Origin of the sequence: Escherichia sp. KS167_9B, assembly GCF_030295215.1 — a bacterium.
Lineage (GTDB): Bacteria > Pseudomonadota > Gammaproteobacteria > Enterobacterales > Enterobacteriaceae > Escherichia > Escherichia coli_F.
The window spans coordinates 3,665,985-3,723,655 of record NZ_AP025754.1; the positions used below are offsets into that span (position 1 = coordinate 3,665,985).

Here is a 57,671-nt window from a genome sequence, read left to right on the forward strand (position 1 = left end):
CCAGAAAGAAGCTGGGCGAGCGTGGAGAGATCGCCGTTAGTATCCGGGTTAATGGTGGTGGCACCGTTTTCGCTGATCACCGTTGAACCTTTCTGCGGTTTCGCCTGAGAAATGGCTGCGCCCAGCGTACCGATAGGGATCTGCGTACCGTTAGCAAACTGCATTAATCCGGCATCTTTCGACGCCCACTGCACGCCGAAGTTGATATTGCTGCCTTCGGCAACTTCCACGATCAACGCCTCGACATGCACCTGAGCACGGCGAATATCCAGTTGTTCAATCACGCTTTGCAGCGACTGCATGATGTCCTGCGGCGCGGTGACAATCAGGGCATTACTGTGTTTGCTGGCGGCGATGGAGACAACCTCACGCCCGCTACCAACCGTGCCTTCCGCCTCTTCTTTAGCCGCTGTGAGCGTGCCGCTGACCTGTTTCAACACATCGACCAGATCTTCGGCTTTGCTGTATTTGAGATAGAACACCTGGCTGTTGCCGCTGCGCTCCATTTCTGAGTCCAGCCGACGGATCAGGCGGCGCATTTTGTCTCGCGTGGCAGGGTCACCACTGACAATCACGCTGTTGGTGCGTTCGTCGGCGACAATTTGAGATTTCAGCGTCGCAGGCTGGTTCTCGCCGCTGTTTTTGGTCAGGCTTTCCAGCACGCGGGCAATTTCCGAGGCCGAGGCGTTATCCAGCGGGATCACCTCTTCGGTGCGGTTTCCCGCATGATCCACGCGCTGGATCACTTCCGTCAGGCGCTCCACGACGGAGGCGCGTCCGGTAAGCATAATTACGTTGGAGGGATCGTAATTAACAACGTTGCCTGAGCCAGCGCTATCGATCATCTGGCGCAGGATCGGCGCCAGCTCGCGTACCGAAACATTACGTACCGGCACTACTTTGGTGACCATTTCATCGCCCGCGTAGTTGTCGCTGCCTTCACCGACCAGCGGCAGCGGCTCAACTTTTGCGGCGCTGGATTTCACCACCTTCAGCACGTCGTTTTCCATCGGTACGACGGCATACCCCTGCGCTTCCAGCAGATTAAGGAATAACTGGTAATACTGGCGTTCATTGAGTGGGGTCATGGTACGAATACTCACTTTCCCCTGTACGCCCGGCCCCATAATGATAGTTTTATTAAGGTTAGCGCCGACGGTTTCGATGAACGATTTCAGGTCTGTATCTTTAAAATTAGCGGTGAAAGTGGCTTCTTCCGCCCAGACCGGTGAACTGCATAATGCCGCTGCCAGCACCAGCGGCAGTAAACGCTTTTTTGTTTTGAGGTCAGTTGTCTTCTTACGCCAGACCGACAACGTAATATCACGCCAAAACACGATGAATGATTCTCCTGGATTAAATGCGGTTAGCGCAGCGCGATGGAAATGTCGTGGCGCGCACCCTTGCGTAAAACCGTAAGTTGAATGGAATCCATTGAAGGTAACTGCCGCATCAGAGCAATCATTGCTCGTGGATCAGTGAAATCCTGCTGATTGAGCGCAATGGCGATATCGCCTTCCCTGAAACCGCTGGCATCGAACAGAGAACGATCTGCCCCCGGCTTCACTGCATAACCGACAATTCCCTCCTTACGCACAGGCGTAAGCTGGATATAGTTAAAAATTTTCTGCGGATCTTTCGCCAGTGCCTGACGCACGGCAGCCGGGATCTCAACGGGCGCACTGGCAGCAGGCTCAGCAATAGCTTGCTTTGCTTCGTCACTGACGGCTTTTTTGTTGGTCACGGCTACGGTGGAACGCTCCTCTTCTGCCAGACTGAGCCGCTCTATTTTTCCCTGATAGCGCAGCATCACATGGTCGCGATTGATTTCCTCAATCACTGCGTTGTGAGAGCCAAGCCGTTCACCCTGCAAATAGACCTGCTGTTTGCCACCTTCTTCAATAACCGCGCCGGGTCTGGCACCAAAGGCGATCCCGCGCAGCACCACATTAAGACGCGTTTCTGCTACAGGTTCAGGTTGCTTTACCGGTGTGGCGACGCGCTGATATTTACCAAACCAGTTTTGCTGGCTGATTAATTGCACATCTTTTTTATCGAACGTTTTTACATCCGCATGGGGCTGTTTATTCACCCATTGAGAAACCGCCGTATATTCCGCAGAAAAGGAGAAATAGCGCCAGAGTGAATACGCCATTTTTGCAGAAATAATAAGCAGCATCAGCCAGAACATCGCGCGTACAATTTTGCGAAGATGCTCTTTGTTTGTATTAAGAGATTGTCTCTGGTTAAGAGTGTGACGAATTTTAGTCAGCCATTGAATGAGATAAATTCGTGCGTCACGAAAAACAACCCGCGCCAATTTATATACCCGACGTTATGCTTTGACTATTCCACAAGTAGTGCGATCCAGTTTCCGCTGATACTGGTTACCTGTACGTGTATCATTAATCGTTATGCTGTAATTAATTCCCTCGGTGATCATTAATTTCACCGTTGGGTCTGCACACATTTGTCGTTGGTAGCTGGTTAAAAAGGCGTCAGGCGTCTGCGTGGTCTGAGCACCCGCTTCGCTGATGATGGTCATTTTTACCGTCGTGCCGCTGCTTTGCGCCAGCACTAAGGTATAACCCGCAGATTTAATCGGCAGGTTTTGGCTGATATTTTGCGCCTGTTTTTTCGCCAGTAAACTGGCATTTTCATTATGGCTGGCACAGCCACTTAATAATCCTGTAGCGCTCAATAATAGCGATATTAATACCCTCCCTGGCATCTGTTTTATCGACATGGTAAATAATCTCTAAGGTTATTAATAAGAGTTAAAATGTCACTTTGATAATGACGGGGTTATCATTAAAACAATACCTGTAGATAAAGTGTTGCTATACCGCCCAGACTTAAACACGGTCCAAAAGGCAGTGTGGTTGATCCTCTTTTTGTAATAACGGCATATATCAGGCCGCAGCATGAGGCGATTAAAGCCACATTGGGCAGCGACAACGCGCCCACCCAGCCACCTAACGCGGCGAAGAGTAATACATCGCCCATGCCTAATGCTTCTTTACGCAGAATTATTCCGGCTATCCAGCGCAGGGAGTAAAAAGTGATAAATCCCACCAGGACGCCGGTAACTGCGTCTTGTAGCGTTAACGGACTCTGTTGCGCCCATGCCGCAATCAGTCCTGTCCACAATACGCCCTGAGTAAAAACATCGGGCAGCCATTGGTTATCAAGGTCGATGATGCTCGCGGCAATAAGCCAGGCGGATAATATCATCACCGCCAGCCCCCATCCACTTTCCGGCCAGACCAGACTCGCCAGCAAAAAAGCGAGTGCCGTCAATAACTCCACCAGCGGATAACGCTTGCTGATTTTCGCCTGACAATCACGGCAGCGCCCTTTGAGCATCAACCAGGAGAGCAGCGGAATATTGTCACGAACGCGGATGGTCTGCTGACAATGCGGACAGTGCGAACGCGGTAGCGCAAGGCTTATTTTTGACTGCGCACTCGGCATTTCACCGTGAAACTCCGCCATTTGTTGGCGAATCATGATGGGATAACGCCAAATCACCACATTCAAAAAACTGCCGATGATCAATCCTCCTACGGTTGCCAGTATGGGCATCGCCGCAGGGTATTGCTGAAAAACATCAAAAAGCATGGTTAAAGGTTATTTGTTGTAACTTGCCGGATGCGGCGTAAAACTCCTTATCCGGCCTACGGGTGTCTGCCAGCGCAAGTAATCGCGACTTTCCCTGAAGACCCGATAAGATGGCGCATAGGGCAAATGTGTTAACCCAATGCGCCTTATTTCATGCCGGATGCGGCGCGAGTGCCCGCCTTATCCGGCCTACGGGTGTCTGCCAGCGAAAATAATCGCGACTTTCCCTGTCTGTAGGCCCGATAAGCTGGCGCATCGGGCATATGTGTTGACCCGGTGCGCCTTATATCATGCCGGATGCGGCGCGAGCGCCTTATCCGGCCTACGGGTGTCTGCCAGCGAAAATAATCACGGCTTTCCCTGTCTGTAGGCCCGATAAGCTTGCGCATCGGGCAAATGTGTTAACCCGGTGCGCCTTATATCATGCCGGATTCGGCGCGAGTGCCCGCCTTATCCGGCCTACGGGTGTCTGCCAGCGAAAATAATCGCGGCTTTCCCTGTCTGTAGGCCCGATAAGCTGGCGCATCGGGCAAATGTGTTGACCCGGTGCGCCTTATATCATGCCAGATGCGGCGCGAGCGCCTTATCCGGCCTACGGGTGTCTGCCAGCGAAAATAATCACGGCTTTCCCTGTCTGTAGGCCCGATAAGCTGGCGCATCGGGCAAATGTGTTGACCCGGTGCGCCTTATTTCATGCCGGATGCGGCGCGAGCGCCTTATCCGGCCTACGGGCTTACTCGGCTGACATCTTATGCTCGGTAACCTGATTAATGGTTTCCGGCCCTTGCTGCGGTTTCGGCAGACCAAGCGCCGCGAGCGTCTCGTAAGCCGACGGGCTCACACCGCCCTCGAAGTTCATCTCGCTCGCCCCCGGCAGCTGGTAAGCATTCGCGCCCGGATTCCATTTCTTAAAGAATGCGGAAAGATCCGTCTGGGCGACCCAGGAGGCACACAGCATCAGCGTGTCCGCTGCGTTACCGTTGGATTCAGCACAGTAATTCTTGCCGCCAAAGGTTTTGTCGCCAACCTCATCACCGCGCGCTTTACGATGCATCAACTGGAACAGGTTCCAGCCCTTCATCCCTTCACGATCGCTGTAGAACTTAGGCAGGTTACCTTCTGGATACCACTTAGTGATATCAAAGTTTTTCTCAGCCCATTCCTTCAGCTGCGCGTACATCAGCAGACGGTCACCCGCACCGCCGCGCGCCCATGCCTGACCGTTGCTCTCCTCCAGATATTCCGGCGCAACGGTAATATCGTCAGCAACACGGTTCATCTTGCCGAGATAGCGATCCTGCATGTACAGCGCCAGCACGTTGTTCGCCACTTCGGTCGCGCCTGGAACAGTCAGCGGCGTTTCTGCGGCGTTATGCCCTACTTCATGCCAGATCAGCCAGTCGTTCAGCGGCGTCGTCGGCAGCGTGGTGCTGTTCGGCGAGAAGCTGCTGTTCATCACCGGATAACCAGAGTGCGCATCACCGATGGAGATCTGCACATCGTTGGTGAAACGATGCTTGTGGCCCGTCAAGTTTTTATAGGTAAACATCCGGTGCTTACCGTCTTCATCATTACGACCGTAGAAGTCATTCATCGAGCTGGCAAAGGTATCCAGTTCCTCAGCGAATTGTTTCAGACCGCCAGTGAAATTGCTGGCCTCAAGGTTCTTCTTCGGCGTGGTATAGACGAAAGCGTCTGATTCCAGCTCGCCCAGCGGCGCAGGGGATTTCAGATCGTTTTTCCATTTGCCGTCTTTATAGAACGGCGCTTTCACCACACCGGTAAAGGTGAAGTTGGCTGACTCATTCGTTTGGCTATCACCCTTGATATAAATCAGACCACCATAAGGCACCTTGAAAGTATCCTTGCCTTTGGCGTCAAGAGTAAACGTTTTGGTCACTCTTGGCGGACGGTTCAGCGCGACTTCATGCTTCTCACGTCCGGTCAGGTCGTCAGCCAGCGCCACGGTTACAGTCACAGGGACTGACGCGGTAGACTCAATGGTGAACTCTTTCTGAGCCGGAGCCCACAGACCAGTTGACTGCATGTTACCCGCAAACCATTTGGTCGGGTTCGAGTACAGACTGATGCTTTCAGTAACCTTCTCACCTTCAGCCGATACCGCCCCCGGATACTTCTCGACATCAACCTTGATGTTCAGATCCCACCAGGAACGCCCCAGCATCAGACGCGTCAGCGGTTTTTCCATATAGTTGAGCGGGTAGCTCGGGTTCATCATGCCCGCTTTGCTGCCTTCACCGTAGATCATCTTGTTATCGATCAGCGATTGTTTCAGCTCTGCGGAGCACTGCGTGCCACCATCGTAAGCATCGTTGGCGTAGCAGTTCAGGAACTCGGTGAACGTTTTAAAGCCCAGCTCGTCTTCCTTGCCGCTTTCATAGCGATATTCAATTTTATTCCACAGCCAGACCGACATGTTCTGGTACAGACGTTCCAGATCGACGCTGTTCAGACGCTCACCTTTGCGACCATTGGTCCGGAAGTAGAGCTCATGCTGATACAGGCGCTGAATGTTGGTGCCTAAATCCGCAGCCTGCACCATCGCTTTCGCAGTGTCGGCGCTGAGATTCAGTTGCGTATAGCGCGGAACATACATGCCCCCGGTTACCGGAACGTTCGTACCAGGACGGTATTCCAGACAGTTGACCTCGTAGTGGTATGTCGAATCCTTACACTCCTGTAATCCAGGAAACTTCTCAACGATTTTTGCCTTTGCAGCATCCAGAGATTCTTTTGTTGTATATTCCGCTTCATCAATAAAGGCATAACGCGTTACCTGTTTGCCCTCAACTTCCTCCTGCCAGCTCGCAACTTCCAGTTTCGGCTTGTCATCAGGCTTGTTGTCTTGCTGGTATTTCCAGGTCACTTCCCCTGTATTTGGGTCGATGGTGTACGGCGGTTGCGCGCCGTCTGCAGCAGGATAACGTTCATAAACCCAAATGCCAGTCGCGCGACGCTGACGAACGCGATCCGGATACCCTTGAGGATCGTTATTCACCACCGATTTGTTCAGTGCCATTGACAGGCCCGCTGCATCCAACAGACGCACAAAGCCAGACGCGCTCTCTTCCTTAAGATTGCTCATCACGTTTTCCATGATCAGCACCGAGCCACCTTTGTTCAGATAGGCGATCAAATCGGTCACATCCTGCTGGGTCAGCTTCGGTTTGCTGGTATCTGCACGCAGAGGCACTGCATAGGGATCGCCCCCCACCTGAGTCACATACTCAAAGCCGTTAAGGATCAGCAGCGGCATTGCCTGCGGATCGAGATCGCCATAGCTACTTAAATGCTCAACAGAGATACCCGCGAAATCCGGATGGAAGCCGAACTCAGCACTGTTTCCTGTAACCTGCCCATGTTTTTTGAAATACACCGTGTCCAGGTTAGTACCCACGGTCATATTGGATTTTGCATCCGGCAACCAGCGATCATTTGACAGATAGCGCAACACGTTCTGCATAAAGTGCTTCATGTCATCCGAGTCGCTGTTGAGCGTACACTGTCCATCTTTATTAACGCTCCCGTTCCAGCTGTAACCGTTCGGGCAACGCAAAATGCTGTTGTAGTGCGGGTTACCGATAACCATCAGTTTGCCCTCACCGACTTGCCCCAGCGAGATAAACGGCAGGTTGAAAGTGGCAGTTTCGCGTGTCACGTTCTCCGGGCGCACAATGGAAGGCGCTTCAGTAATGTACGCCAACTCATTTTTATCCCAGGCGCGTTTTTCGCCAAACGCCAGCCAGTAGTTTTTATCATTACGCGCCATCAGAATCGGGAATGCCGCGTTGGAGATATTCACCACTGCCTGACCGCGCGCATTGCCGGTGCTGCCATAGAAGTTGGTAGAGTCATGGAAGACGTGGAATTTCGTCACAGATTTGTAATCTTGATCCACACCCCACAGCTTGTTGATAACGCCCTGAATCTGACCTTCGTTAACATTGCGTGCTGTCAACGAGAACCAACGTTGAGAGTTGCAGCCCCCAAGGGAGTCACAAATCGCCGTATCAATCTCTTTAGCCTGCCCGGATTTAAGCTGCTCAAGAAATTCGTTTGTCCGCGGAAAGTTTTGATCGCCTTCGCTCAACGCCTCGCCATTGGATAACGAGAGATTGATAATCTCGTTGATCACGTTGGGATACTCGGCAAAGACCTGGCGCACGACGTCAGGCACTTCACGCTCATCATTTTTTCCGGTCTGGGAATAACGATGAATAAGTTGATCGATATTCGCGCCGCGAACTTCGTCGCCCAGCTCAGTCAATGCAATGGTCGACTTATTGCCGCGCACTGAGCCCAGTTCAAAGGTGTCGATACCAAAGGAGATGGTTTCGCCCCAGCTGAAGTTGAATTTGCCATTTTCGCCAGTTACACCACGGCCTGAGCTGGTGTAGTAATTTACGCCAACCACACCATTGCCCATGCTATCTACCAGTCGACCTTCGGAGAGAATGATTTCCGTAGGTTGATACTGATAAAACTGTTCCGCGTTAGCCGACACGAAGGAAGCGTTCAGATCCGGTTGTGTTCCCGGAGTGGTGACTGGCACGACCGGTGAAGTATGAGTGGATGGCGCTTTATCGGTCGCGGCATTGTTTTCCACCTCTTCATTGACCAGCTTTTTGAACTCTTCCGGTGCCAGATCGATTTGCTTATACAGCGAGTCGAAGCGTTTACTCTCGATCACCGAGGAGAAAGTCAGACAAACTTGTTCTGTATTCGCCGGACAGCTGTTACTGGACGTTACCAGCGAAACCGCATTGTTTTTCTTGTCATCGGAGCCCGCCAGTTCTTGCGCGTCCTCAAGGCTAAACGACACTTTTTCAACCGCACGCAGGCTACGCGCAGCTTCTGACTGAGTGTTGAAGGTGGCAATTGTCGTGTTACCCGCCACGCAAGTAACGTCCTCGCCAGGTGTAAAATTAAAGCCGTCGCTGTTTTCACCATTACATTTAGCACCGACTACTCGCTGGCTTCCGCCCAGGGTCAGATAACCTGTTTTCGTCGGAACAGGTTCTGGCTCCGGTTCTGGTGTTGGCTCTGGATCAGGAGTCGGATCCGGCGTAGGTTCAGGGTCCGGCGTCGGCTCCGGGTTTGGCGTTGGATCGGGTTTCACTTCCGGTAAAGACCCAGTTCCAGAATCTACAGGCGGAGTATCGGAGGAAGAACCTGAACCGCCGCCATCACAACCGGTTAATAAGGTTGCGCTTAAAATAGCCGCTAAAAGCGATTTTTTATATTTAAATTTCTTATTCATTAATAACGCAAGTGACAAAATATAGTTAAAAAATTCGTAACTGGGGAAATAGTTTTATGTTTTATCTTCTCTAATAACTTCCTCCATTCTTAAAAAACTGCATTATTGATAACGAAACAGGTGAAATTTATAAGAATATCCCCTATTCGATGTCAGACGGGGTATTTATAAAAAGATTCAACAAACAAAAAAGTAACAATTATTCACAATGTAACTATCCCAATTTGTTGATAGTTTTAACGATTGCGATTGCAAAAGCAACAGATAGCACGGTGTTTGCTCATCAAGCGAACACAATTAATACAGACTTGTTTTGCGTGACAAAAAAATAGATATTCTCACCCCCTTAATTATTTAGCGAGTTATCTGAACATGAAATATTATTTATGCATGGATAATAAACCGTGAAATGATTTTACAATTATTTAGCCAGAATAATGAAACGAGAATAGAAAGAAGCCGGATGATATTTACGATCATCCGGCTGTATTGAATTACGAAATCAACATACCGGTAAACACATACGCCTGCAGCAGGGTGATAATGCCGATAACGCTGGCAAAAATCAGACTGTGCTTCACGGTGTAGCGAAACAGTTCAGATTCTCGGCCCACCATGCCCGTCGCGGCGCAGGCCACGGCGATAGATTGCGGGGAGATCATCTTGCCGGTTACGCCACCGCTGGTATTTGCTGCCACCAGCAGAGTGTCAGAGACGTTGATTTGCTGCGCCGTGGTCGATTGCAGTGAACCAAACAGGGCGTTAGAAGAAGTGTCCGAGCCGGTAAGGAATACCCCCAGCCAGCCGAGGAATGGCGAGAAGAACGGGAACATTACACCAGTACCCGCCAGTACCAGCGCCAGCGTGGTGGACATACCGGAATAGTTGGTGACGAAGGCAAATGCCAGCACCATCCCAATCGACAATATTGGCCACTTCAGGCTAATTAGCGTTTCGGCAAAGACGCCAATGCCTTTCTTGATCCCCACGCCGAGGATGAAGATTGAGATAATCGCCGCAATAAAAATAGCGGTACCGCCAGCAGAGAGGGGGTCGAATTTAAACACCGCATCCATTGGCGTTGGCTGAGCGACAATGGGTGCCGCTTTCAACACTTGTTGATGCAAATGAGGGATCTGGAAATTAATCACCAGCGAATAAAACGCACCGCCCGGAGCAAATAACGCTTTAAATGGTTTCATCGTCCAGATGGTAACCAGTACCGTTAAGATTAAAAACGGTGACCATGCACGAATGATTTGCCCCAGACTATATTCTGAAGGCACGGGACCGCCAGAAGATGGCTTATTTACCACCATCGCACCTGCGGATTGCCCCATGCTGATTGCCGTTTCGGTATTTTTCGGCCGCCAGACTTTAAGGAATAAAGCGAGTGAGACAATACTCACCAGCGCCGAAGTAATATCCGGCAGTTCCGGACCAATGTAGTTAGAGGTAAAGAACTGCGTGACAGCGAAGCTTCCCCCTGCAACCAGCGCCGCTGGCCACGTCTCTTTCACCCCTTTCCAACCGTCCATCATTGCCACCAGCCAGAATGGCACAAGAACCGACAGGAACGGTAACTGACGTCCCGCCATTGCGCCAATATCAAACGGATCGATTCCCGTTACCTGACCAGCGACCAGAATCGGCACGCCCAACGCACCAAACGCCACCGGCGCAGTGTTGGCAATCAGACACAACCCCGCCGCATATAACGGTTTGAAGCCCAGCCCCACCAGCAGAGCGCCTGTAATCGCCACCGGCGCGCCAAAGCCAGCCGCTCCTTCCAGCAGTGCGCCAAAGGAGAAACCAATCAGTAACACCTGCAAACGCTGATCGTCGGTGATGGAGATAACCGAACTGCGGATAATATCAAACTGCCCGCTGGCAACGGTTAATTTATACAGGAATACCGCCGCGACAATAATCCACGCAATAGGCCATAATCCATAAATAAAGCCATAGCCCGCAGCAGCAAATGCCATATCAATTGGCATTTTAAAGGCGAATATCGCAATCAGGATAGATAATATAAGGGTTATTGCTCCAGCAACATGCCCTTTCAGACGTAATACCGCGAGTGCAACGAAGAAGAATATTATCGGGATCAGGGCGACCAGAGCGGATAGCCCCAATCCTCCCATCGGCATATACATTTGGGTCCAGGTAACCATATTGTTCAGTCTCTTATTATCTTTATATACTTGATATATTTAAGGTTTGTAATAAGCAAAAGAGGACTGAACTGTAAAATATAGGCGTTATACTTTACAGCAACAGCACGCCGCTAACGCAATTGCTACCTCTGGCATAACAAGTATATCGGGTAAGGGTTTCTGTTCCGCACACACAGGCGCAGAGTATCGTAAAGATGTCCATAATGTTGTTTTAATCCCGCTAGTGATGCGCTACGGGTATTTAATATTGTTAAACCCTGATAATCGCTCCGGTTATTTCCGGGATAAATATACTACCGCAGTTACTATCATAGCCCCGACAATAAAACTTGCCGGGGCTTTTTTGATGCTATTAATGACTTTCTTTTTCACGTAAACGCCAGGCGTGTAATAACGGTTCGGTATAACCGTTTGGCTGTTTCACGCCGAGGAAGATCAAATCGCTGGCAGCTTTAAAGGCACACGAGTTAGCGAAATTCCCGACCATCGGACGATATGCCGGATCGCCAGCATTTTGCTGATCCACCACTTTCGCCATGTTCTCCAGCGACGCATGCACCTGATCTTTGGTCAGAATACCGTGACGTAACCAGTTGGCGATATGCTGGCTGGAGATACGCAACGTTGCACGGTCCTCCATCAGCGCCACGTTGTGAATATCGGGTACTTTTGAACAACCAATCCCCTGCTCCACCCAGCGCACCACGTAACCCAGAATCCCCTGCACGTTGTTATCCAGCTCTTGTTGGATCTCTTGTGCCGACCAGTTAGCGTTTTCAGCAACCGGAATGGTCAGCAGATCGTCCAGCAGCGGTTCAAATTCAGCATTGAACTCGGTCTGGGCAATGTTGGCTTGCACGCTCTGTACGTTGGTTTGATGGTAGTGCAGCGCATGGAGTGTAGCGGCAGTTGGCGACGGAACCCAGGCCGTGTTCGCCCCGGCACGTAACTGATCGCCCTTCTGGCTGTACATGTCTGCCATCAGATCCGGCATTGCCCACATCCCTTTACCGATTTGCGCTTTACCGCGCAGCCCGCAGAACAGGCCGGAAAGCACGTTGTTGCGCTCGTAGGCTTTGATCCACGGCGTCGATTTCATCTGGTTTTTACGCAACATTGGGCCCGCTTCCATCACCGAATGCATCTCATCGCCAGTACGGTCAAGGAAACCGGTATTGATAAACGCCACGCGGTTGCTCGCCTGAGCGATACAACTACGCAAGTTCAGCGAGGTCCGGCGTTCTTCATCCATAATGCCCATTTTCAGGGTATTCGGTTTCATACCAAGCATTGTCTCAATGCGGGTAAACAGTTTGTTGGCAAAAGCCACTTCCTGTGGACCGTGCATTTTCGGTTTCACAATATAAACGCTGCCGGTACGCGAGTTTTTCTGCACTTTTAAGTCGTAGAGGGCAATCGCACCAGTCATGACGCCATCAAGAATACCTTCCGGAATTTCATTACCTTCGCTGTCCCAAATCACAGGAATGGTCATCAAATGACCTACGTTGCGGATAAACAGCAGCGAACGTCCGTGCAGAGAAATTTCAGAGCCATCGGCGGCGGTGTACTGACGATCGTCATTCAGTTTACGCACGATTTGCCGACCGTTTTTCTCCATTTTCTCTTGCAGAGTCCCCTGCATCAGGCCCAGCAGGTTGCGGTACAGTAGGATTTTATCTTCCGCATCAACCGCCGCGACCGAATCTTCACAGTCGAGAATGGTACTGATAGCAGCTTCGACGATAACATCGTTGATGTGCGCCGGATCGTCTTTGCCAATCCGCCCGTTGGCATCGATTTGTAGCTCAATATGCAGGCCGTTATTTTTCAGCAAAATGCAGGTCGGCGCAGCAGTATCGCCACGGTAACCGACAAACTGTGCTGGAGTACGTAACGTGCTTTCTTGACCATTTTTCAACTGGATACGTAATTGTTTGTCGACCACGCTAAACGCCACCACATCCTGATAGCTGCCATTTTTCAGCGGTAGTGATTCATCGAGGAAACGCCGAACCCAGGCGATAACCTGCGCACCGCGCTGCGGATCGTAGCCGCTGACCATCGCCCCTTCCTGCGGGATGATGTCGCTGCCGTATAACGCATCGTACAGTGAGCCCCAGCGCGCGTTCGCCGCGTTCAGCGCGTAGCGGGCATTCATTGCCGGAACCACCAGCTGTGGCCCCGCCTGGCTGGTGATTTCGCTATCAATGCCCGTGGTTTCCACCGTCACGTGCTCCGGTTGCGGCACCAGGTAACCCAGTTCACGCAGGAAAGATTTATAGGCCGCTTTATCTTTTACCGGCCCCGGATTGCTGCGATGCCACTCATCAAGCGCCGCCTGAATGCGATCGCGCTCTGCCAGCAACTGACGATTTTCTGGTGCCAGATCGTGAACAATCTCATCAACATTGCGCCAGAACGCGGCAGCATCCAGTTCCACGCCCGGCAAAACTTCTTCATCCACAAAACGTTTAAAGTCGGCGTCAATGCGTAAACGGCCCTGGGTTATGGTTTCGCTCATCATTTATCTCCTCGTTTTCGCTTATTTCGCCAACACCGCTGCTGCCGCTTTCGCGACCTGCGCATCCTGTGCTCCGGTTAAACCAGAAACGCCCACGGCACCAATAATTTGCCCATCCACAACAACCGGTACGCCGCCTTCCAGCGACGTCAGTAACGGCGCAGTCACGAACGCGGTACGTCCGTTGTTCACCATCTCTTCATAGCCCTTAGTTTCACGACGCCCCAGCGCGGCGGTACGCGCTTTCTCCTGGGAGATGTAAGCCGCAATTGGCGCGCAATCATCCATGCGACTTAACGCCAGCAGATGACCGCCGTCATCGGCAACAGCAATGGAAACAGACCAGTTATTTTTCTGCGCCTCTTCCTGACCTGCGGCAATAATTGCACTCGCCATTTGCTGGCTAAGAATGACTTTAGTTTTCATTTTGTTATTCCTTATCAAGGGCTTGTTCTACAATTTCAATCCAGTGACGCACAGAGGTACGACCGGCGCTCGCCAGATGCGTCTGGCAACCAATGTTGGCGGTGACGATCATTTCCGGTTTGCCGCTTTCCAGCGCATTCATTTTGTTATCCCGCAGCTGGCGCGCCAGATCGGGATGCGTTAATGCATACGTTCCCGCCGACCCGCAGCACAGATGGCTGTCGGGAACGTCCGTTAAGGTAAATCCAAGACGAAGTAACACTTTTTCCACTTCGCCGTTCAGCTTTTGCGCATGTTGTAGGGTACACGGGCAGTGGAAGGCCAGTTTTTTATCGCCGCGAATTGCCAGTTTTTCCAGCGGTTCCTTGCGCAGAAGTTCGACTAAATCGACCGCCAGTTCACTGACCCGACGCGCTTTATCGGCGTACAACGCATCACTTTTCAGCATCTGCCCATACTCTTTCACGAACGCGCCGCAACCGCTGGCGGTTTGTAAAATTGCCTCGGCACCTGCTTCAATCGCGGGCCACCAGGCATCAATATTATTGCGCGCCCGCGCCAGCCCTTTCTCTTGCGCATTAAGATGATAGTCCACCGCGCCACAACAACCTGCTTCATTAGCTGGCGTCACGCTGATCCCCAGACGATCCAGCACTCGCGCAGTTGCCGCGTTGGTATTGGGCGAAAGCGTAGGCTGGGCGCAGCCTTCCAGCATTAAAACCCGACGCTTATGGCGCAGCGGCGGACGCGGTTTAGCTTTCACCGTTTCGGCAGGCAATTTTGCTCTGACCTGCTCCGGTAAAAACGGTCGCAGCACCAGCCCTACCTGCGTCAGCGCACGAAACACCGCCGGACGCGGCACAACCTGGCGCAACCCTTCGCGCAGCATTCGTTCTGGCAGTGGGCGTTTCACTTTCTGCTCGACAATATCACGCCCGATATCCAGCAAATTGTGATAGCGCACACCAGAAGGACAGGTGGTTTCACAATTGCGACAAGTGAGACAGCGATCGAGATGCTCCTGCGTTTTAAGCGTGACTTCGTTGCCCTCCAGCACCTGTTTAATCAGATAGATGCGCCCGCGCGGCCCGTCCAGTTCATCGCCTAAAAGCTGATAAGTTGGGCAGGTTGCGGTACAAAATCCGCAGTGAACACAGGCGCGCAGGATGCTGTCGGCTTCCAGCGCGCGCGCGTTCTGCCGCATCTCTTCTGTTAATCGGGTTTGCATAGCCTGCTCCTCAAAGTTCCGCGTACATGCGACCGGGGTTAAACACGCCGCAAGGGTCGAGCTGCTGTTTAAGCTGCTGGTGATAGCGGAATAAAGGAGCCGGTAGCGGGGCAAAGCCACCATCTCCGGCACTAAAGCGGGTCGCATGACCGCCTGCGTTGTGGGCAATGCGATGGATTTGATTGTCATCGGCTGTCGATTTCAGCCAACGCAACGCACCGCCCCAGTCGATCAGTTGCTCGCCGGGTAAATCCATCATCGGCGCATCGGTGGGTAAGGAAATACGCCATAAAGTGCCCGGTAATGAGAAGAACGGCAGTTGTTGTTCACGCAATTGCTGCCAGAACTGACCCGCAACCTCTTCGCCACCCAGCAGTTCACGTGCTGCTTTTACCGATCCTTCACCGCCTTCAAGGCGGATCCACAACGCATTGTCGAAGTAACATAAGCCACTAATGGGTAATGGCTGGAGTTGCCACTGGGCGATTTCACTCATGGCTTCTTGCAGGCTTATTTCCCGACGCAAGCTCAGTGTGGCGCGCGGTCGCGGCAACACTTTCATCGAGATTTCAGTGAGCACGCCAAGACAGCCGTAGCTTCCGGCCATTAACCGCGAGAGATCGTATCCGGCAACGTTTTTCATCACTTCGCCACCAAAGCGCAGATGTTTTCCAGTGCCGGTAATAATGCGCGTACCGAGGACAAAATCGCGTACTGAACCACTCCACGGGCGACGCGGCCCTGCCAGCCCGCAGGCGACCATACCGCCCCAGGTGGCTTCTTCACCATAATGCGGTGGCTCGCAGGGGAGCATTTGCCCCGCGCTCTCCAGCGCCGCTTCAATCGCCACCAGCGGTGTTCCGGCACGCGCGGTAATCACCAGCTCGGTCGGGTCGTAATTAACAATGCCGCGATGGCAACGCACATCCAGCGTTTGCCCGATGACAGGACGACCTAAAAAGGCTTTGCTATTGCTTCCCTGAATCACCAGCGGCGTTTTATCGCTAATTGCCTGATTCACCTGCTCCAGCAGTACCTGGCTGTAATCACACTCGCGTAGCATCAGAAACGCTCCAGTTCAGGGAAAGGTAAATGACCGTGATGCACGTGCATGGCACCAAATTCAGCGCAGCGGTGCAGTGTGGGGATGTTTTTCCCAGGGTTCAGCAAACCATCAGGATCAAACGCCGCCTTGACTGCATGAAAAGTAGTAATTTCATCACTGTTGAACTGGGCGCACATCTGATTGATTTTTTCGCGCCCGATGCCATGTTCCCCACTGATACTGCCGCCTACTTCAACACAGAGTTCAAGGATCTTCCCACCCAATTCTTCCGCACGGGCGAATTCACCGGGTTCGTTGGCATCGAAAAGGATTAACGGGTGCATATTGCCGTCTCCGGCATGAAAGACGTTGGCAACGCGTAAATCATATTGCTGCGATAAACGGGCAATGCCTTCCAGTACGCCAGGCAACGCGCGGCGCGGGATGGTGCCGTCCATGCAGTAGTAATCCGGGGAGATACGTCCTACCGCCGGAAAAGCATTTTTGCGACCGGCCCAGAAACGCACGCGCTCCGCTTCATCCTGCGCCAGACGGACGTCAGTCGCGCCCGCTTTCAACAAGATGTCGTTAACCCGCTCGCAGTCTTCCTGTACGTCAGACTCCACGCCGTCCAGCTCGCATAACAAAATCGCTTCGGCGTCGACGGGATAACCGGCATGAATAAAATCTTCCGCCGCGCGGATCGACAGGTTATCCATCATCTCCAGCCCGCCGGGGATAATGCCATTAGCGATGATGTCGCCAACCGCAAGTCCGGCTTTTTCTACCGAGTCAAAGCTGGCTAACAGAACTCGTGCCACAGGGGGCTTCGGCAGCAGTTTTACCGTCACTTCGGTGGTCACGCCGAGCATGCCTTCCGATCCGGTGAACAGCGCCAGTAGGTCAAAACCGGGCGAATCCAGCGCGTCCGATCCCAGCGTTAGTGCCTCGCCATCCAGCGTTTGCACTTCAATTTTCAGCAGGTTATGTACGGTCAGACCATATTTCAGACAGTGGACGCCCCCGGCGTTTTCCGCCACGTTGCCGCCAATGGAACAGGCGATTTGTGAGGAAGGATCCGGCGCGTAATAGAGATTATGCGACGCAACAGCCTGGGAGATCGCCAGGTTACGCACGCCCGGCTGCACACGCGCACGGCGACCAACGGGGTTAATGTCGAGGATCTCTTTAAAGCGCGCCATCACCAACAACACACCTTTTTCCAGCGGCAGCGCGCCACCAGAAAGCCCGGTGCCTGCGCCACGGGTCACTACCGGTACATGCAAACGGTGGCAGACAGCGAGAATCGCCGTCACCTGTTCCATCTGCTTAGGCAGAACAACCAGTAATGGACGCGTACGATACGCGCTCAACCCGTCACACTCGTAAGGAATGATCTCCTCATCGGTATGCAGGATCTCCAGTCCAGGGACATGCTCACGCAGTGCCATCAGTACCGATGTACGGTCGACATCGGGTAAAGCGCCATCAAGACGCTCTTCGTACAAGATGCTCATGAGTAGGGTTCGCTTTGTTGTGTTGTGTGGCAGCTGATTTTTGCGCGCTGCTTCTGTGAACAGTTATTAAGCGGGCTTTTCGTTTTCGTCTATCTCTTTAGCTACCGGTCAGACCATTTTTTTTCCAGCTCTGTGACCTTGCCTTGGTTAACTTAATGTTAAATTGATGTAACATAATCACTTACGTGATGTGCGTGTTTTGCGAATCAAGAACAGAAAAATTGGTCCTACCTGTGCACGAGGTCCGGGAATGAAAGATGAACGTCGCCCTATTTGCGAAGTGGTTGCAGAGAGTATCGAACGGTTAATTATCGACGGCGTGCTGAAGGTCGGTCAGCCGCTTCCCTCGGAACGTCGACTGTGTGAAAAGCTCGGCTTCTCGCGTTCCGCACTGCGTGAAGGGCTGACCGTGCTGCGCGGACGCGGGATTATTGAAACAGCACAGGGGCGCGATTCTCGTGTAGCACGCCTTAATCGCGTGCAGGACACCAGCCCGCTGATCCATCTGTTCAGTACACAGCCGCGAACGCTATACGATCTACTCGACGTTCGCGCATTGCTGGAAGGCGAATCGGCAAGGTTGGCAGCTACGCTGGGAACCCAGGCGGATTTTGTTTTGATAACCCGCTGTTATGAAAAAATGCTCGCCGCCAGTGAAAACAACAAAGAAATTTCGCTGATCGAACACGCGCAGCTGGATCATGCTTTCCATCTTGCCATTTGTCAGGCTTCCCACAATCAGGTGCTAGTTTTTACGCTGCAATCATTGACCGATCTGATGTTTAATTCAGTGTTTGCCAGCGTAAATAATCTCTACCATCGACCACAGCAAAAAAAGCAGATCGATCGCCAACATGCGCGGATCTACAACGCGGTGTTGCAGCGACTGCCGCACGTCGCCCAGCGCGCCGCACGTGATCATGTGCGGACCGTGAAAAAGAATCTCCACGATATCGAGCTGGAAGGCCACCATTTGATTCGCTCGGCGGTGCCACTGGAGATGAAGCAGGGGTGACTGCCATCAAATCTGCTTTTCATACAATCGGTAACGCTTGTACGGCTCCGCCCCAATGCGTTCCAGCATGTTATTCATGCCTGTATTGGTTTCGAGGATCCATGACATCTCCAGCGCATCGATCTTCCGGCGGGCAAACGGATCGCGTAAGGCTTCAATCAATAACAGCGCAATCACCGGGCCGATGCGGCTGAACTGATACTCGTCGCGCACGCCCATCAGCGGTACTCGCGCAGTTCGCACACCGCTGACTTTCAAACGCCACAGCAATTTTGCCCAGCCGAAGGGAAAGAGCGATCCGTTCAGATCGGCAATCGCCTCGTTGATGTTTGGCAAGCCGACAATAAACGCGCAGGGTGCAGAATCAATCTCAGCGATGTAGATCATATCGTCCGGCACCAGATATTTAAGTTGATCGCCCATGGTCGCGAATTCATGTTCGGTAAACGGCACAAATCCCCAGTTGTGTTGCCAGCCAGAGTTGAAAATCTCACGCAGGATCTGCATCTCTTCGGCAAACCGCTGGCGATTGATGCAGCGAATGGTCACCTTTTTGCGCACCTGATCCATCAGTTTTTTTAGCGCCGGAGAGAACGTGAGATCGGTTCGCTGCATCCACCACGCCAGTAAATCAATGCCTTTGTGATAACCCAGTTCTTCAATATGCGCGGCATACCACGGTTTGCCGTGTGGCATCATCGCACTGGGTGGTGTGTCAAACCCTTCAATCAGTAATCCGCTTTCCTGATTGATATTCAGGCTGAAAGGCCCGCTGATCTTACTTGCACCTTGTGACTTCAACCACGCTTCCGCTGCGCCAAACAAAGCGGCAAAAACCTGCGGATCATCAATGGCGTCAATCATGCCAAAATGACCGGTATCGTCACCGTAACGCTCGCGGTGCAAGGTATCGATTTGCGCGGTAATCCGCCCGACTATCTGCCCCGCTTTTTTTGCTACCCACGCCTGCCAGATAATATGGTCCGTCCCCGGATTCTTCGCCGACAAATGCTCGCTGCGTTCAATGAACAAAGGGGGTATCCAGTTTGGATCATCGGGATAAAGTGATGACGGAAAAGCGATAAATGCCTTAAGGTCATTTTTATTAATTACTTTTTCAATTTTAATCATCAGCAGATCGCATTCCATATCTCTGTGGATAACAAATAATTAACGGTGACAAACAGATTGCAACAGCAACGAACGGCATCTTAATAATCAACCCAATGAATACAAACAAAGAATAAATAGTATTTATTAATAATTAAGATAAAGTCAGAGACTACACAGAAGCGCCTCAATGCCTTTTGTCGATTTAAGGCAACCAAACAAGGCTTCTTCTTAATATATTCATAAATTAAATATCATTCACAATAAAAACAACAAAGCCAAACCTATTATTTAAATCAATGTTCAATATCGCACCGATGAAAATACTATCTCATTTATCTTTTATGCCTATATAATCCACCGCATTATTGTCATTTTATTTCTGATATCCAATTTTTTTCGTGGTGTATATGTCTAATAAAATCTTTACGCATTCCCTACCTATGCGCTATGCCGATTTTCCAACGCTGGTTGATGCTTTGGACTACGCCGCTCTGAGTAGCGCCGGAATGAATTTTTATGACAGACGTTGCCAACTTGAAGATCAACTGGAATATCAGACGTTAAAAGCGCGTGCCGAAGCTGGTGCGAAGCGGTTGTTATCACTGAATCTGAAAAAAGGCGATCGCGTGGCGCTGATTGCCGAAACGAGTAGCGGGTTTGTAGAGGCTTTTTTTGCCTGCCAGTATGCCGGCTTAGTCGCCGTCCCGTTGGCAATTCCAATGGGCGTCGGTCAGCGGGATTCCTGGAGCGCCAAACTGCAGGGTTTACTGGCAAGTTGCCAGCCCGCAGCCATTATCACTGGTGATGAGTGGTTGCCACTGGTCAATGCTGCTACGCATAACAACCCCGAATTACATGTTTTAAGCCACGCCTGGTTTAAGGCATTACCGGAAGCCGATGTTGTACTCCAGCGTCCAGTTCCGAACGATATCGCCTACCTCCAGTACACCTCCGGCAGCACCCGTTTTCCCCGTGGCGTCATTATCACCCATCGCGAAGTGATGGCTAATCTACGTGCTATAAGCCACGATGGCATTAAATTACGCCCTGGCGACCGCTGCATCTCCTGGCTGCCTTTCTACCATGATATGGGACTGGTCGGCTTTCTCCTGACCCCCGTCGCCACGCAGCTCTCAGTAGATTATTTGCGCACTCAGGATTTTGCCATGCGTCCTCTGCAATGGCTTAAATTGCTCAGTAAAAATCGCGGCACCGTTTCCGTTGCGCCGCCGTTTGGCTATGAATTGTGCCAGCGCCGCGTGAATGAAAAAGATCTCGCTGAACTGGATCTTTCCTGCTGGCGCGTTGCTGGTATTGGTGCTGAGCCGATCTCCGCAGAACAACTCCATCAATTCGCTGAATGTTTCCGTCAGGTTAACTTTGACGATAAAACTTTCATGCCGTGCTACGGACTGGCAGAAAATGCGCTGGCTGTCAGCTTCTCTGATGAAACCTCCGGGGTTGTGGTTAACGAAGTGGATCGCGACATCCTTGAATATCAGGGCAAAGCCGTCGCGCCGGGTGCTGAAACACGCGCCGTATCGACTTTCGTCAACTGCGGTAAAGCGTTGCCGGAACATGGCATTGAAATCCGCAATGAAGCAGGTATGCCGGTCGCGGAACGTGTGGTAGGCCATATTTGCATCTCCGGCCCCAGCCTGATGAGCGGTTACTTTGGCGACCAGGTTTCGCAAGACGAGATTGCCGCGACGGGCTGGTTAGATACCGGCGACCTCGGTTATCTGCTGGACGGTTATCTGTATGTCACCGGGCGCATTAAAGATCTGATTATTATTCGTGGCCGTAATATCTGGCCGCAGGATATTGAATATATTGCGGAACAGGAACCGGAAATTCATTCTGGCGATGCGATTGCTTTTGTTACCGCCCAGGAAAAAATCATTTTGCAGATCCAGTGTAGGATCAGCGACGAAGAACGTCGTGGGCAGCTTATCCACGCACTGGCAGCACGGATCCAAAGCGAATTTGGCGTAACAGCGGCTATCGATCTGTTGCCGCCCCACAGTATTCCCCGAACGTCCTCCGGCAAGCCTGCCCGTGCGGAAGCGAAAAAACGTTATGCTGCAAGCCTTCATGTGCAGGAATCCATGGCATGAATCAAACTGTCGCGGTGACGGGCGCTACCGGGTTTATCGGTAAATATATTATCGATAACCTGCTCGCCCGCGGCTTTCACGTTCGCGCATTGACGCGTACTGCCCGCGCTCACGTCAATGATAATCTCATCTGGGTGCGCGGTTCGCTGGAAGATACACATTCGCTTAGCGAACTGGTTGCCGGAGCCAGCGCGGTGGTCCATTGCGCCGGGCAAGTGCGCGGACACAAAGAAGAGATTTTTACCCGATGTAACGTTGACGGCAGCCTGCGCCTGATGCAAGCGGCAAAAGAGAGCGGCTTTTGCCAACGTTTTCTGTTTATCTCTTCGCTGGCGGCGCGCCATCCCGAACTCTCCTGGTACGCAAATTCCAAACACGTCGCCGAACAACGACTGACCGCAATGGCTGACGAAATTACGCTGGGCATTTTTCGCCCAACAGCCGTGTATGGTCCCGGCGATAAAGAGTTAAAACCGCTGTTTGACTGGATGCTGCGCGGCCTGCTGCCACGACTTGGTGCGCCAGATACACAGCTCTCTTTCCTGCACGTCACCGATTTCGCGCAAGCCGTGGGGCAGTGGTTAAGCGCCGAAACTGTACAGACGCAAACCTATGAATTATGCGATGGCGTCGCCGGCGGCTATGACTGGCAACGCGTACAGCAACTTGCCGCCGACGCCCGTTGCGGTTCCGTTCGAATGGTTGGTATTCCTCTGCCGGTACTCACCTGCCTTGCGGATATCAGTACCGCGTTGAGTCGCCTGGCAGGTAAAGAACCTATGCTGACCCGCTCGAAAATCCGTGAATTAACCCACGCCGACTGGTCAGCAAGTAATAACCGTATTTCTGAAGATATTAATTGGTTTCCCGGGATTAGCCTGGAACACGCATTACGCAGCGGGCTATTTTGATTGTCTTGTTTAAAGGTGTGTTAACGTTTCTATGGTAAATCGTGAAATAGTAATGGATTACATCCTTTCCTGTTTACAGGATTTGGTCGAAAACGGTGTGGAAATTAAGCCCGACAGCGATCTCGTCAACGATCTTGGCCTGGAGTCGATCAAAGTGATGGATCTCTTAATGATGCTGGAAGACAGATTCGATATTTCCATTCCTATTAATATTCTGCTGGATGTCAAAACCCCTGCGCAATTAATGGAAACTCTACTTCCATGGCTGGAGAATAAATAATGGGGCTATACGATAAATATGCGCGCCTTGCTGGCGAGCGACTGCAATTTAGTGACAACGGGTTAACGCCGTTTGGTACCTGTATTGATGAAGTGTATTCCGCCACCGAAGGCCGTATCGGCAATAAAAAAGTGATTCTGGCCGGGACCAATAATTATCTCGGTTTAACCTTCAATCATGATGCCATCGCCGAAGGTCAGGCAGCGTTAGCGGCCCAAGGCACCGGCACTACCGGTTCTCGTATGGCTAATGGCAGCTATGCGCCACATCTGGCGTTAGAGAAAGAAATTGCCGAGTTTTTCAATCGCCCTACCGCTATCGTTTTTTCAACCGGTTATACCGCGAATTTAGGCGTCATCAGCGCACTTGCCGACCATAACGCCGTGGTGTTACTGGATGCCGATAGCCACGCCAGTATTTATGACGCCTGTTCTCTCGGTGGAGCGGAAATTATTCGTTTCCGCCATAACGATGCTAAAGATCTGGAACGGCGCATGGTTCGCCTCGGTGAACGGGCAAAAGAGGCGATTATCATCGTTGAAGGCATCTACAGTATGCTCGGTGACGTTGCGCCGCTGGCGGAAATTGTTGATATCAAACGTCGTCTTGGTGGTTATTTGATTGTCGATGAAGCGCATTCGTTTGGCGTATTAGGTGCAACAGGGCGCGGACTGGCTGAAGCCGTTGGCGTTGAAGATGATGTGGATATTATCGTTGGTACTTTCAGTAAAAGTCTGGCCTCGATTGGCGGTTTTGCTGTCGGTTCGGAAGCGATGGAAGTGCTGCGCTACGGCAGCCGCCCGTATATTTTTACCGCCTCTCTTTCTCCGTCCTGCATTGCGACCGTGCGCTCGTCGTTAAGAACCATTGCCTCACAACCAGAGTTGCGGCAAAAGCTGATGGATAACGCCAACCATCTGTATGACGGTCTGCAAAAACTGGGTTACGAGTTAAGTTCACATATTAGCCCGGTAGTGCCAGTAATAATCGGTTCGAAAGAGGAAGGTTTACGCATCTGGCGCGAGCTTATTTCGCTGGGCGTTTATGTGAATCTTATCCTGCCACCTGCCGCGCCTGCAGGCATCACGCTGCTGCGCTGTAGCGTAAACTCTGCCCACACTCGTGAGCAAATCGATGCCATCATTCAGGCATTTGCTACTCTGAAGCAGTAATGTGAGCCCGCTGTGGTGCTGCGCCACAGCGGGTTTAATGTTGACTGTCATACCAATACACCAGGCTCAACGCCACCAGCATAAACGCTATCGGTAAACCGAGCGCGGTAACAGGTGCGCTCAACGCAAATAGCAATCCCAGATTGACCATGATTTGATAGCTGATCCAGGTGAGTAAGCCCACGATGACGCCTACAGCGAGACGGCTACCCATCCCAGGCGAACGCGGGGCACTAAAGGTAAACGGCACAGCCAGCAAAATCATCGCAAGGGTCAAGATGGGTTGTCCCAGTTTTTCCCACAGTGCAAGGCGGTATTCGCTGCTGGGTTGCCCGGTTTCCTGCAAATAATGGATGTAATGATTAAGTTGACGGACAGAAAAAGTATTTCCCGGCATCGATAACTCTTCAAGATTCATACTGGTGAAGGCCGATTGCCAGGCAAGATTATCAGATGTTTCCAGCGTTTCTTTGCCATTCAGCCATTTTTTATGATTCACACCATGCAGGATCCACGTTTTGTCGTCTTCAATGGTGGCACTGCGTGCATAAATGTAGGATTCGAGCGAGAGATCGTCGCGGTAATGAAATATCTCCACGCCCACCGGCTGGCCCTGCTCGTTCAGCGATTTCACCGTCACAAATTCATTACCACGCCTGGCCCACAGCATATTGCCGGTAATGTCATCGTCCTCCCCCAACGCAGTGGCAGTCGATTTGATTTGCAGCGCCTGTTGCTGCAATGGCGACGCCACCCACTCATCTATCGCGCCTAATGAAACAGTCCACAATATCCCGGCAACCAGCGCCACCAGTGCAATACGGAAGATAGAAAACCCCGTGCTGCGAATGGCGGTAAGCTCACTGTTTTTCGCTAACTGCCCCAGGCCGACAATCCCTCCCAATAAGGCGATAAACGGCGAAAGTTCGACCAGTGTGCGCGGTAAGGTCATCAGCACCACCAGCACCGCCTGAGTCCAGCGATAACCACCCGGGCTGACATCATCCAGTTCGTTAATCAGGTTGAAGGTGGTAAAAAGCGGCAGCAATAGCCCTGCGGCGGCGGCAAAACCGAGAAAGAGATGACGGATTAAATAGCGACTGAAAACATTCATCGGGAAAATTTCTGCAGCAAAGAGAAGTCGCGTGCGACCAGCATCAGCAGGCCCATTAGCATGAGTCCGGGTACTAACCACAAACCAGGAATGAGGGGAATCGCGCCGTTAGCCACCAGCGTACGGCAGACGTCGCCGCCATAAAAAATGGCAACAAACAGCAACGTCAGTGGCAATAACGTTGAAAATCGCCCTTGCCGCGGTTTTACCCGACTTAATGAAATGGCCAGCAGCGCCATCAACAATGCTGTCAGGCCACGGCTTTGTCGCCATTGCAGTTCGGCATGATCGGCAGGAAAGGCGGAGCGCGCCAGCTCCGTGACCGATTTTGCTTTGCGTTTGACGTTAGGGCTTTGATCCAGCGGATTCAGATGCAATTGCAGATTACGGTAGATCTGTTCGTTGTCGTCACGCCCCTGATGATCGAGAAGATAGGCGGTCCCGTTATGCAACATAACGGTCGGTTTCTCGGGTGATGGGTCAACTACATCAACCGAACGGGCGCGGAAAATACGGGTTCGATTGGCAGTAGAAGTATAAATCAGCACGTCAGTCAGGCGATTATTATCCTGATCAACCGTCTGCGAAAGGATCATTCGTCCGTTATCGTTAGTGTTAAATTTCTTTGCCCGCAACTGGCGAACATCCAGCTCCGACTGCGACTGTTGCTCCAGTTGATAAATCTGCGCATAAGCCCACGGCCGACCATACATCGACAGAAGGGTGACAAAAATACTTAGCGGTATCGCCAGATAAAGAACGGCTTTGTACAAGCGTCCCGGACTCCCTCCCGCCGCAGAAATAGCGGTAATTTCCGAGTCGGTATACATCTGCCCTAGCGTCACGCCAACTGACACATACAGTCCAACAGGTAACAACATCTCCAGTGCAATCAGCACCTTGTAGAAAACAATATCCAGCACAACATCAAGAGCTAATGTCCCATTTGCCGCTTCGGTCAGATAACGCTGTGCGGAGTAGCTGGCGAAAATAAAGATCAGAAAACCGACGATAATCAGCACCAGACGGCGCGTACCACGCATGATGTAGTGTTCAACCAGCTTCATCTCACTAACGCCCTCAATCCTTTGAGTTTTTTATTCATTGATCAGCTTCTGCGCCAGCGCAATGACATGATCTACCTCTTCTGGCGTCAGGCTGCCGTCCTTTGCCCACTGAATTTGCCCGGCTTTATTCAGCACCAGAATGGTTGAACTCTGCTCCGGCAACCGCCAGGCAACGCGTCCCTGTCCATTGCCGTCAATAACGAATTGCGCCCACGGATAGCGGCGTTTATTTTTTTCGATTTTGCCAACGACAAAATAGCCAGTACCAAAGATGGCATCATCGGTGTTCACAATGGTGGTGGGCTGAAAACGATCCTGCGGAAAGTTTGCCGCTTCAACCGCTTTAATTAACAGTGAGTTCTTTTTCTTCGCCGACTTACGCCCGGCGATATACTGAATAATGCGGACTTTTCCCGCCAGCTGTGTGCTGTTCCACTTTTGGTAGTGAATTTCGTCGTCGCTATTCAGAAGCAGCTCGCCGCCTTCCTGGATATAAACAGGGGTAACCGTTTTACCAGTGACGAAATTGTGCGCCTGCACACCCGGGGCTAAGAGCATGATAATCAGCGCAATAATCAAACGAGATGACATCATTGCTCCGGTTATAGCGGAAAACGCGAAATCAGCAGTTCTAAGCGCTGACGAATATCGCTATCCAGCGCCATCGGTGCATCATACGACTGGCGGTTTTCCATATCATCCGCCACCATGTCGTCGTGTTTATCCCCCATCAGGCCATTAATGGCGGCGAGGAAGCGGGAAATCTGTAACGCTTCTTTATTTTCAAGATCAAGCGATCTTAGGGTGTCGTAATAAGAAACCTGCTGGCTGATGATTTTTCGCACATCATGAAATTCCCTGCCGGTTAGTCGCGGTTTGGCAATTATCTCTTTCAGGGTATGCATTTGCTTTTGCCGATAGGCAATAAAACCGCTTACGCTTTCTAACTGGCTATGGCGTAATGAATAGTTCACCAACGACCAGACCGGAGAGCTTAAATAAATTCGTAACAGGTTGCCGTAATACGACACAATATTTTTTTTACCGTTACGGAAACCATCCTGAAAATGGCCCAGACATACCGTCGTTTTGCCGAATAAAAATCCTGCCTGGTGTTTTTTCAGATACAGTCGCTGAGCGAAACGCAGATGCTTATAACGCGCCCGCATATATTTAAACTGTTTACGCTCGTCAGCCGTAAGCCCCTCGCCTTTGGCTTGTTTGTGGATTAAACGCAGTAATTCCTGACGATCAACGCCATTCAGCCAGAATTGCAGGCATAACGCGTAATTATCATGAATGATTTCGGTGGTACAACCTGTTACGATAGTCGGCGGTAAACTGACCTGCGCATCAACGACATCATCTTCTTCAACTGCAATAAATAGACGCTCGCTCGCCTCAAGCGGGAAATATTTTCTCATCATCAGGATTTCTCTCCGGCTGCGTTATAAAGCAAGGAATGGCGCTGAAAAAATGCCTTTAAGGTTGGAATTAACGAGAGCACCACATCCAGACATTGCCCACCGAAGTAAGCAAATGCAGCCCCCAGCACGCCAAACAGATGACAGAACATGAACAGCAATACGATGTAGCCGATTGAGGCGATGGTTTGCGCCACGAGAAAAGCGCGCTGTTTTCCCGCCATCAATAGCAATGACTCCTGTGGGAAGCCCAGCATCGAAATAACAATGGCTCCGAGCATTACCTGGATCAGGTCATACGCTTCGAGATACTTAACACCAAACACCAGTGAAATAAGTGGCTTACCAACGATTAACACAGCCAGCGCCACCAGAATGCCAATCCCGCCAGCCAGCAATCCAGACTTCACGCCAAGGAGCCACGGTCTGGTGGTACGCGGATCTAAACGCATTACCTCTGGGTAAAAACTTTTGCCCAGTAAACCCGCTGGCGTTCCGGCGGCATCGAAGAATGTCATGGCGATTTTAAATAACCCGGCGGCAGCGGGTCCTAACACGATCCCCACCAACACTGTGCTGCACGAGTTACGTGCCGACCAGATGGAGTGGGCAATGTTGGTTGACCAGACAAAACTCCACGCGCCTTTAATGTGTCGGGCAGACTCAAACAGATTCAATTTGAAGGCGTTATGGATATTTCTGCGGCGTAATTCGCGCGCGGCAAACCACCAGTACATGGTGCCGCCAACCAGATTCGATGCGTACCAGGCAATAACAAAACCCGCAAAACCAAAATCAAAATACCAGGCTACGACGCTCCCCGCTGCGCGCAGAAAAGGTTTCGTCGCCTGCTGTACAGCAATCAAATCGAAGCGATCTACCGCACGCAGAATGCCGGTCGGTGTGGAGGAAGCCATTGAAGGAATGAGCGTGCAATACAGCGCTGCCAGCCAAAAGCTTTGGTCATCCAGACCTAATGAATGGGAAAGAAAAGGGAGTAAGGCAATGCCGCCGACAATCGCCACCGCGCCGCTGACGATATCCAACGAGAAGGAAAATGAGACGACATTGCGAAATTGCTGCGGATTATTATTGGTCAAGGCTGGCGTTCCGTACTGAACCACCAGCTGCCATGTCTGAAACTTAATAAAATCGCTGATCGACTTGGCGTACGATTGCACAATCACCAGTACGCCAAACATGGCGGGCGTCATCCCTTTACCGGCACACGAGAGCGCCAACAGACCCAGCAAAGCGCTCACGACATTACTGGAGCCTAACCAGGCGCTATTGCGAATAATGGTGCGAAACGCGCCATCTGCAAACCAATGTTTGATGTTAAACCCCGCCAATTCAGCCTGACCTTATCGTTGATAGTAAAAAGTATCCCGCCAACCTTAAGTTAAACTTCGGCGGTCAGAAACGATTGCAACCAGAGAAACCGCCTTCTGTGCCTGTTCCAGCACTTCGCTGTAGGGAGCTCTGGAATCAATCTCAAGAATTTTTGTGCCGTTATAGCCAATCGTCGACATGACACCGATTTTGTCCTGCAGTCTACTCGGCATAGTCATGGTCAGGCTTGCGGGAGATGGCAGTATCAATATCAATCCCCAAACGAATAATTAATTCAGGACGGTATTGCGCCATTTTTTGGTATAAACGCCGTTCGCGCTGTGCCAGAAACATGCTGATTTTCCCGGTCGCACGCTCGACGCCAATCCCCGGTCCGTCATAATAAAAGCCCGAAATTTCAGCCTGCGGGAAGCGATCGCTGACCACCAGAACGCCACTTTGCGCCAGTCGCTGAACCTTGCGTAGATTCGCCATTCTTCGCAGCGAGAAGCAGTACATAATCACCGCCGCCCATAGCGCCGGAGATTTGGTTTTCATGCTTTGGGTTTTCGAGGATTTGGCCGCCAGTCGCCGTTCCAGCCAGACGCCAACGAGCGGCAACCGTTTGATTTTGTCGCCGTCTTCGCCGGAGAGCAGCCCCAGATAGCGGCGCTCGGTTTGCCAGTGTTGTTGCAGCGATTTCACCAGGTCAGTGGTCAATGTGGATTTACCGGTGCCATCACACCCGACCACCGCAATCAGCCCCGGAATGTAGTTGGGCTGCGGCGCGGTTGTACTATTAACAGTTTGTGTTTGTAGTGCATCCATTCGTTAAATCATCCCCTATCCATTTGGTGATCAGGAAAGCGCGGCGTGAATTGCGCGTAGTGACGCTTGCAGAATTTCATCGGCTGGTTGCCGACCATCCAGTTCAAGGATCTTTGCGCCATTGAATGTCAGTTGCGGCGTAACAGCGATTTTTTCCTGTAACGCCGCCAGTTGGTGGTCAGGTTTACGCGCAAACGCGGTTTGTTCATCAATGCCAAGACGAATCAACAATACGGGCAAATAAGACGCCATCCATTGGTAAAGTTTGAGCTCGCGCTGTCTTAACATTTTTATCCAGCCGTTACCGCCCGTGTTTTTTGCCAGTTGCGGGCCATCAAAGCGAAAACCCGGCACTTCAACCTGCGGGTAGCGGTCGGTGATGAGCAGATAGCCTTGCTGGCTTTTACACAACATTTTGCGAAACTTATACGCCCGCCAGCAGGAAAGCAGATAGATAACCAGCGCAGTAATATTGCCAGGCGGTGTGGAGGGCTTTTCGTGCACATGTGCCGCTTTACTTCGCAGATAACGCCCAAAAGGTGCGCCAATAACAGGGAGCTGTGAAATCCATTCGCCAATTCGCCCGGACGATTGCCCGAGATAAATGTGTTCTGTTGGCATTGTTGCTGCCAGTTCATTTACCAGGCTTGCCGTGAGGGTCGATTTACCTGAACCATCACATCCTACAATGGCAATAACACGCACTGGCGTGGAATTAATTATTGACATATTACGTTGATTCACGAAAAACCCGGCAGCAAATAATGTATTGAATATTACGTGGTCCGTGCTCAGAATATCCGTTCAACCTTATTGTGACAATGGTTAATTGTGACATTGACCTGAATTACGCTTTCATAAAAACATATTAACCAAATAAATATTTTGGATGGATATTTAAATTTAAGGACATATTCATGCAGTCAATAACACCTCCATTAATTGCCGTTATTGGTAGCGATGGTTCAGGCAAGTCAACGGTGTGTGAACATCTTATTACCGTTGTCGAAAAATATGGTGCTGCCGAAAGAGTTCATTTAGGAAAACAGGCCGGAAATGTCGGTCGTGCAGTGACAAAATTACCGTTGATGGGAAAGTCTCTGCACAAGACTATTGAAAAAAATGAAGTGAAAACGGCAAAAAAATTGCCGGGTCCGGTTCCGGCCCTGGTGATCACCGCTTTCGTCGCTCGCCGACTGTTACGCTTTCGTCATATGCTCGCCTGTCGTCGTCGCGGGCTGATTGTCTTAACCGATCGTTATCCTCAGGACCAAATTCCTGGCGCTTACGATGGTACGGTGTTCCCACCTAACGTTGAAGGCGGCCGGTTTGTCTCATGGCTGGCAAGCCAGGAACGTAAAGCATTTCACTGGATGGCGAGCCATAAGCCTGATCTGGTCATCAAACTCAATGTTGACCTTGAAGTTGCCTGCGCGCGTAAACCCGACCATAAACGGGAATCGCTGGCGAGAAAGATTGCCATAACGCCACAGTTAACCTTTGGTGGTGCACAACTGGTTGATATCGACGCCAATCAGCCACTGGAAAAGGTGCTGGTTGATGCAGAAAAAGCGATTACGGATTTTATGACCGCGTGTGGTTATCACTAGTCAAAAATGGAAATGCCCGATCGCCAGGACCGGGCATTTTCAGGAAGGTTAAATCAACTGCAATGCTATCCAGTACAACCCACCAGACAGAAAAATCGCCGCCGGTAAAGTAAACACCCACGCCATCAGGATGCTGGTTACCGTTTTACGCTGTAACCCACCGCCGTCCACCACCATCGTCCCTGCTACCGCAGACGAGAGGACGTGCGTTGTGGAGACGGGCATCCCAATATAACTGGCAAGGCCGATAGACACTGCCGCCGTCATTTGTGCCGCCATGCCTTGCGCATACGTCATGCCGCGCTTACCAATCTTCTCACCGATGGTCATCGCTACACGACGCCAGCCAATCATGGTGCCAATGCCGAGCGCCAGTGCTACCGCCATGATGATCCACACCGGAGCGTACTCAATGGTGCTTAACATATCGCTGCGCAGTTTTTTCAGCAGGTTCTGATCTTCTTTACTGACGCCTGGCAGTTTCGCCAGCTTCGCAGAGGTATCAGAGATGCACAGCATAATGCGGCGCAGCTGGCTGCGCTGACTCACGCTTAACGGCTCGTAGCTTTCCATATTACCTGGCAACATCGTTTTAACGCGCGCAATCGCATCAAAGGTATTTGCCGGATGACAATGAAACTCCGTTACTTGCGTGCCATCAGTCGATGCCGCAGGCAATGGAGGTTCCATCGCAATCAACTTCTGCGGCAGTTCAGGATGCTGTTGCAGATAGTGTTCAAAGTTGGTGACGGCATCGCGGGTACGGGTAATTTCATAGCCGGACGCATTCATATTGACGACGAAACCAGCAGGAGCAATCCCCACCAGTACCAGCATCACCAGTCCGATCCCTTTCTGCCCGTCGTTCGCGCCGTGCGAAAACGCCACGCCCGCAGCGGAAACAATCAGCGCAATACGCGTCCAGAATGGTGGCTTACGTTTGCCTTTTTTCTTTTTGCGATCTTCCGGAATGCGGTGAATACGGTCACGCTTTTTCGTCCCGCTCCAGTAGCGGCGCAGCAGGAATATCAGGCCTCCCGCAATGACCAGGCCGACGATAGGGGAAACAATCAGCGAGGAGAAAATTTTGGTCACTTCACGCAGGTTTAACGCATCCATCACCGATGAGCCGGTTAACAGCGCGTTGGTTAAACCGATGCCGATAATCGCACCAATCAAGGTATGCGAACTGGAGGCCGGTAAACCAAAGAACCACGTTCCCAGGTTCCAGATAATCGCCGCCAGCAGCATGGAAAAGACCATCGCCAGGCCGTGAGTTGACCCCATATTCAGCAACAAATCGGTTGGCAACATATGGACAATGGCATAGGCAACGCTAAGTCCGCCTAGCAATACGCCAAAAAAGTTAAAAAATGCCGCCATCACCACGGCAAGCTGTGGCTGCATGGCACGAGTATAAATAACGGTTGCCACCGCATTCGCCGTGTCATGAAAACCATTGATTGCTTCGTAGAACAACACAAATGCCAGAGCAAGTAATAACAAAAGCCCTGTGTATATATCAAGGCCAACAAATAAATTTAGCATATATTAGATTACGCCATTTTGAATTTACGAACGGACGCATTATCAGTGACTTTCACGGCGTGGGCAAAGTGAAATATCATCTTTTAACGATAAAAAGAGTGTTATTTCTTGTGTATCAGACAATAAGCATTCATTCAAAATATTTAAAAATAATTAGAACACAGGTATTCTGCTGGTTAATATATTCACATATGAAATGAATAAATATTGAAATATATAAATATTGAATATTTTGATTAATCCCCGCACTGATTATTCTTCATAATCAGTACGGGGCTGCTACAACATCTATTACTCTTTCACGACAATTAACGGTTCAATATCACTCTCTTTTTTGATGACCAGTGATTCATCACCGCGCAAGCAAGTACCGCCGTAGTTGCCGCCAACGGTGAAAGTACATACCTGGATGTATTTACCGTCCACTTTCGGCAAGCACCACAGTTGCTGGTAAATGTTTTTCTGCTCGGCAAATTTACCGCTGGTTTTGTCCAGCACCTCTTCATGATGGCTGACGAGGTCGATGTTACTGCCACAGCGACCGGCGATCGGTTTCACTGCGTAACCTGTTTTCACCAGTTCATCATTCACGGAGAAATCGGTATCCAGTAGGTAACGATGGTGCGGGAACAGCGACCAGAGGATCGGCAGAATCGCTTTGTTGCCGGGGATCACCGTCCACAGCGGCTCAAAGACCAGCACTTCCGGGCGCAGCAATACGTCAATTAAACGCACTTCATTTTGCGGATGACCGGTACGGATCGGCACCGCAGCAAACTCACGGTCGCTAACTTCACGAATCTGATCAAACGCGGTTTCCCACGCCCAGGTTTTCCACACGCAGTTAACCAGTCGCCCTTCCCCATCAATCAGTTGCCCGGCAGCATCCCAGCCCAGTTCATCCAACCCACGCAAGATACGCGTTTCAAAGCCCGCCTGGTGCAGCGCCTGCTCCATAAACTGCGCGTGATAGTTTTCCTCGATATCTTTGTCCTGCATGATATGGACAAACGGACGTGCACGACTGTGTTTCCAGGCACCAGCCAGTTCGTTAATCAGCCCTTCCGCAGGATTGAAGCCGTTGCCTTTATAGCCCTGCTCCGCCCAACGTTCGAGGATCAAGCCCGCTTCGGTATGACAGGAGGCGGAATCGGCGTTGTATTCGTAGACCTTCAGGCCACGTTCGTCCATGCAGAAATCCATACGACCGGTGATCATATGGTGACGGCGACGCTGCCAGGAGAGACGCAAACGTGGCCAGAGGATTTTCGGAATGTCGAACAGCGCCAGCAGGTTGTCATCTTTTAGCACCTTGTCGGTTGCGTGAAGATACATCAGGTGCAGCTCGTTGGTGGCTTTAATCAGCTCCTGCTCTGCGCTCTCGGTAATGGTGTAGTAATGATACGGATCCTGATTGATCACCTGACCGTTGGCCTGCACGTAGGCATTTTGTAGCGGATCTTTTTCATCCAGCCATTTACCGTCAAACTGACCTTTGTTTTCCAGACGCGCTCCGCTGATTTTCAGCAGCTCGCTTGCAATTTCCGGCTGCGGTAAGCTGTAGTCGGTATCTTCCGTCTGGATCATCCAGCCCAGAATGGTGGTGTCATCAAACGTGTCTTTAAGGGTATAGCAGCCGTTTTCGACCACCATCTCCAGCTCGCGTGTCCACTGTTGCCCTTGCGGTAACGGGGAATGAATCACGTTCTGTTCCGCAATACGGACTTTGTTGCCATGCAATTGGGTAATGATGGCGACATGGCCAGTGTCTTTAAATTCACCGCCTTTATCCCAGATAAGAAGCGCACCCGCGACCGGCGCACGCGGCGAGCCGTTAGGAAATGCCTGCAATGGCAGGATGTTGTCATTAACCACTTCACGCAGGAAGCGCAGCGAGAAAATCTCCCACGCCATACCCACGTCAGTGAAGACCACACCGTAATTCAGAAAGAGAAAACGGCGAGCAAATTCAACGCATTGCCATTTGTGGCCCATATATTCGTCGTCGATATAGCTACGGAATACGGCGTCATCTTCGTATTCCTGCGGATCGAGAGAACTGTAATCTGAAGAGTAGATTGCTACCCCACCTGGGGCGTAGCCCAATAATGTCCCGAACGGGGCATCCTGGCTGGTCGTTCCTTTGCTCATCACTTTACCTTTAACAATACAACCTAAGCAGTTGGCGTAATTGTTGTGCTCTGATTACCTGCTCAGCGACATTAACCGGACAGAGGTCAGACTAATCATACACCTCATCGCAGCGGCTGGCGCAAAGGGTTAAAAAATTCACATTCTGTACAGCAAGTGACCTGCTACACTGCTTCAACACTACCACTCAGAAGGCAACTCACTATGACAGACGATACTTATCAGCCCGCGAAAGTCTGGACGTGGGATAAATCCGCTGGCGGCGCGTTCGCCAATATCAATCGCCCGGTTTCTGGTCCGACGCATGAAAAAACGCTGCCGGTGGGCAAACATCCGCTGCAACTCTATTCGCTGGGAACGCCAAACGGACAGAAAGTATCGATTATGCTTGAGGAGCTGCTGGCGCTGGGCGTTACTGGTGCAGAGTACGACGCCTGGCTGATTCGTATTGGCGATGGCGATCAATTCTCCAGCGGTTTTGTCGAAGTGAACCCAAACTCGAAGATCCCGGCGCTACGCGATCATACCCATACTCCGCCGATCCGCGTGTTTGAGTCTGGATCGATTCTGCTTTATCTGGCGGAGAAATTTGGCTACTTCCTGCCGCAGGATCTGGCGAAACGTACTGAAGCAATGAACTGGCTGTTCTGGTTACAGGGTGCCGCGCCGTTCCTCGGCGGTGGTTTTGGTCACTTTTACCATTACGCGCCGGTGAAAATTGAATACGCCATCAACCGCTTTACCATGGAAGCCAAGCGCCTGCTCGACGTGCTGGATAAGCAACTGGCGCAGCATAAGTTTGTTGCGGGCGATGAGTACACCATTGCAGATATGGCGATTTGGCCATGGTTTGGCAACGTGGTGTTAGGTGGTGTGTATGATGCCGCTGAGTTTCTTGATGCGGGCAGTTATAAGCATGTACAACGCTGGGCGAAAGAAGTAGGCGAACGTCCGGCGGTGAAGCGTGGGCGTATTGTTAACCGCACCAACGGACCGCTGAATGAGCAGTTGCATGAGCGCCATGACGCCAGTGATTTCGAGACGAATACGGAAGATAAGCGTCAGGGGTAAGGGTTGGTGTTCGTCGCAGCAAGCCATCCAGGCCGGATAAGGCGTTCACGCCGCATCCGGCAATCGTGCACAATGCCTGATGCGACGCTGTCGCGTCTTATCAGGCCTACGAAAGCTAATCATCACGCGCTGGTAATGTCGTAATCCATTTGGCGCAGTGCGTCTAATGTGGCTTTGGCTTCGTCTTCGTCGATGATGCTCATGGCAAATCCGACGTGCACCAGCACCCACTGGCCCAGCAGATCGGCAGGATTACCTTCACAAATCAGGGCGATATTCACGTCGCGCTTGATACCACATACTTCAACCTGCGCAAGCTGGTGAATATCTTCACCGACAGCCAGCACCTGGCCTGGAACGCCAATACACATTGTTAACTCCGGTTATTCAACTTCAATACTTTTGACGATCAGCGAATCGCCGGTATCGACACGCAACCGCTCGCCATGACAGAGCGGGCATTGCGCATCGTGCTGATGAATCTCCACTACCTGGCTGCAATCCCAGCACCAGGCCTGGGCGGGTTTATAGACGATATGTAAATCGCACCCTTGCGCCACCGTTCCGTGGCAGACAATTTCAAAACTAAAACGGACGGCGCTCTCCTCAACGCAGGAGAGCGCGCCAATTTCCAGCCACACGGCGGTGACGCGCTTAACATCATGCTGCTCCGCCTGCCGTTGGATAATTTCAACGGCGCTCTGGCAAAGCGACAACTCATGCATTTTCGCCACTCCTGCGGCCAAAGAGCAGGGCACGACGCCCTGCGTGTGGTACATCCGGATTGGTGACCGGCAGCGAAAGGATCATCCGCGCGCAGTCATCCGTCAGCCGTTGGCCCTCTTCAATCGACATGCTATGCGAAAGCGGCGACATCAGCGAGCAGGAGAGGTATTGCGAAACACCGTCCAGTTCACCAACAGTAAAGGTCATGGTGCCATACGGCAGTTGCAGACCAATTTTTTCACTGACTTTGCGCAGTGGCCAGAGTTGATCCGGGCCGGGGAAGATAACTGCACTCAGCATCCACGGGGTGATTACACACCCCGTCCACTGACCTTCGAACAGCGTAAAGTCAGAAACATACACTGGCATTGAAGGATGCAGAAAAGAGAGATCGTGCATCGAACGCCGGGCAATTTCTTCAAACGCTGCCTGTACTTGCGCCTTCGGGGAGGTCTGAAAACCAGCTATCTCTTCAGTCATGAGTCGCCTCCCGTGGGATGGCTTCCACGCCTGATTCGCGCAGCGCAGCCAGAACCTGCTCAAGCGCAGGTTCAATCATCGCTTCAACCGTTGGTGTCAAACCGATGTGCGGCTCCAGCGATTCCGGGATCACGCCGACCAGGGTCAGTTTTTTCGGAAACTCGCCGGTGAAGCGCAGGGCCGACAATACGTCGGCCAGGCCAAGCTGATGCGGAGAGATTTTGTTGGTAAACAACGCCGGAACTTCTTCATCCCGCAGGATCATCATCGTTCCCGGCGCGTTCTTTTTCGACACAATGGCATCGGCGATAATCAGATGATCGCGATTTGCCATGTCGCCAAGCAGCTCCATTCCCGCCGTGCCGCCATCAAGGATCTCAACATAATCCGGCAGAATGTATCGTTGCTCTAATGCTTCGACAATCCGCACACCGATGGCTTCATCGGTCAGCAAAATATTGCCAACCCCTAAGACTAAAATACGCATTACAGAACCTTCACTGAAACCACTTCGTTGCCGTCGGCATCCACTACGTGTACCGCACAGGCCATGCACGGGTCGAAGGAGTGAATGGTACGCACCACTTCCAGCGGTTTATTCGGATCGGCAACCGGCGTGCCCACCAGCGACTGTTCGTAAGGACCAACGTCGTCATTGAAGTTACGCGGGCCAGAGTTCCAGGTTGATGGAACAACTGCCTGGTAGTTACTGATAATTCCGTCTTTGATCACCATCCAGTGAGAGAGCATACCGCGCGGTGCTTCAAGGAAGCCAACGCCTTTGAACTCACCTGTAGCCGGAATGTTCGGCTTCACAAAGGTGGTGTGATCGCCTTTGCCGATATTGGTAATCAGTGCACTGTATTGATTTTGCAGGATATCCTGCAATTCGCAGCAGTGAACGGTACGACCAATAATACGGCCCAGCGTGGAGTGCAGCTGCGCCACTTCCAGCGTGTTGCCTGTCAGTTTCTGATAAATCGCAACGATTTCATTCAGTTTGTTTTGGGTAGATTCGCGACCTGCCGCCAGTTTCACCAGCATGTTAGCCAGCGGACCCACTTCTACCGTTTTGCCGTAGAAAGTCGGTGATTTCACCCAGGAATATTTGCCGTCGTCAGACCAACCGTCGTAAGCCGGAATGGTGGTACCTTCCCACGGTGCCTGCGGCGCTTCGTCTTTATACCAGGAGTGCTTCGCGCTTTCCTGAATCCCTTTGATCAGGTATTCATCGGAATGAGAAGTGATCGGACGGTAAGTCGACAGATCGGCATTCTGGATGTAGCCTCCCGGGAACAGGAAGCTACCGTTTTTGCTGTCGGTCGGGAATTCCGGCACGCTCAGGTAGTTCACCGCACCTTTGCCGCGCGTCAGCCATTCCGGATAGAACGCGGCGATAACCGCGGTATCAACCTTGTAAACCTGCTCAACAAAGTCGCTCAGTTTGTCGATGAAAGACTTGATGTACATCAGGCGCTCAAGGTTCAGCACACCCAGACCGTCGAGGTTGATCGGGTTCGCGACACCACCTACCGCCAGGTTCTGAATGTGCGGCGTTTTACCGCCCAGCAGCGCCACGACGCGGTTAGCGTCACGCTGGCACTCCAGCGCCTGCAGGTAGTGCGCTACCGCAATCAGGTTCACTTCCGGCGGCAGTTTCATTGCCGGGTGCCCCCAGTAGCCATTAGCGAAAATACCCAACTGACCGCTGGCAACCAGATCTTTGATCTTGTTCTGAACTTTAGTGAACTCTTCCGGGCTGTTCAGATGCCAGGTCGAAACGCCTTTCAGCATTTCCGAGGCTTTGGTTGGGTCAGCTTGCAGTGCAGAAGTGATGTCCACCCAGTCCAGCGCTGAAAGCTGATAGAAATGAACGATATGGTCATGCGTGGTGTGCGCAGCCAGAATGATGTTACGGATGTATTGCGCGTTAACCGGAACGTCGATATTCAGCGCGCTCTCTGCCGCACGGACAGAAGACAGCGCGTGAGTGGTAGTACATACGCCACAGATACGTTGCACAATCATCCATGCATCGCGCGGATCGCGGTTTTTCACGATCTCTTCCATGCCGCGCCACATGGTACCGGAAGCCCATGCTTTCGAAACGACGCCATTTTCGATTTCGCAATCGATGCGTAAATGCCCTTCAATTCGGGTTACCGGATCAATAGTAATTCTCTGGCTCATGCTTTGCTCGCCTCATGACGATTATGATCGTTTTGTTTTAAAGGAGGAAGTATCGGCAGTAGACGAATGAGTACGATGTAAGCGCAAATCTCAATAGCCACAAAACCAATAGAAATCAACAGTTCTTCCCAGGTCGGGAAGTAGGCGTAACCGCCGCCCGGGTTGAATGCCACCAGCGAATAGGTCAGACGCCAGGTTGCACAACCTAACAGTGCGCTCAATGCTGACAGGAACAGCATGCGGGAATCATTACGCAGCTTCGCCACACGCAGAACAACCAGCGGGAAGAGCATCAGCAGGACTTCAATCCAGAACATCACGGAGTAGAAGTCACCGGCAAACGCTAACGACAGCTTGTCGCGATAGATCAGCTCGCCAAAGCGCAACACGATGAAAATCGCCAGCAACACACTGATGGTGTTGGTCAGTTTGACGAACAGGCTCTTTTCATCCGGACCGTTGCCACGCAGACCCGCCTGCACCAGCGAACCTTCAAAGATGACAATCGAGAAGCCCATGATGAACGCCGTCAACAGCGAGAACAGCGGCAACATTTCATAGCTTTGCCACAGCGGATGCACCTTGTAGCCCGCCGAGATCATCAGCGACCCCATTGAAGACTGGTGCATAGTTGGCAGCAGCGCGCCGAGCGCGATGATGAAGAACATCACCTTGTTCAGACGCTGTAGCGACACTTTCCAGCCCAGACGTTCAAACAGTGCCGGAGCAAACTCCAGTGCCATCACGCCGATGTAGATGGTCATACAGACCGCCGTCTCGAACAGTACCGAGTTCACGTTGAAGTGACCCGGAATGTAGAAGTACGGCAGGTTCCAGTAGCGCCCCACGTCGATAGTGATCGACAAGCCACCCAGTGAGTAACCAAACAGACTTGCCAACAGTGCCGGACGTACCAGCGGATGGTATTGCCCACGGTTAAAGACGTATACCGCCCACGCCAGCGCCCAGCCGCCACAGGCGAAGCCGGTGCCGATCAACAGGTCAAACGCGATCCACACGCCCCACGGGAAGCCGCCGTTCAGGTCAGAGACAGAGCCCAGACCGAACACCAGACGCTTCACAATCAGGAGCATACAGATGACGATTAACGGTCCAAAAATCATGACCGGTTTACTGATGATTTTGCCGCCCAGCGGTTGTGGATCATGACTCATGATCGTCTCCTCCGTCGTGATGGTCGTTTTTGGTGTTGCGACGAACCAGCACGGTTAAGCCCGCCAGCACAGCCAGTGGTAGCATCATGCCTTTATACAGGGTGTGTTGAACATGTTCGGAACGCGCACCAGTAGAAAGATCGTCCAGTTTCGGCAGGTCGAGATTTTCATAAGGCACACCCGTCAGTACCAGTACCTGAGTACCGCCGCCCTCTTTCTCGCCGTACAGATGCGGATAATATTTCGGCACCGTATGCAGGTAAGTGTCGCCAGATTTCAGCGTCTGACGCGGATAGTGGTATTCGCTGCCAGGCTTCAGCGCCAGACGTTTTTTCGCCTCCGCCATCAGCTCTTCACGCGTACCAAAAATCACCGCGCCCGCCGGGCACACTTCTACGCAGCCAGGCAGACCGCCTTTATCAAGACGTTCCACACCTTTCTGGTTGCACAGCTCGCACTTATGCAGCGCACCAAACGGGTTGTTGTAGTCGTACTTCGGCACGTTGTACGGGCAGGCGACCATGCAGTAACGGCAGCCGGTGCACACATCTTTGTCGTAATGGACAATGCCGGTTTTCGGATCTTTTTTCAGCGCGGAGACCGGGCACACGGAGACACAGTTCGGATCGACGCAGTGCATACACTGTTTCTTAATGTACGCATAGCCGTTCTCTTCCTGGTCTTTGTTGACTCCCGTGCCGCTGGTCCACACCTGGATAATGTTATTGGTGTACGGCGACAGTTTGTCGTTATTCGACCAGGTCTGTTCCCCTTGTGGGTTACGTTCAGGGAAGTTGATATCCTGACACTTAGTGACGCAAGCCTGGCAGCCTACGCACAGCGTCGAGTCATACAACATCCCCAGCGATCCCGGAATTGGCGGGCGGTTTTCAGCAGCCGCATGACTGACAGACGGCAACGCGCCCGTCAGCAATGCCCCGCAGGAGGCTGCTTTAATAAAATTACGTCTGTTCACGGTTATTCTCCCCGTGAGTCAGCGTTATCTTTCTTTTGCTGACGACCCAGTTCACGCACCGCCATCACGCTGACACCGGCAACCAGCCCAACCACACCGCCGAGCAAACCGATAGCGCCCGCAGAGACGTTGCCGCCCTCTTTAGCGTTAACATCCGGTTTCTGCGAACGCGGAGTCTGGTTTTCGACGTTGGCAAGCTGATGGATGCCTTTATGGAAGCCGATACCTTCTTCGTTACAGCCATAGCACGGGTGACCAATCGCCACCGGCCACACACCACCAACATCGCAGAATTGCAGCGTTGAGCAGTTGCCGTAAGTTTCTGGCCCTTTACAGCCGAGGTGGTACAGGCACCAGCCTTCGCGGTGGCCTTCATCACCGAACTCTTTGGCAAAACGACCAGCATCGAAGTGCGGGCGGCGTTCGCAGTGTTCGTGAATCAGACGGCCATAGGCGAAAGTCGGACGGTTTTTGTCATCCAGTTTCGGCGGTTTGCCGTAAGTGATGATGTGCGCAACGGTCGCGAGGAAGTTGTGCGGGTTCGGTGGGCAGCCCGGAATGTTGATAACGGTTTTGCCCGGCAGAACTTCTTGCAGGCTGACAGCGCCAGTTGGGTTAACTCCAGCTGCAGCAACACCGCCCCACGCAGAGCAGGAACCGATAGCGATAATGGCTGCTGCGCCTTCCGCCGCTTTGCGGATGTGATCCACAATCGGCTCACCAGCAACCATGCAATAAATACCATTATCTTTTAATGGGATGGAACCATCTACCACTAACACATACTGCCCTTTGTACTTCTCAAGAGCGTTATGTTTGTTCTCTTCGACCTGATGACCGAAGGCGGCGGAAAGCACTTCGTGATACTCCAGAGAGATCGTCTCCAGCATGAGGTTTTCTACCGTTGGATGCGTTGCACGAAGCAGAGATTCCGTACAACCGGTGCACTCCTGCGCGCCAATCCAGATAACTGGCGGACGCTGCGGGTTAGTAACCGATTCGGCCATCTCTGCAGCGGCTTTGCTACTTAACCCCATGGTGGCGGCTAATGCTGCACAAAGCTTCATGAAATCACGACGGTTAATGCCGTGAGAATGGATGAGGGTGTTATCTCCAGTCATTTATAGTTATTCCGTTGCGAAGACCTGGCATATATTTTGCCTCAATCGCAAAATCAATAATGCGATCGATGCGCCATTTACCACACATTTATTATGGTTATCGATATCATGATACTGCGGCGGGGCACTAAAACGAAGGGAATAAGCATTAGTGTAATTAATTAAAGCAAGATAATACGTATGTTTGATCAATTTTCGAGGCGATAACCGGCCATAAAAAAGCGCAACGTAGAACAGGAATTATTCTCACGAAAGAAATCCATTACCATCTCTTTATCCAGTCCATAGCGGCGCGTCAGAATCCCCGCTTCCCAGGCGCTAAGCTGGCGATCTCCGGTCTTTTCGTACATCCGGTGTGAGTAGCCTAATACAAAACCGCGTTTATAATCGGCACAGTATTTTGTCACATTAACCGCACTGTCGGCATGCGTTGCTTTTAATCCCGCCATTAAGCCTTTACCAAAATGGTTATTCATCGTTCACCTCATTCGCTATATATTGTCATATATAGCGATATTTTAGGCAAAGAACGACTTTTGCGCACGCTATTTTTTCATGCTTGTTTAAGACGTAATCCCGTAAGAGATAAACCTATCAGGAGAGATATTTATCGAACCATTTCAGCGTCCTTTGCCAGGCAAGATCGGCGGCAGATTTGTCATAACGGGGCGTGGAATCATTATGGAATCCGTGATTAACCCCCGGATAGATATACGCCTCATAGACCTTATTATTGGCTTTCAACGCCGCCTCGTAAGCGGGCCAGCCCTCGTTGATTCGGGTATCCAGTTCCGCGTAGTGGAGCAGTAAAGGCGCTTCAATCTTCGCCACATCGGCAGTGGGTGCCTGACGACCATAAAACGGCACCGCGCAGGCCAGTTCCGGATACGCGACAGCCGCCGCGTTCGATACACCACCGCCATAGCAAAATCCGGTAATACCCACTTTGCCTGTCGCTTGCGGATAGCGTTGCATAAACTCAATTGCGGCAAAGAAATCATTCATCAGTTTGGTTGGATCAACCTGCTGTTGCAGCTCACGACCTTTATCATCATTACCCGGATAACCTCCAACGGAACTTAAGCCGTCAGGTGCCAGGGCGATATACCCCGCCTTCGCTACTCGCCGTGCCACATCTTCGATATACGGATTCAGTCCACGATTCTCATGCACCACCACCACGGCTGGCGTTTTGCCGCTCATCTTTGCGGGCTTCACCAGATAACCCCGTACCTCGCCGTGACCATTTGGCGAAGAATACGTGATGTACTCAGCAACAATTTCCGGGTCGGTAAACTCTACCTGAGTCGCCAGCGCATAATTTGGCTTGAGCAAATCAAACAACGCTAATGCCGTCATCCCGCCCACCGCATACTTCGCCGCAAGGTTGAGGAACTCACGTTTCGAAATTTTCCCGTGAGCGTAATAGTCGTAGTAATCCAGCAACTCTTGTGGGAAATCTTTAGCGGTCAGACGCGGCATCATTGCACTCCTTAATTGGTGTTTTTTTAAGCAAAGCATAAGCACGTGTTTTTGCCCAGTTTTTCGTCACACTGTGAGCGATGCTACGGGATCCCCCCTGGTAAATCGCTAAACTGGAAACATTGTTTCGAAATTGAATGGTGGAAAGGAGAGGTCATGGTCTGGTTAGCGAATCCCGAACGTTACGGGCAGATGCAATACCGCTATTGCGGAAAAAGCGGTTTACGCCTGCCCGCGTTATCGCTCGGTTTATGGCACAATTTCGGTCACGTTAACGCACTGGAATCACAGCGTGCGATCCTGCGCAAAGCGTTTGATTTGGGCATTACGCACTTTGATTTAGCCAACAATTACGGGCCGCCTCCAGGAAGCGCAGAAGAGAACTTTGGTCGCCTGCTGCGGGAGGATTTTGCCGCTTATCGCGATGAACTGATTATCTCTACCAAAGCCGGATACGATATGTGGCCCGGCCCGTACGGCTCTGGCGGCTCACGTAAATACCTGCTCGCCAGCCTCGACCAAAGCCTGAAGCGGATGGGGCTTGAGTATGTCGATATCTTTTACTCTCATCGCGTCGATGAAAATACGCCGATGGAAGAAACCGCCTCTGCGCTGGCTCATGTGGTACAAAGCGGTAAGGCGCTTTATGTCGGGATCTCCTCTTACTCGCCAGAGCGGACGCAAAAAATGGTCGAGTTGCTGCGCGAGTGGAAAATTCCGCTGTTAATTCATCAACCTTCGTACAATTTGCTGAACCGCTGGGTGGATAAAAGCGGCCTGCTGGATACCCTGCAACATAACGGCGTGGGCTGCATTGCCTTTACTCCTCTGGCTCAGGGATTGCTGACCGGCAAATATCTCAACGGTATTCCTGAAAATTCACGTATGCATCGTGAAGGGAATAAAGTTCGTGGCCTGACGCCGAAAATGCTCACCGAAGCCAACCTCAACAGCCTGCGGTTATTGAATGAAATGGCACAGCAGCGTGGACAATCAATGGCGCAAATGGCGTTAAGCTGGTTGCTGAAAGATGAGCGAGTGACGTCGGTATTGATTGGTGCCAGCCGCGCGGAGCAACTGGAAGAGAATGTGCAGGCACTAAATAATCTGACATTTAGCACCGAGGAGCTGGCGCAGATTGATCAGCATATCGCCGATGGCGAGCTGAATCTGTGGCAGGCGTCTTCCGATAAATGACCTGTTAATAACGGGCGCGAGAACCGCGCCCGAATCAGATCAGTGATTATGACGAGTCAGTCGGTCAAGATAGCCCATCACAAATGCAGAGAGCACAAACGTCAGATGGATAATGACGTACCACATCAGTTTGTTATCAGGGACATTTTTCGCATCCATAAAGACGCGCAGTAAGTGAATGGAAGAAATTGCCACAATCGACGCTGCTACTTTGTTTTTCAGCGACGTTGCGTCCATTTTCCCCAGCCAGTTCAGCTTCTCTTTGTTCTCGGAGATATCCAGCTGCGAGACGAAATTCTCATAACCGGAAAACATCACCATCACCAGCAAACCGCCAACCAGCGTCATATCCACCAGCGACAGCAACACGAGGATCAAATCTGATTCCGCCATCGAGAAGATATTCGGCAGTACGTGAATAATCTCCTGGAAGAACTTCAGCGCCAGGGCAATCAACGCCAGCGAAAGGCCAAAGTACACGGGGGCAAGCAGCCAGCGAGAAGCATACATTGCATTTTCAAGAAAACGTTCCATACATTCCTGTCGTGTAGTTAAAACGGGCAACAGTATATCGCAATTGAGTAAACAGCGCGCAACAGCAAATCAACATATCCGTTAAACCTTTGTCGCATAAATCCGAGGTTTAGGGATCTTCCTGGTTCCCTTATCAACGCATCGAGAGCGTCTACCCTTAAAGGACGTTGAACCTGAAGGGAGAAAAACAATGTCTCATTTAAAAGACCCGACCACGCAGTATTACACTGGTGAATATCCCAAACAGAAACAACCGACGCCAGGCATCCAGGCGAAAATGACACCGGTGCCGGATTGCGGCGAGAAAACCTATGTTGGTAGCGGTCGCCTGAAAGATCGTAAAGCACTGGTGACAGGGGGCGATTCCGGAATCGGTCGTGCTGCCGCCATCGCTTACGCGCGTGAAGGCGCTGACGTAGCGATCAGTTATCTTCCCGTGGAAGAAGAAGACGCTCAGGATGTGAAAAAGATCATTGAAGAATGCGGACGCAAAGCCGTCCTGCTGCCTGGCGATTTAAGCGATGAGAAGTTTGCCCGTTCGCTGGTTCACGAAGCGCATAAGGCGTTAGGCGGGCTGGATATTATGGCGCTGGTCGCCGGGAAACAGGTTGCTATTCCTGATATTGCAGACCTCACCAGCGAACAGTTTCAAAAGACGTTTGCCATTAACGTTTTCGCACTGTTCTGGCTCACCCAGGAAGCGATCCCCCTGCTACCGAAAGGTGCCAGTATCATCACCACTTCGTCAATCCAGGCGTACCAGCCAAGCCCACATTTGCTGGACTATGCGGCTACGAAGGCGGCGATTCTGAACTACAGCCGTGGCCTGGCAAAACAGGTCGCAGAAAAAGGCATTCGAGTGAACATTGTCGCACCAGGCCCTATCTGGACAGCACTGCAAATTTCCGGTGGACAAACGCAGGATAAGATCCCGCAGTTTGGTCAGCAAACACCAATGAAACGTGCGGGGCAACCGGCGGAACTGGCCCCTGTATATGTTTATCTAGCAAGTCAGGAGTCGAGCTATGTCACCGCAGAAGTGCACGGCGTGTGCGGCGGCGAGCATTTAGGCTAAAAAAATGCCCGGTTGCGAAAAGCAACCGGGCATCATTATGCATTTAACTCTTGCCGGATGCGGTCTAAACGCCTTATCCGGCCTACATGTCATGCAAATTCAATATGTTGCAATATATTTTGTAGGCCTGATAAGCGTAGCGCATCAGGCAATTGTCTTTACTTCGCTTTGGCAGTTTCTTCGCCGACCAGACCTATCTTCAGGTAACCCGCCTGATGCAGCGTATCCATTACCTTCATCAACGTCTCGTAATCGACGGTTTTATCCGCACGGAAGAAGATAGTGGTATCTTTCTTACCTTCGGTTAACGCATTCAGCGCTGTAACCATTGTTTCATCGGTGACCGGATCGTTACCGATAAACATCGAGTTGTCCGCCTTCACCGACAGATAAACCGGTTTTTCCGGACGAGGCTGCGGCGTGCTGGTAGAAGCAGGCAAGTTCACCTTCACATCTACCGTCGCTAACGGCGCTGCCACCATAAAGATAATCAGCAGAACCAACATCACGTCGATAAACGGCGTCACGTTGATATCATGCATTTCGCCGTTATCGTCGAGGTTTTCGTTAAGATGCATTGCCATCGAACATTATCCTGCGCGTAATTTTTGGGCGACACGAACCGGATGCGCAGCGGCGCTGGCTTCCAGATCCAGGTCACGACTTTGCAGCAATAATACCTGCGCTGCGACATCACCCAGCATCGCTTTAAAGCCGCCAATCTGACGTGCAAATACGTTATAGATAACGACCGCTGGAATCGCTGCCACGAGGCCGATTGCCGTTGCTAACAGAGCTTCTGCGATACCCGGCGCAACGACAGCCAGATTAGTGGTCTGCGTTTGCGCAATACCGATAAAGCTGTTCATGATGCCCCAGACCGTACCAAAGAGGCCCACAAACGGCGAAATCGCGCCGATGGTTGCAAGGTAGCCGTTACCGCGGCCCATTTGACGCCCCACGGCGGCGACCCGACGCTCCAGACGGAAGCTGGTACGTTCTTTAATACCTTCGTTATCGTCGCTGCCTTCTGACAGTTCCAGCTCATCCTGCGCTTCATTGAGCAAATGCAGGCTTAAGCTTTTGCTACCAAAATCAGCGGCGATATCGTTGGCCTGGTTCAAGGAACGCGCTTGGGCCAGCAGTTGCTGTTCGCGTTTCAGGCGACGCTTCTGATTGAAGAACTCAACGCTCTTACTGAAGAAGATTGCCCAAGTGACTACGGAGGCCAAAATAAGCCCAATCATCACGCACTTAACGACAATATCGGCGTGCTGATACATACCCCAGACGGAAAGGTCCGTCTGCATTAAATTATTACCCACTGTGTATCTCCAGGACGCAAGTCACAAAATCTGCGCATAATAATATCAAAACGGCGTCGAATTGATAGTCGTTCTCATTACTATTTGCATACTGCCGTACCTTTGCTTTCTTTTCCTTGCGTTTACGCAGTAAAAAAGTCACCAGCACGCCATTTGCAAAAATTTTCTGCTTTATGCCAATTCTTCAGGATGCGCCCGCGAATATTCATGCTAGTTTAGACATCCAGACGTATAAAAACAGGAATCCGGACATGGCGGAAAACAAGCTTGATACTCAACTGGTCAACGCAGGACGCAGCAAAAAATACACTCTCGGCGCGGTAAATAGCGTGATTCAGCGCGCTTCTTCGCTGGTCTTTGACAGTGTGGAAGCCAAAAAACACGCGACACGCAATCGCGCCAATGGCGAGTTGTTTTATGGACGGCGTGGAACGTTAACCCATTTCTCCTTACAAGAAGCGATGTGCGAACTGGAAGGTGGCGCAGGCTGCGTGCTGTTCCCCTGCGGAGCAGCAGCGGTTGCTAATTCCATTCTTGCTTTTGTCGAACAGGGCGATCATGTGTTGATGACCAACACCGCCTATGAACCGAGTCAGGATTTCTGTAGCAAAATCCTCAGCAAACTGGGCGTAACGACATCGTGGTTTGATCCGCTGATTGGCGCGAATATTGTTAAACATGTGCAGCCAAACACTAAAATTGTATTTCTGGAATCGCCGGGCTCCATCACCATGGAAGTCCACGACGTTCCGGCGATTGTTGCCGCCGTGCGCAGTGTAGTGCCAGATGCCATCATTATGATCGATAACACCTGGGCGGCCGGCGTGCTGTTTAAGGCGCTGGATTTTGGCATTGATGTTTCCATTCAGGCCGCTACCAAATATCTGGTTGGGCATTCAGATGCGATGATTGGTACTGCCGTATGCAATGCCCGTTGCTGGGAGCAGCTACGGGAGAATGCCTATCTGATGGGGCAGATGGTCGATGCCGATACCGCCTATATAACCAGCCGTGGCCTGCGCACTTTGGGTGTTCGCCTGCGTCAACATCACGAAAGTAGCCTGAAAGTAGCTAAATGGCTGGCGGAACATCCGCAAGTAGCACGAGTTAACCACCCTGCTCTGCCTGGCAGTAAAGGTCACGAATTCTGGCAACGAGACTTTACAGGTAGCAGCGGGCTATTTTCCTTTGTGCTTAAGAAAAAACTCAATGATGAAGAGCTGGCGAACTATCTGGATAACTTCAGTTTATTCAGCATGGCCTACTCGTGGGGCGGTTATGAATCGTTGATCCTGGCAAATCAACCAGAACATATCGCCGCCATTCGTCCACAAGGCGAGATCGATTTTAGCGGGACCTTGATTCGCCTGCATATTGGTCTGGAAGATGTCGACGATTTGATTGCCGATCTGGACGCCGGTTTTGCGCGAATTGTGTAATGTTGCCAGTTTGGACAAATTTGCAGACATTTAATTGTGAAAAGTCTTAAATTGTTGCGTCCGGGATCAAGGCGTCCCGGGTGATTCAGGAGTACAATAGGCAGATAAAGGCTTAAACGCTGTTCCACAGGAAAGTCCATGGCTGTTATTCAAGATATCATCGCTGCGCTCTGGCAACACGACTTTGCCGCGCTGGCGGATCCTCATATTGTTAGCGTTGTTTACTTTGTCATGTTTGCCACGCTGTTTTTAGAAAACGGCCTGCTGCCCGCCTCATTTTTGCCAGGCGACAGCTTGTTGATACTGGCAGGCGCATTGATTGCCCAGGGGGTTATGGATTTTCTGCCAACGATTGCGATTCTGACCGCCGCAGCAAGTTTGGGCTGCTGGTTAAGTTATATTCAGGGGCGCTGGTTAGGGAATACTAAAACGGTGAAAGGCTGGCTGGCACAGCTTCCTGCCAAATATCACCAGCGTGCTACCTGTATGTTTGACCGTCACGGTCTGCTGGCGCTGCTGGCTGGACGTTTTCTCGCATTTGTCCGTACGCTGTTGCCAACCATGGCGGGTATTTCCGGTCTACCAAACCGTCGCTTCCAGTTTTTCAACTGGCTAAGCGGATTGCTGTGGGTCAGCGTAGTAACCAGTTTCGGCTATGCCTTAAGCATGATTCCGTTCGTTAAACGGCATGAAGATCAGGTAATGACATTCCTGATGATCCTGCCGATTGCCTTGTTAACTGCAGGCTTGTTAGGCACGCTGTTTGTGGTGATTAAAAAGAAATACTGTAACGCCTGACAATTTCCCCCGTTCCCGGTTGCGGTACCGGGAACGCATTTAACTCCCCTGCATCGCCCGCATTCTTGCCGCATCCTCCCCCGGTGTCACACCAAAGTAACGTTTAAACTCACGGCTAAATTGCGACGCGCTTTCGTAGCCGACGCGCATCGCTGCTGCACTGGCCTTCATGCCGTCGTGGATAATCATCATCCGCGCCTTATGCAGACGGTAATTCTTCAAATACTGCAACGGCGAGGTGCTAGTGACAGACTTAAAATTATGGTGGAACGCCGATACGCTCATGTTGGCTTCTGCCGCCAGTTGCTCGACGCTCAGGTTTTCGGTGTATTTATTCTCAATTCGTTTCAGCACACGACTAATCAGGCTGAAGTGGGTCTGACGGCTGACCAGCGCCAGTAACGCGCCACCGCAAGGTCCGGTCAGCACGTAGTACAGAATTTCGCGGATGATCTGTTTGCCGAGAATACGCGCATCCAGCGGTCGCTCCATCACGTCGAGTAACCGCTCCGCCGCACATAAAATCTCTTCTGATAACGTGGCAGAGTTAATCCCGCTGGCTGCCATCGACGGACGAAAATGCTCATCTTCGCCAATGTCCATCAACAGCTCTTGTAACTGCAAAACATCGACATTGAGACGCAACCCTGCCAGCGGTACCTCTGACGTTGCATAAGTTTCGCACTCAAACGGCAACGGCACCGTCAGCAGCAGATATTCATTGGCATCATAACGAAACACGCGTTCATTGATATAACCGATTTTATGCCCAGAAAAGAGAATTATGATGCCGGGCTCGTACATCACCGGCGTACGTGCGAAAGGCGTCTCGCCATACAACAAACGCACATCGGGCAATAGCTCTGACAAACTATTTTCTTTATTTTTCAGTTTATTAACTTTACCCGCCAGCAAGCGGCAAATCTCTTCACGTTTCATATCGCGTAATTTCTTAGGAATAATGCGGCAATTTGATTGTGCGCAATTTTGTAGCATTTCTCCAGCACTCTGGAGAAATAGGCAAGACATTGGCAGAAATGAGCATTGAGAGGTACGGCGCTGGCGACCACAATGAAAAACATCAGGCAGACCGATCTCTGCCCTCATATTGACCCAGCAAAGGGAGCAAGTAATGAACAACTTTAATCTGCACACCCCAACCCGCATTCTGTTTGGTAAAGGCGCAATCGCTTGTTTACGCGAGCAAATTCCTCACGATGCACGCGTATTGATTACCTACGGCGGCGGCAGCGTGAAAAAAACCGGCGTTCTCGATCAAGTTCTGGATGCCCTGAAAGGCATGGACGTGCTGGAATTTGGCGGTATTGAGCCAAACCCGGCTTATGAAACGCTGATGAATGCCGTGAAACTGGTTCGCGAACAGAAAGTAACCTTCCTGCTGGCGGTTGGCGGCGGTTCTGTACTGGACGGCACCAAATTTATCGCTGCGGCGGCTAACTATCCAGAAAATATCGATCCGTGGCACATTCTACAAACGGGCGGTAAAGAGATTAAAAGCGCCATCCCGATGGGCTGTGTGCTGACGCTGCCAGCAACCGGTTCAGAATCCAACGCAGGTGCGGTCATCTCCCGTAAAACTACAGGCGACAAGCAGGCGTTCCATTCTGCCCATGTTCAGCCGGTATTTGCCGTGCTCGATCCGGTTTATACCTACACTCTGCCGCCGCGTCAGGTGGCTAACGGTGTAGTGGATGCCTTTGTGCACACCGTGGAACAGTATGTTACCAAACCGGTTGATGCCAAAATTCAGGACCGTTTCGCAGAAGGCATTTTGCTGACGCTGATCGAAGATGGTCCGAAAGCCCTGAAAGAGCCAGAAAACTACGATGTACGCGCCAACGTTATGTGGGCGGCGACTCAGGCGCTGAACGGTTTAATTGGCGCAGGTGTACCCCAGGATTGGGCAACGCATATGCTGGGCCACGAACTGACTGCGATGCACGGTCTGGATCACGCGCAAACGCTGGCTATCGTCCTGCCTGCACTGTGGAATGAGAAACGCGACACTAAACGCGCTAAACTGCTGCAATATGCTGAACGCGTCTGGAACATCACAGAAGGTTCTGACGATGAGCGTATTGACGCCGCGATTGCCGCAACCCGCAATTTCTTTGAGCAATTAGGCGTGCCGACCCACCTCTCCGACTACGGTCTGGACGGCAGCTCCATCCCGGCTTTGTTGAAAAAACTGGAAGAGCACGGTATGACCCAACTGGGCGAAAATCATGACATTACGCTGGATGTCAGCCGCCGCATATACGAAGCCGCCCGCTAAGCTTTTTACGCCTCAAACTTTCGTTTTCGGGCATTTCGTCCAGACTTAAGTTCACAACACCTCACCGGAGCCTGCTCCGGTGAGTTCATATAAAGGAGGAACGTATGGCTAATCCAACCGTTATTAAGCTACAGGATGGCAATGTCATGCCCCAGTTGGGACTGGGCGTCTGGCAAGCAAGTAATGAGGAAGTAATCACTGCCATTCAAAAAGCGTTAGACGTGGGTTATCGCTCGATTGATACCGCCGCGGCCTATAAGAACGAAGAAGGTGTCGGCAAAGCCCTGAAAAATGCCTCAGTTAACAGAGAAGAACTGTTCATCACCACTAAACTGTGGAACGACGACCACAAGCGCCCCCGCGAAGCCCTGCTCGACAGCCTGAAAAAACTCCAGCTTGATTATGTCGACCTTTACTTAATGCACTGGCCCGTTCCTGCTATTGACCATTATGTCGAAGCATGGAAGGGCATGATCGAATTGCAAAAAGAGGGCTTAATCAAAAGCATCGGCGTGTGCAACTTCCAGATCCACCACCTGCAACGCCTGATTGATGAAACTGGCGTGACGCCGGTGATAAACCAGATTGAACTCCACCCGCTGATGCAGCAACGCCAGCTTCACGCCTGGAACGCGACACACAAAATCCAGACCGAATCCTGGAGCCCATTAGCGCAAGGTGGGAAAGGCGTTTTCGATCAGAAAGTCATTCGCGATCTGGCAGATAAATACGGCAAAACCCCGGCGCAGATTGTTATCCGCTGGCATCTGGATAACGGCCTGGTGGTGATCCCGAAATCGGTAACACCTTCACGTATTGCCGAAAACTTTGATGTCTGGGATTTCCGTCTCGACAAAGACGAGCTAGGTGAAATTGCCAAACTCGACCAGGGCAAACGCCTCGGCCCCGATCCCGACCAGTTCGGCGGCTAACGCGCAAATTCTCCCGGTGGCGGTAATGTTCCGCTACCGGACTTTTCAGAAATCATTTATTCCCCTCGCGTCCTGCCCATTGTTACTCTTCCTTGTTCAGGAATGCCAAATATAAGGACATCATCATGCAGAGCAGGAAGCTCTTAAAGGAACAATTCATCTACACCCGGGATAAACGCAACGGAGAGGTGAAAAACAGATGAAAATAATACTTCTGTTTTTAGCAGCCCTGGCAAGTTTTACCGTACACGCGCAGCCTCCTTCACAGACCGTAGAACAAACAGTCCGGCAGATTTATCAGAACTATAAATCAGATGCCAGTACGCCTTATTTTGGTGAAACCGGAGAGCGAGCGATAACTTCTGCGCGTATTCAACAGGCGCTTACCCTGAACGACAATCTTACGCTGCCGGGCAATATTGGCTGGCTGGATTATGATCCGGTTTGTGATTGTCAGGATTTTGGCGATCTGGTGTTAGAAAGCGTAGCGATAACCCAACCTGACGCCGATCATGCCGATGCCGTTGTGCGCTTTCGTATCTTTAAAGACGATAAAGAAAAGACCACGCAGACACTGAAAATGGTGGCGGAAAATGGTCGTTGGGTCATTGACGATATTGTCAGCAATCATGGCAGCGTCTTACAAGCAGTTAATAGCGAGAATGAAAAAACGCTGGCCGCTGTAGCTTCGTTGCAAAAAGAACAGCCGGAAGCCTTTGTTGCCGAACTCTTTGAACATATTGCTGATTATAGCTGGCCGTGGACGTGGGTGGTTTCCGACTCTTACCGCCAGGCGGTCAATGCCTTCTATAAAACCACCTTCAAGACTGCCAACAATCCCGATGAAGATATGCAAATAGAACGGCAATTTATTTACGACAATCCGATCTGTTTTGGCGAAGAGTCGCTATTTTCACGCGTTGATGAAATCCGTGTCCTGGAGAAAACCACCGATTCCGCCCGCATTCATGTTCGTTTTACGCTGACCAATGGCAACAACGAAGAGCAAGAACTGGTTTTACAGCGGCGCGAAGGTAAGTGGGAAATCGCTGATTTTATCCGCCCGAACAGCGGCAGCCTACTTAAACAGATTGAGGTGAAAACCGCCGCCAGATTAAAGCAATGAGCTGAATTAAATAACAATTAGCCGGAACAATAAATAAAAGGGAATACTATATGAAAACGATTTTCACCGTGGGGGCTGTTGTTCTGGCAACCTGCTTGCTCAGCGGCTGCGTCAATGAGCAAAAGGTCAATCAGCTGGCGAGCAATGTGCAAACATTAAATGCCAAAATCGCCCGGCTTGAGCAGGATATGAAAGCATTACGCCCGCAAATCTATGCGGCAAAATCCGAAGCTAACAGAGCCAATACGCGTCTTGATGCTCAGGACTATTTTGATTGCCTGCGCTGCTTGCGTATGTATGCGGAATGACGGTTCTGGAATTCATAATGAACAAACTTATCTTATCCATTCCGCTGGCGCTGTATCTTGTTGGCTGTACCAGCAATGCCAAAATTGAACACCTGGAACATGATATTCAGGCATTGAATAACAAAATTAATCAACTGCAACAGGATATTGACGCCCTGCGTCCGGAAATTCAGCAAGTTAAAGACGAAACAGCAAGAGCGCATTACCGCTTAGACGTTCGTAACAGTCCTTATAAACCAAGGTTATAAATTTCCCGGCAGTATCATTGCTGCCGGGCACATTTCACTTAACGACCAACCGCCGCTTTAGGCCGTTTCTTTGCACCAGCATTCACCGGGCGAGATGGCGTAGACGACGCTTTTTTTGCCGTAGCAGGCGTCTGACGCTGGGTCGCCATCGGCGTATGTTTAGTCAACGCCGGACGGGTATTGCGGTTCTGACGGCGGGCTTCGCGCATCTCTTCAATGGTTGGCGCAGGCACTAAGCAATCACGACGGCTGCCAATCAGATGCTTTTTACCCATCGCTTCCAGCGCCTGACGGATTAACGGCCAGTTTGCCGGATCGTGGTAACGCAACAACGCTTTATGCAAACGACGCTGTTTGTCGCCCTTCGGTACGAAGACGTCTTCACTCTTGTAACCGATCTTCGCCAGCGGGTTTTTCCCGGTGTAATACATGGTGGTGGAGTTAGCCAACGGCGACGGGTAGAAGTTCTGTACCTGGTCGAGACGGAAGCGATGCTTTTTCAGCCACAGCGCCAGATTCACCATATCTTCATCACGCGTACCGGGGTGTGCCGAGATGAAATACGGGATCAGATATTGCTCTTTACCTGCCTGTTTCGAGTAGGTATCGAACAGCTCTTTAAAGCGGTCATAGCTGCCCATGCCCGGCTTCATCATCTTCGACAACGGCCCTTCTTCGGTATGTTCCGGGGCAATCTTCAGATAACCGCCAACGTGATGGGTCGCCAGCTCTTTGATATAGCGCGGATCTTCCACGGCGATGTCATAACGCACGCCGGAAGCGATGAGGATCTTTTTAATGCCTTTCAGATCACGCGCGCGGCGATAGAGGTTGATCGTCGGTTCGTGGTTAGTGTCCATATGAGGACAAATATCCGGGTAAACGCACGATAAACGGCGGCAAGTCTGCTCGGCGCGCGGCGATTTGCAGCGCAACATATACATGTTGGCAGTTGGCCCACCGAGATCGGAAATCACGCCCGTAAAGCCTGGCACGGTGTCGCGGATCGCTTCAATCTCGTTGATGATCGAATCTTCCGAACGGCTCTGAATAATGCGACCTTCATGCTCGGTAATAGAGCAGAAAGAGCAGCCGCCAAAGCAGCCGCGCATAATGTTGACAGAGAAACGGATCATTTCGTAAGCCGGAATTCGGGCATTACCGTAAGCCGGATGCGGCACGCGCTTGTACGGCAGCGCAAAGACGCTGTCCATCTCTTCGGTAGAAAGCGGGATGGCAGGCGGGTTGATCCATACATAGCGGTCGCCATGTTTTTGCATCAGCGCACGCGCGCAGCCTGGGTTGGTTTCATGGTGCAGAATACGCGAAGCATGAGCGTACAGCACTTTATCGCCCTTCACTTTCTCGAAAGAAGGCAGCAATACGTAAGTTTTTTCCCACGGTTTCGGGCGCGGTGGCTGCACGGTTACGGCTTTCGCTTCCTGCTTTTTCGGGGCCACCGGTTTGTTATCCGCGCACGGCAAATCTTCACCATACGGATGCGGGATCGGGTCGATTTTCCCAGGAGTATCAAGACGGGTGGAATCCACACCGCTCCAGCCTGGCAACGCCTCTTTTACGATAATCGCGGTATTACGCACATCGCGGATTTCACTAATCGGCTCACCCATCGCCAGACGATGCGCCACTTCCACCAGCGGACGCTCA

51 protein-coding genes and 1 pseudogene (2 of these 52 cut by a window edge) are annotated in these 57,671 nt (G+C 51.4%); 16 read left to right on the forward strand and 36 right to left on the reverse strand.

Annotated elements, in window-relative coordinates; genetic code table 11:
- The 11 genes from gspD to glcD form a co-directional block, all read right to left on the reverse strand.
- On the reverse strand, positions 1 to 1,337 hold the 5' portion of the coding sequence (gene gspD, locus QUE34_RS18410) for a type II secretion system secretin GspD (protein WP_032303780.1). It extends 724 nt beyond the left edge of the window; the window shows 1,337 of its 2,061 coding nt (coding positions 1-1,337); its start codon is at positions 1,335 to 1,337; its stop codon lies beyond the left edge, outside the window.
- A 29-nt stretch (positions 1,338 to 1,366) separates the two neighbouring features.
- Positions 1,367 to 2,320: a type II secretion system protein GspC gene (gene gspC, locus QUE34_RS18415; protein WP_000135097.1), complete on the reverse strand. Its 954-nt coding sequence runs from the start codon at positions 2,318 to 2,320 to the stop codon at positions 1,367 to 1,369.
- 15 nt (positions 2,321 to 2,335) lie between these two features.
- Positions 2,336 to 2,746: a type II secretion system pilot lipoprotein GspS-beta gene (gene gspS2, locus QUE34_RS18420; protein WP_001332998.1), complete on the reverse strand. Its 411-nt coding sequence runs from the start codon at positions 2,744 to 2,746 to the stop codon at positions 2,336 to 2,338.
- A gap of 65 nt (positions 2,747 to 2,811) precedes the next feature.
- Positions 2,812 to 3,621, reverse strand: a complete 810-nt coding sequence (pppA, locus tag QUE34_RS18425; RefSeq protein WP_001332999.1) for a prepilin peptidase PppA — start codon at positions 3,619 to 3,621, stop codon at positions 2,812 to 2,814.
- Between the two features lie 733 nt (positions 3,622 to 4,354).
- Positions 4,355 to 8,902, reverse strand: coding sequence for a lipoprotein metalloprotease SslE (sslE, locus tag QUE34_RS18430; protein ID WP_001034569.1), 4,548 nt, complete (start codon positions 8,900 to 8,902; stop codon positions 4,355 to 4,357).
- A gap of 494 nt (positions 8,903 to 9,396) precedes the next feature.
- On the reverse strand, positions 9,397 to 11,079 hold the full coding sequence (glcA, locus tag QUE34_RS18435; RefSeq protein ID WP_032303782.1) for a glycolate permease GlcA: 1,683 nt from the start codon (positions 11,077 to 11,079) through the stop codon (positions 9,397 to 9,399).
- Positions 11,080 to 11,434: 355 nt separating this feature from the next.
- Positions 11,435 to 13,606, reverse strand: coding sequence for a malate synthase G (gene glcB, locus QUE34_RS18440; protein ID WP_000005019.1), 2,172 nt, complete (start codon positions 13,604 to 13,606; stop codon positions 11,435 to 11,437).
- Positions 13,607 to 13,627: 21 nt separating this feature from the next.
- Positions 13,628 to 14,032 (reverse strand): GlcG family protein, encoded by a 405-nt coding sequence (locus QUE34_RS18445; protein WP_000853256.1) that lies wholly within the window; start codon positions 14,030 to 14,032, stop codon positions 13,628 to 13,630.
- A gap of 4 nt (positions 14,033 to 14,036) precedes the next feature.
- Positions 14,037 to 15,260 carry a glycolate oxidase subunit GlcF gene (gene glcF / locus QUE34_RS18450; protein ID WP_001194828.1) on the reverse strand — a complete coding sequence of 408 codons (1,224 nt, stop codon included), beginning with the start codon at positions 15,258 to 15,260 and terminating at the stop codon, positions 14,037 to 14,039.
- A gap of 10 nt (positions 15,261 to 15,270) precedes the next feature.
- Positions 15,271 to 16,323: a glycolate oxidase subunit GlcE gene (gene glcE / locus QUE34_RS18455; RefSeq protein WP_000943112.1), complete on the reverse strand. Its 1,053-nt coding sequence runs from the start codon at positions 16,321 to 16,323 to the stop codon at positions 15,271 to 15,273.
- A complete protein-coding gene (glcD, locus tag QUE34_RS18460; protein WP_000026096.1) occupies positions 16,323 to 17,822 on the reverse strand; it encodes a glycolate oxidase subunit GlcD in 1,500 nt (499 codons plus the stop codon). Before glcD ends, glcE begins: the two co-directional genes overlap by 1 nt.
- 250 nt (positions 17,823 to 18,072) lie before the next feature.
- On the opposite strand from glcD, the gene glcC reads away from it, so the two are divergent.
- On the forward strand, positions 18,073 to 18,837 hold the full coding sequence (glcC, locus tag QUE34_RS18465; protein ID WP_001332920.1) for a transcriptional regulator GlcC: 765 nt from the start codon (positions 18,073 to 18,075) through the stop codon (positions 18,835 to 18,837).
- A gap of 6 nt (positions 18,838 to 18,843) precedes the next feature.
- Here glcC and yghO read toward each other — a convergent pair whose 3' ends face one another.
- The gene (gene yghO / locus QUE34_RS18470) at positions 18,844 to 19,986 is read right to left on the reverse strand and encodes a protein YghO (protein WP_001332919.1); all 1,143 of its coding nucleotides are present in this window, start codon (positions 19,984 to 19,986) and stop codon (positions 18,844 to 18,846) included.
- Positions 19,987 to 20,357: 371 nt separating this feature from the next.
- Between yghO and QUE34_RS18475 the strand changes: the two genes are divergently transcribed.
- The 4 genes from QUE34_RS18475 to spt are packed head-to-tail and all read left to right on the forward strand — an operon-like array spanning position 20,358 to position 24,430.
- Positions 20,358 to 22,067 (forward strand): fatty acyl-AMP ligase, encoded by a 1,710-nt coding sequence (locus tag QUE34_RS18475; RefSeq protein WP_072000991.1) that lies wholly within the window; start codon positions 20,358 to 20,360, stop codon positions 22,065 to 22,067.
- Positions 22,064 to 22,978: an NAD-dependent epimerase/dehydratase family protein gene (locus QUE34_RS18480; RefSeq protein ID WP_032303785.1), complete on the forward strand. Its 915-nt coding sequence runs from the start codon at positions 22,064 to 22,066 to the stop codon at positions 22,976 to 22,978. The genes QUE34_RS18475 and QUE34_RS18480 overlap by 4 nt, the downstream gene beginning before the upstream one ends.
- 31 nt (positions 22,979 to 23,009) lie before the next feature.
- Entirely contained in the window at positions 23,010 to 23,258 is a 249-nt protein-coding gene (locus tag QUE34_RS18485) for an acyl carrier protein (RefSeq protein WP_000248097.1), read from the forward strand.
- Positions 23,258 to 24,430: a serine palmitoyltransferase gene (gene spt / locus QUE34_RS18490; protein WP_105268463.1), complete on the forward strand. Its 1,173-nt coding sequence runs from the start codon at positions 23,258 to 23,260 to the stop codon at positions 24,428 to 24,430. The genes QUE34_RS18485 and spt overlap by 1 nt, the downstream gene beginning before the upstream one ends.
- A 34-nt stretch (positions 24,431 to 24,464) precedes the next feature.
- Here spt and lptG read toward each other — a convergent pair whose 3' ends face one another.
- The 7 genes and pseudogenes from lptG to QUE34_RS18525 form a co-directional block, all read right to left on the reverse strand.
- Entirely contained in the window at positions 24,465 to 25,544 is a 1,080-nt protein-coding gene (gene lptG, locus QUE34_RS18495) for an LPS export ABC transporter permease LptG (protein ID WP_001332917.1), read from the reverse strand.
- Positions 25,541 to 26,611: an LPS export ABC transporter permease LptF gene (lptF, locus tag QUE34_RS18500; protein WP_000779656.1), complete on the reverse strand. Its 1,071-nt coding sequence runs from the start codon at positions 26,609 to 26,611 to the stop codon at positions 25,541 to 25,543. Before lptF ends, lptG begins: the two co-directional genes overlap by 4 nt.
- Before the next feature lie 30 nt (positions 26,612 to 26,641).
- Complete coding sequence (locus QUE34_RS18505; RefSeq protein WP_001298770.1) at positions 26,642 to 27,202, reverse strand: YtfJ family protein; 561 nt, start codon at positions 27,200 to 27,202, stop codon at positions 26,642 to 26,644.
- Between the two features lie 11 nt (positions 27,203 to 27,213).
- On the reverse strand, positions 27,214 to 28,038 hold the full coding sequence (locus tag QUE34_RS18510) for a hypothetical protein (RefSeq protein WP_000984957.1): 825 nt from the start codon (positions 28,036 to 28,038) through the stop codon (positions 27,214 to 27,216).
- Positions 28,038 to 29,387, reverse strand: a complete 1,350-nt coding sequence (locus QUE34_RS18515; RefSeq protein WP_000896872.1) for a lipopolysaccharide biosynthesis protein — start codon at positions 29,385 to 29,387, stop codon at positions 28,038 to 28,040. The genes QUE34_RS18510 and QUE34_RS18515 overlap by 1 nt, the downstream gene beginning before the upstream one ends.
- A 45-nt stretch (positions 29,388 to 29,432) precedes the next feature.
- Positions 29,433 to 30,195, reverse strand: a pseudogene (locus QUE34_RS18520) (nucleoside/nucleotide kinase family protein).
- Positions 30,196 to 30,225: 30 nt separating this feature from the next.
- Positions 30,226 to 30,939: a dTMP kinase gene (locus QUE34_RS18525; RefSeq protein ID WP_001076266.1), complete on the reverse strand. Its 714-nt coding sequence runs from the start codon at positions 30,937 to 30,939 to the stop codon at positions 30,226 to 30,228.
- A gap of 173 nt (positions 30,940 to 31,112) precedes the next feature.
- Here QUE34_RS18525 and QUE34_RS18530 point away from each other — a divergent pair, with 173 nt between their 5' ends.
- Positions 31,113 to 31,805, forward strand: coding sequence for a dTMP kinase (locus tag QUE34_RS18530; protein ID WP_001190762.1), 693 nt, complete (start codon positions 31,113 to 31,115; stop codon positions 31,803 to 31,805).
- A gap of 48 nt (positions 31,806 to 31,853) precedes the next feature.
- Here the strand turns inward: QUE34_RS18530 and pitB are convergent, their stop codons facing one another.
- Positions 31,854 to 33,353 carry an inorganic phosphate transporter PitB gene (gene pitB / locus QUE34_RS18535; RefSeq protein ID WP_000933296.1) on the reverse strand — a complete coding sequence of 500 codons (1,500 nt, stop codon included), beginning with the start codon at positions 33,351 to 33,353 and terminating at the stop codon, positions 31,854 to 31,856.
- Between the two features lie 291 nt (positions 33,354 to 33,644).
- Positions 33,645 to 35,504, reverse strand: a complete 1,860-nt coding sequence (gene gss, locus QUE34_RS18540; protein ID WP_001332914.1) for a bifunctional glutathionylspermidine amidase/synthase — start codon at positions 35,502 to 35,504, stop codon at positions 33,645 to 33,647.
- A gap of 204 nt (positions 35,505 to 35,708) precedes the next feature.
- Here gss and yghU point away from each other — a divergent pair, with 204 nt between their 5' ends.
- Positions 35,709 to 36,575: a glutathione-dependent disulfide-bond oxidoreductase gene (gene yghU / locus QUE34_RS18545; protein ID WP_001332913.1), complete on the forward strand. Its 867-nt coding sequence runs from the start codon at positions 35,709 to 35,711 to the stop codon at positions 36,573 to 36,575.
- A gap of 122 nt (positions 36,576 to 36,697) precedes the next feature.
- Here yghU and hybG read toward each other — a convergent pair whose 3' ends face one another.
- The 10 genes from hybG to yghX all read right to left on the reverse strand — a co-directional run bounded on the left by hybG (position 36,698) and on the right by yghX (position 44,725).
- A complete protein-coding gene (hybG, locus tag QUE34_RS18555; protein WP_000334896.1) occupies positions 36,698 to 36,946 on the reverse strand; it encodes a hydrogenase maturation factor HybG in 249 nt (82 codons plus the stop codon).
- A gap of 12 nt (positions 36,947 to 36,958) precedes the next feature.
- Entirely contained in the window at positions 36,959 to 37,300 is a 342-nt protein-coding gene (gene hypA / locus QUE34_RS18560; RefSeq protein ID WP_000544953.1) for a hydrogenase maturation nickel metallochaperone HypA, read from the reverse strand.
- Complete coding sequence (hybE, locus tag QUE34_RS18565; RefSeq protein WP_000134014.1) at positions 37,293 to 37,781, reverse strand: hydrogenase-2 assembly chaperone; 489 nt, start codon at positions 37,779 to 37,781, stop codon at positions 37,293 to 37,295. Before hybE ends, hypA begins: the two co-directional genes overlap by 8 nt.
- Entirely contained in the window at positions 37,774 to 38,268 is a 495-nt protein-coding gene (locus QUE34_RS18570; RefSeq protein ID WP_001221940.1) for a HyaD/HybD family hydrogenase maturation endopeptidase, read from the reverse strand. The genes hybE and QUE34_RS18570 overlap by 8 nt, the downstream gene beginning before the upstream one ends.
- Entirely contained in the window at positions 38,268 to 39,971 is a 1,704-nt protein-coding gene (hybC, locus tag QUE34_RS18575; RefSeq protein WP_000083074.1) for a hydrogenase 2 large subunit, read from the reverse strand. Before hybC ends, QUE34_RS18570 begins: the two co-directional genes overlap by 1 nt.
- Complete coding sequence (gene hybB / locus QUE34_RS18580; protein WP_000017703.1) at positions 39,968 to 41,146, reverse strand: Ni/Fe-hydrogenase cytochrome b subunit; 1,179 nt, start codon at positions 41,144 to 41,146, stop codon at positions 39,968 to 39,970. The genes hybC and hybB overlap by 4 nt, the downstream gene beginning before the upstream one ends.
- A complete protein-coding gene (gene hybA, locus QUE34_RS18585; RefSeq protein WP_001081868.1) occupies positions 41,136 to 42,122 on the reverse strand; it encodes a hydrogenase 2 operon protein HybA in 987 nt (328 codons plus the stop codon). The genes hybB and hybA overlap by 11 nt, the downstream gene beginning before the upstream one ends.
- Positions 42,123 to 42,124: 2 nt before the next feature.
- Complete coding sequence (hybO, locus tag QUE34_RS18590) at positions 42,125 to 43,243, reverse strand: hydrogenase 2 small subunit (protein WP_000145404.1); 1,119 nt, start codon at positions 43,241 to 43,243, stop codon at positions 42,125 to 42,127.
- A 188-nt stretch (positions 43,244 to 43,431) separates the two neighbouring features.
- Entirely contained in the window at positions 43,432 to 43,719 is a 288-nt protein-coding gene (gene yghW, locus QUE34_RS18595; RefSeq protein WP_001059139.1) for a DUF2623 family protein YghW, read from the reverse strand.
- 118 nt (positions 43,720 to 43,837) lie between these two features.
- Entirely contained in the window at positions 43,838 to 44,725 is an 888-nt protein-coding gene (gene yghX / locus QUE34_RS18600; RefSeq protein ID WP_001360974.1) for a YghX family hydrolase, read from the reverse strand.
- Between the two features lie 156 nt (positions 44,726 to 44,881).
- Here yghX and gpr point away from each other — a divergent pair, with 156 nt between their 5' ends.
- Positions 44,882 to 45,922: an L-glyceraldehyde 3-phosphate reductase gene (gpr, locus tag QUE34_RS18605; RefSeq protein WP_000262177.1), complete on the forward strand. Its 1,041-nt coding sequence runs from the start codon at positions 44,882 to 44,884 to the stop codon at positions 45,920 to 45,922.
- A 39-nt stretch (positions 45,923 to 45,961) separates the two neighbouring features.
- Here the strand turns inward: gpr and QUE34_RS18610 are convergent, their stop codons facing one another.
- Positions 45,962 to 46,456, reverse strand: a complete 495-nt coding sequence (locus QUE34_RS18610; protein WP_001332910.1) for a TIGR00645 family protein — start codon at positions 46,454 to 46,456, stop codon at positions 45,962 to 45,964.
- A 190-nt stretch (positions 46,457 to 46,646) separates the two neighbouring features.
- Here QUE34_RS18610 and yghA point away from each other — a divergent pair, with 190 nt between their 5' ends.
- Positions 46,647 to 47,531 (forward strand): NADP(+)-dependent aldehyde reductase, encoded by an 885-nt coding sequence (gene yghA / locus QUE34_RS18615; protein WP_000018760.1) that lies wholly within the window; start codon positions 46,647 to 46,649, stop codon positions 47,529 to 47,531.
- A gap of 158 nt (positions 47,532 to 47,689) precedes the next feature.
- Here the strand turns inward: yghA and exbD are convergent, their stop codons facing one another.
- Together exbD and exbB are read right to left on the reverse strand one after the other, a co-directional pair.
- A complete protein-coding gene (exbD, locus tag QUE34_RS18620) occupies positions 47,690 to 48,115 on the reverse strand; it encodes a TonB system transport protein ExbD (protein WP_001240714.1) in 426 nt (141 codons plus the stop codon).
- Positions 48,116 to 48,121: 6 nt separating this feature from the next.
- Positions 48,122 to 48,856 carry a tol-pal system-associated acyl-CoA thioesterase gene (gene exbB, locus QUE34_RS18625; RefSeq protein ID WP_000527851.1) on the reverse strand — a complete coding sequence of 245 codons (735 nt, stop codon included), beginning with the start codon at positions 48,854 to 48,856 and terminating at the stop codon, positions 48,122 to 48,124.
- A gap of 251 nt (positions 48,857 to 49,107) precedes the next feature.
- On the opposite strand from exbB, the gene metC reads away from it, so the two are divergent.
- Both metC and yghB read left to right on the forward strand, forming a co-directional pair.
- Positions 49,108 to 50,295 (forward strand): cystathionine beta-lyase, encoded by a 1,188-nt coding sequence (metC, locus tag QUE34_RS18630; RefSeq protein ID WP_024198994.1) that lies wholly within the window; start codon positions 49,108 to 49,110, stop codon positions 50,293 to 50,295.
- Between the two features lie 138 nt (positions 50,296 to 50,433).
- Positions 50,434 to 51,093 carry a DedA family general envelope maintenance protein YghB gene (yghB, locus tag QUE34_RS18635; protein WP_000268419.1) on the forward strand — a complete coding sequence of 220 codons (660 nt, stop codon included), beginning with the start codon at positions 50,434 to 50,436 and terminating at the stop codon, positions 51,091 to 51,093.
- 39 nt (positions 51,094 to 51,132) lie between these two features.
- Here yghB and yqhC read toward each other — a convergent pair whose 3' ends face one another.
- On the reverse strand, positions 51,133 to 52,032 hold the full coding sequence (gene yqhC, locus QUE34_RS18640) for a DNA-binding transcriptional regulator YqhC (protein WP_001332907.1): 900 nt from the start codon (positions 52,030 to 52,032) through the stop codon (positions 51,133 to 51,135).
- A gap of 193 nt (positions 52,033 to 52,225) precedes the next feature.
- Here yqhC and yqhD point away from each other — a divergent pair, with 193 nt between their 5' ends.
- The 5 genes from yqhD to QUE34_RS18665 all read left to right on the forward strand — a co-directional run bounded on the left by yqhD (position 52,226) and on the right by QUE34_RS18665 (position 56,003).
- Positions 52,226 to 53,389: an alcohol dehydrogenase gene (gene yqhD / locus QUE34_RS18645; RefSeq protein WP_001058790.1), complete on the forward strand. Its 1,164-nt coding sequence runs from the start codon at positions 52,226 to 52,228 to the stop codon at positions 53,387 to 53,389.
- A 104-nt stretch (positions 53,390 to 53,493) separates the two neighbouring features.
- Positions 53,494 to 54,321, forward strand: coding sequence for a 2,5-didehydrogluconate reductase DkgA (gene dkgA, locus QUE34_RS18650; RefSeq protein ID WP_000013131.1), 828 nt, complete (start codon positions 53,494 to 53,496; stop codon positions 54,319 to 54,321).
- 199 nt (positions 54,322 to 54,520) lie between these two features.
- Complete coding sequence (locus tag QUE34_RS18655; RefSeq protein WP_000691636.1) at positions 54,521 to 55,447, forward strand: YqhG/Tai3 family protein; 927 nt, start codon at positions 54,521 to 54,523, stop codon at positions 55,445 to 55,447.
- 50 nt (positions 55,448 to 55,497) lie between these two features.
- Positions 55,498 to 55,755, forward strand: a complete 258-nt coding sequence (gene yqhH, locus QUE34_RS18660) for a lipoprotein YqhH (protein WP_000848528.1) — start codon at positions 55,498 to 55,500, stop codon at positions 55,753 to 55,755.
- A 17-nt stretch (positions 55,756 to 55,772) separates the two neighbouring features.
- Positions 55,773 to 56,003 (forward strand): LPP leucine zipper domain-containing protein, encoded by a 231-nt coding sequence (locus tag QUE34_RS18665; RefSeq protein WP_001037462.1) that lies wholly within the window; start codon positions 55,773 to 55,775, stop codon positions 56,001 to 56,003.
- Between the two features lie 38 nt (positions 56,004 to 56,041).
- Here the strand turns inward: QUE34_RS18665 and QUE34_RS18670 are convergent, their stop codons facing one another.
- A protein-coding gene (locus tag QUE34_RS18670; protein ID WP_000095184.1) for a YgiQ family radical SAM protein crosses the window boundary here: on the reverse strand, positions 56,042 to 57,671 show its 3' portion. 590 nt of this gene lie beyond the right edge of the window; 1,630 of the gene's 2,220 nt are visible here — the last part of the coding sequence; the start codon falls outside the window, past its right edge; the stop codon is at positions 56,042 to 56,044.

What these genes read in the sequence shown, in the direction of transcription:
- yghX (WP_001360974.1), bottom strand. Translation starts at nt 44,725, where the DNA reads ATGCCGCGTCTGACCGCTAAAGATTTCCCACAAGAGTTGCTGGATTAC.
- QUE34_RS18445 (WP_000853256.1), bottom strand. Translation starts at nt 14,032, where the DNA reads ATGAAAACTAAAGTCATTCTTAGCCAGCAAATGGCGAGTGCAATTATT.
- lptG (WP_001332917.1), bottom strand. Translation starts at nt 25,544, where the DNA reads ATGAATGTTTTCAGTCGCTATTTAATCCGTCATCTCTTTCTCGGTTTT.
- glcA (WP_032303782.1), bottom strand. Translation starts at nt 11,079, where the DNA reads ATGGTTACCTGGACCCAAATGTATATGCCGATGGGAGGATTGGGGCTA.
- glcE (WP_000943112.1), bottom strand. Translation starts at nt 16,323, where the DNA reads ATGCTACGCGAGTGTGATTACAGCCAGGTACTGCTGGAGCAGGTGAAT.
- hybG (WP_000334896.1), bottom strand. Translation starts at nt 36,946, where the DNA reads ATGTGTATTGGCGTTCCAGGCCAGGTGCTGGCTGTCGGTGAAGATATT.
- yqhH (WP_000848528.1), top strand. Translation starts at nt 55,498, where the DNA reads ATGAAAACGATTTTCACCGTGGGGGCTGTTGTTCTGGCAACCTGCTTG.
- pppA (WP_001332999.1), bottom strand. Translation starts at nt 3,621, where the DNA reads ATGCTTTTTGATGTTTTTCAGCAATACCCTGCGGCGATGCCCATACTG.
- QUE34_RS18475 (WP_072000991.1), top strand. Translation starts at nt 20,358, where the DNA reads ATGTCTAATAAAATCTTTACGCATTCCCTACCTATGCGCTATGCCGAT.
- hybE (WP_000134014.1), bottom strand. Translation starts at nt 37,781, where the DNA reads ATGACTGAAGAGATAGCTGGTTTTCAGACCTCCCCGAAGGCGCAAGTA.
- metC (WP_024198994.1), top strand. Translation starts at nt 49,108, where the DNA reads ATGGCGGAAAACAAGCTTGATACTCAACTGGTCAACGCAGGACGCAGC.
- QUE34_RS18485 (WP_000248097.1), top strand. Translation starts at nt 23,010, where the DNA reads ATGGTAAATCGTGAAATAGTAATGGATTACATCCTTTCCTGTTTACAG.
- yghW (WP_001059139.1), bottom strand. Translation starts at nt 43,719, where the DNA reads ATGAATAACCATTTTGGTAAAGGCTTAATGGCGGGATTAAAAGCAACG.
- QUE34_RS18665 (WP_001037462.1), top strand. Translation starts at nt 55,773, where the DNA reads ATGAACAAACTTATCTTATCCATTCCGCTGGCGCTGTATCTTGTTGGC.
- gspS2 (WP_001332998.1), bottom strand. Translation starts at nt 2,746, where the DNA reads ATGTCGATAAAACAGATGCCAGGGAGGGTATTAATATCGCTATTATTG.
- hypA (WP_000544953.1), bottom strand. Translation starts at nt 37,300, where the DNA reads ATGCATGAGTTGTCGCTTTGCCAGAGCGCCGTTGAAATTATCCAACGG.
- glcF (WP_001194828.1), bottom strand. Translation starts at nt 15,260, where the DNA reads ATGCAAACCCGATTAACAGAAGAGATGCGGCAGAACGCGCGCGCGCTG.
- gss (WP_001332914.1), bottom strand. Translation starts at nt 35,504, where the DNA reads ATGAGCAAAGGAACGACCAGCCAGGATGCCCCGTTCGGGACATTATTG.
- glcD (WP_000026096.1), bottom strand. Translation starts at nt 17,822, where the DNA reads ATGAGCATCTTGTACGAAGAGCGTCTTGATGGCGCTTTACCCGATGTC.
- dkgA (WP_000013131.1), top strand. Translation starts at nt 53,494, where the DNA reads ATGGCTAATCCAACCGTTATTAAGCTACAGGATGGCAATGTCATGCCC.
- hybC (WP_000083074.1), bottom strand. Translation starts at nt 39,971, where the DNA reads ATGAGCCAGAGAATTACTATTGATCCGGTAACCCGAATTGAAGGGCAT.
- QUE34_RS18530 (WP_001190762.1), top strand. Translation starts at nt 31,113, where the DNA reads ATGCAGTCAATAACACCTCCATTAATTGCCGTTATTGGTAGCGATGGT.
- yghA (WP_000018760.1), top strand. Translation starts at nt 46,647, where the DNA reads ATGTCTCATTTAAAAGACCCGACCACGCAGTATTACACTGGTGAATAT.
- yghO (WP_001332919.1), bottom strand. Translation starts at nt 19,986, where the DNA reads ATGGAATGCGATCTGCTGATGATTAAAATTGAAAAAGTAATTAATAAA.
- QUE34_RS18480 (WP_032303785.1), top strand. Translation starts at nt 22,064, where the DNA reads ATGAATCAAACTGTCGCGGTGACGGGCGCTACCGGGTTTATCGGTAAA.
- glcB (WP_000005019.1), bottom strand. Translation starts at nt 13,606, where the DNA reads ATGAGCGAAACCATAACCCAGGGCCGTTTACGCATTGACGCCGACTTT.
- yghB (WP_000268419.1), top strand. Translation starts at nt 50,434, where the DNA reads ATGGCTGTTATTCAAGATATCATCGCTGCGCTCTGGCAACACGACTTT.
- QUE34_RS18610 (WP_001332910.1), bottom strand. Translation starts at nt 46,456, where the DNA reads ATGGAACGTTTTCTTGAAAATGCAATGTATGCTTCTCGCTGGCTGCTT.
- hybO (WP_000145404.1), bottom strand. Translation starts at nt 43,243, where the DNA reads ATGACTGGAGATAACACCCTCATCCATTCTCACGGCATTAACCGTCGT.
- yqhC (WP_001332907.1), bottom strand. Translation starts at nt 52,032, where the DNA reads ATGAAACGTGAAGAGATTTGCCGCTTGCTGGCGGGTAAAGTTAATAAA.
- QUE34_RS18570 (WP_001221940.1), bottom strand. Translation starts at nt 38,268, where the DNA reads ATGCGTATTTTAGTCTTAGGGGTTGGCAATATTTTGCTGACCGATGAA.
- lptF (WP_000779656.1), bottom strand. Translation starts at nt 26,611, where the DNA reads ATGAAGCTGGTTGAACACTACATCATGCGTGGTACGCGCCGTCTGGTG.
- sslE (WP_001034569.1), bottom strand. Translation starts at nt 8,902, where the DNA reads ATGAATAAGAAATTTAAATATAAAAAATCGCTTTTAGCGGCTATTTTA.
- yqhD (WP_001058790.1), top strand. Translation starts at nt 52,226, where the DNA reads ATGAACAACTTTAATCTGCACACCCCAACCCGCATTCTGTTTGGTAAA.
- spt (WP_105268463.1), top strand. Translation starts at nt 23,258, where the DNA reads ATGGGGCTATACGATAAATATGCGCGCCTTGCTGGCGAGCGACTGCAA.
- yghU (WP_001332913.1), top strand. Translation starts at nt 35,709, where the DNA reads ATGACAGACGATACTTATCAGCCCGCGAAAGTCTGGACGTGGGATAAA.
- gpr (WP_000262177.1), top strand. Translation starts at nt 44,882, where the DNA reads ATGGTCTGGTTAGCGAATCCCGAACGTTACGGGCAGATGCAATACCGC.
- QUE34_RS18510 (WP_000984957.1), bottom strand. Translation starts at nt 28,038, where the DNA reads ATGATGAGAAAATATTTCCCGCTTGAGGCGAGCGAGCGTCTATTTATT.
- pitB (WP_000933296.1), bottom strand. Translation starts at nt 33,353, where the DNA reads ATGCTAAATTTATTTGTTGGCCTTGATATATACACAGGGCTTTTGTTA.
- exbD (WP_001240714.1), bottom strand. Translation starts at nt 48,115, where the DNA reads ATGGCAATGCATCTTAACGAAAACCTCGACGATAACGGCGAAATGCAT.
- QUE34_RS18655 (WP_000691636.1), top strand. Translation starts at nt 54,521, where the DNA reads ATGAAAATAATACTTCTGTTTTTAGCAGCCCTGGCAAGTTTTACCGTA.
- QUE34_RS18505 (WP_001298770.1), bottom strand. Translation starts at nt 27,202, where the DNA reads ATGTCATCTCGTTTGATTATTGCGCTGATTATCATGCTCTTAGCCCCG.
- hybB (WP_000017703.1), bottom strand. Translation starts at nt 41,146, where the DNA reads ATGAGTCATGATCCACAACCGCTGGGCGGCAAAATCATCAGTAAACCG.
- glcC (WP_001332920.1), top strand. Translation starts at nt 18,073, where the DNA reads ATGAAAGATGAACGTCGCCCTATTTGCGAAGTGGTTGCAGAGAGTATC.